General features: G+C 47.4%; 55 protein-coding genes (1 of these 55 running past the window's edge). 18 read left to right on the plus strand and 37 right to left on the minus strand.

The window, feature by feature from the left end; all coding sequences use genetic code 11:
• Positions 1-90: 90 nt before the first annotated feature.
• Genes CHH53_RS01660 through CHH53_RS01670 form a run of 3 tightly spaced genes read right to left on the minus strand, consistent with a single transcriptional unit; the run spans position 91 to position 2,356 of the window.
• The gene (locus tag CHH53_RS01660; RefSeq protein WP_095214392.1) at positions 91-837 is read right to left on the minus strand and encodes an amino acid ABC transporter ATP-binding protein; all 747 of its coding nucleotides are present in this window, start codon (positions 835-837) and stop codon (positions 91-93) included.
• Between the two features lie 12 nt (positions 838-849).
• Positions 850-1,548 (minus strand): amino acid ABC transporter permease, encoded by a 699-nt coding sequence (locus CHH53_RS01665; protein ID WP_095214393.1) that lies wholly within the window; start codon positions 1,546-1,548, stop codon positions 850-852.
• Positions 1,535-2,356 carry an amino acid ABC transporter substrate-binding protein gene (locus tag CHH53_RS01670; protein WP_095214394.1) on the minus strand — a complete coding sequence of 274 codons (822 nt, stop codon included), beginning with the start codon at positions 2,354-2,356 and terminating at the stop codon, positions 1,535-1,537. Before CHH53_RS01670 ends, CHH53_RS01665 begins: the two co-directional genes overlap by 14 nt.
• A 348-nt stretch (positions 2,357-2,704) precedes the next feature.
• Here CHH53_RS01670 and CHH53_RS01675 point away from each other — a divergent pair, with 348 nt between their 5' ends.
• From CHH53_RS01675 to garD, 3 genes are all read left to right on the plus strand, one after another.
• On the plus strand, positions 2,705-3,046 hold the full coding sequence (locus tag CHH53_RS01675; RefSeq protein ID WP_095214395.1) for a hypothetical protein: 342 nt from the start codon (positions 2,705-2,707) through the stop codon (positions 3,044-3,046).
• The gene (locus CHH53_RS01680) at positions 3,039-4,397 is read left to right on the plus strand and encodes an MFS transporter (RefSeq protein ID WP_095214396.1); all 1,359 of its coding nucleotides are present in this window, start codon (positions 3,039-3,041) and stop codon (positions 4,395-4,397) included. The genes CHH53_RS01675 and CHH53_RS01680 overlap by 8 nt, the downstream gene beginning before the upstream one ends.
• Before the next feature lie 130 nt (positions 4,398-4,527).
• Positions 4,528-6,060: a galactarate dehydratase gene (garD, locus tag CHH53_RS01685; protein ID WP_095214397.1), complete on the plus strand. Its 1,533-nt coding sequence runs from the start codon at positions 4,528-4,530 to the stop codon at positions 6,058-6,060.
• Positions 6,061-6,103: 43 nt separating this feature from the next.
• Here the strand turns inward: garD and CHH53_RS01690 are convergent, their stop codons facing one another.
• Both CHH53_RS01690 and CHH53_RS01695 read right to left on the minus strand, forming a co-directional pair.
• Complete coding sequence (locus CHH53_RS01690; RefSeq protein WP_095214398.1) at positions 6,104-6,427, minus strand: AzlD domain-containing protein; 324 nt, start codon at positions 6,425-6,427, stop codon at positions 6,104-6,106.
• Complete coding sequence (locus CHH53_RS01695) at positions 6,424-7,152, minus strand: AzlC family ABC transporter permease (RefSeq protein ID WP_233134760.1); 729 nt, start codon at positions 7,150-7,152, stop codon at positions 6,424-6,426. Before CHH53_RS01695 ends, CHH53_RS01690 begins: the two co-directional genes overlap by 4 nt.
• Positions 7,153-7,650: 498 nt before the next feature.
• Between CHH53_RS01695 and CHH53_RS01700 the strand changes: the two genes are divergently transcribed.
• Positions 7,651-8,004 carry a hypothetical protein gene (locus CHH53_RS01700; protein ID WP_095214399.1) on the plus strand — a complete coding sequence of 118 codons (354 nt, stop codon included), beginning with the start codon at positions 7,651-7,653 and terminating at the stop codon, positions 8,002-8,004.
• On the opposite strand, the gene CHH53_RS01705 is transcribed toward CHH53_RS01700, so the two are convergent.
• The 3 genes from CHH53_RS01705 to purT form a co-directional block, all read right to left on the minus strand.
• Entirely contained in the window at positions 8,001-9,320 is a 1,320-nt protein-coding gene (locus tag CHH53_RS01705) for an MFS transporter (RefSeq protein WP_095214400.1), read from the minus strand. The genes CHH53_RS01700 and CHH53_RS01705 overlap by 4 nt on opposite strands.
• 523 nt (positions 9,321-9,843) lie before the next feature.
• The gene (locus tag CHH53_RS01715) at positions 9,844-10,185 is read right to left on the minus strand and encodes an avidin-fold protein (protein WP_095214402.1); all 342 of its coding nucleotides are present in this window, start codon (positions 10,183-10,185) and stop codon (positions 9,844-9,846) included.
• Positions 10,172-11,344 (minus strand): phosphoribosylglycinamide formyltransferase 2, encoded by a 1,173-nt coding sequence (purT, locus tag CHH53_RS01720; RefSeq protein ID WP_095214403.1) that lies wholly within the window; start codon positions 11,342-11,344, stop codon positions 10,172-10,174. Before purT ends, CHH53_RS01715 begins: the two co-directional genes overlap by 14 nt.
• Before the next feature lie 422 nt (positions 11,345-11,766).
• Between purT and CHH53_RS01725 the strand changes: the two genes are divergently transcribed.
• The gene (locus CHH53_RS01725) at positions 11,767-13,467 is read left to right on the plus strand and encodes a DUF6044 family protein (protein WP_095214404.1); all 1,701 of its coding nucleotides are present in this window, start codon (positions 11,767-11,769) and stop codon (positions 13,465-13,467) included.
• Positions 13,464-14,456: a glycosyltransferase family 2 protein gene (locus CHH53_RS01730; RefSeq protein WP_095214405.1), complete on the plus strand. Its 993-nt coding sequence runs from the start codon at positions 13,464-13,466 to the stop codon at positions 14,454-14,456. Before CHH53_RS01725 ends, CHH53_RS01730 begins: the two co-directional genes overlap by 4 nt.
• A gap of 139 nt (positions 14,457-14,595) precedes the next feature.
• Here CHH53_RS01730 and CHH53_RS01735 read toward each other — a convergent pair whose 3' ends face one another.
• The 10 genes from CHH53_RS01735 to CHH53_RS01780 form a co-directional block, all read right to left on the minus strand.
• Positions 14,596-16,386, minus strand: coding sequence for a solute:sodium symporter family transporter (locus CHH53_RS01735; RefSeq protein ID WP_095214406.1), 1,791 nt, complete (start codon positions 16,384-16,386; stop codon positions 14,596-14,598).
• A 90-nt stretch (positions 16,387-16,476) separates the two neighbouring features.
• Positions 16,477-17,655: a hypothetical protein gene (locus CHH53_RS01740; protein WP_095214407.1), complete on the minus strand. Its 1,179-nt coding sequence runs from the start codon at positions 17,653-17,655 to the stop codon at positions 16,477-16,479.
• Between the two features lie 85 nt (positions 17,656-17,740).
• Complete coding sequence (locus tag CHH53_RS01745) at positions 17,741-18,595, minus strand: VOC family protein (protein ID WP_095214408.1); 855 nt, start codon at positions 18,593-18,595, stop codon at positions 17,741-17,743.
• Positions 18,596-18,701: 106 nt separating this feature from the next.
• On the minus strand, positions 18,702-19,886 hold the full coding sequence (locus CHH53_RS01750) for a NupC/NupG family nucleoside CNT transporter (RefSeq protein ID WP_095214409.1): 1,185 nt from the start codon (positions 19,884-19,886) through the stop codon (positions 18,702-18,704).
• A gap of 197 nt (positions 19,887-20,083) precedes the next feature.
• Entirely contained in the window at positions 20,084-22,156 is a 2,073-nt protein-coding gene (locus CHH53_RS01755) for a Na+/H+ antiporter (RefSeq protein WP_095214410.1), read from the minus strand.
• Positions 22,157-22,262: 106 nt separating this feature from the next.
• A complete protein-coding gene (locus tag CHH53_RS01760; protein ID WP_095214411.1) occupies positions 22,263-23,141 on the minus strand; it encodes an aldose 1-epimerase family protein in 879 nt (292 codons plus the stop codon).
• Entirely contained in the window at positions 23,138-23,959 is an 822-nt protein-coding gene (gene yidA / locus CHH53_RS01765) for a sugar-phosphatase (protein WP_095214412.1), read from the minus strand. Before yidA ends, CHH53_RS01760 begins: the two co-directional genes overlap by 4 nt.
• Positions 23,960-24,035: 76 nt before the next feature.
• Positions 24,036-24,464 carry a GNAT family N-acetyltransferase gene (locus CHH53_RS01770; RefSeq protein WP_095214413.1) on the minus strand — a complete coding sequence of 143 codons (429 nt, stop codon included), beginning with the start codon at positions 24,462-24,464 and terminating at the stop codon, positions 24,036-24,038.
• A gap of 36 nt (positions 24,465-24,500) precedes the next feature.
• Positions 24,501-24,767 (minus strand): hypothetical protein, encoded by a 267-nt coding sequence (locus tag CHH53_RS01775; protein ID WP_095214414.1) that lies wholly within the window; start codon positions 24,765-24,767, stop codon positions 24,501-24,503.
• Positions 24,761-25,429: a peptide-methionine (S)-S-oxide reductase MsrA gene (locus tag CHH53_RS01780; RefSeq protein ID WP_095214415.1), complete on the minus strand. Its 669-nt coding sequence runs from the start codon at positions 25,427-25,429 to the stop codon at positions 24,761-24,763. The genes CHH53_RS01775 and CHH53_RS01780 overlap by 7 nt, the downstream gene beginning before the upstream one ends.
• A 322-nt stretch (positions 25,430-25,751) precedes the next feature.
• Between CHH53_RS01780 and hisA the strand changes: the two genes are divergently transcribed.
• Entirely contained in the window at positions 25,752-26,507 is a 756-nt protein-coding gene (gene hisA / locus CHH53_RS01785; protein ID WP_095214416.1) for a phosphoribosylformimino-5-aminoimidazole carboxamide ribotide isomerase, read from the plus strand.
• Between the two features lie 30 nt (positions 26,508-26,537).
• On the opposite strand, the gene CHH53_RS01790 is transcribed toward hisA, so the two are convergent.
• From CHH53_RS01790 to CHH53_RS01815, 6 genes are all read right to left on the minus strand, one after another.
• Positions 26,538-26,876, minus strand: a complete 339-nt coding sequence (locus CHH53_RS01790) for a hypothetical protein (RefSeq protein WP_095214417.1) — start codon at positions 26,874-26,876, stop codon at positions 26,538-26,540.
• A 91-nt stretch (positions 26,877-26,967) separates the two neighbouring features.
• On the minus strand, positions 26,968-27,861 hold the full coding sequence (locus CHH53_RS01795; protein ID WP_095214418.1) for an NAD-dependent epimerase/dehydratase family protein: 894 nt from the start codon (positions 27,859-27,861) through the stop codon (positions 26,968-26,970).
• Positions 27,862-27,873: 12 nt separating this feature from the next.
• The gene (locus CHH53_RS01800) at positions 27,874-28,497 is read right to left on the minus strand and encodes a DUF1796 family putative cysteine peptidase (protein WP_095214461.1); all 624 of its coding nucleotides are present in this window, start codon (positions 28,495-28,497) and stop codon (positions 27,874-27,876) included.
• Between the two features lie 91 nt (positions 28,498-28,588).
• Positions 28,589-29,491 carry an NAD-dependent epimerase/dehydratase family protein gene (locus tag CHH53_RS01805; RefSeq protein ID WP_095214419.1) on the minus strand — a complete coding sequence of 301 codons (903 nt, stop codon included), beginning with the start codon at positions 29,489-29,491 and terminating at the stop codon, positions 28,589-28,591.
• A 15-nt stretch (positions 29,492-29,506) separates the two neighbouring features.
• Positions 29,507-30,718, minus strand: coding sequence for a glycosyltransferase family 4 protein (locus CHH53_RS01810; protein ID WP_095214420.1), 1,212 nt, complete (start codon positions 30,716-30,718; stop codon positions 29,507-29,509).
• A gap of 119 nt (positions 30,719-30,837) precedes the next feature.
• Positions 30,838-31,443: a hypothetical protein gene (locus CHH53_RS01815; RefSeq protein WP_143594449.1), complete on the minus strand. Its 606-nt coding sequence runs from the start codon at positions 31,441-31,443 to the stop codon at positions 30,838-30,840.
• A gap of 169 nt (positions 31,444-31,612) precedes the next feature.
• Here CHH53_RS01815 and wecB point away from each other — a divergent pair, with 169 nt between their 5' ends.
• From wecB to CHH53_RS01830, 3 genes are read left to right on the plus strand one after another with little or no spacing between them, the layout of a single operon-like run.
• Positions 31,613-32,701 (plus strand): non-hydrolyzing UDP-N-acetylglucosamine 2-epimerase, encoded by a 1,089-nt coding sequence (gene wecB / locus CHH53_RS01820; RefSeq protein ID WP_095214422.1) that lies wholly within the window; start codon positions 31,613-31,615, stop codon positions 32,699-32,701.
• The gene (locus tag CHH53_RS01825) at positions 32,694-33,680 is read left to right on the plus strand and encodes a polysaccharide biosynthesis protein (RefSeq protein WP_095214423.1); all 987 of its coding nucleotides are present in this window, start codon (positions 32,694-32,696) and stop codon (positions 33,678-33,680) included. Before wecB ends, CHH53_RS01825 begins: the two co-directional genes overlap by 8 nt.
• A complete protein-coding gene (locus tag CHH53_RS01830) occupies positions 33,680-34,513 on the plus strand; it encodes a dTDP-4-dehydrorhamnose reductase family protein (RefSeq protein WP_095214424.1) in 834 nt (277 codons plus the stop codon). Before CHH53_RS01825 ends, CHH53_RS01830 begins: the two co-directional genes overlap by 1 nt.
• Here the strand turns inward: CHH53_RS01830 and CHH53_RS01835 are convergent.
• A complete protein-coding gene (locus tag CHH53_RS01835; RefSeq protein WP_095214425.1) occupies positions 34,492-35,580 on the minus strand; it encodes a glycosyltransferase family 4 protein in 1,089 nt (362 codons plus the stop codon). The genes CHH53_RS01830 and CHH53_RS01835 overlap by 22 nt on opposite strands.
• Before the next feature lie 86 nt (positions 35,581-35,666).
• On the opposite strand from CHH53_RS01835, the gene CHH53_RS01840 reads away from it, so the two are divergent.
• The 4 genes from CHH53_RS01840 to CHH53_RS01860 all read left to right on the plus strand — a co-directional run bounded on the left by CHH53_RS01840 (position 35,667) and on the right by CHH53_RS01860 (position 39,000).
• Positions 35,667-36,395, plus strand: coding sequence for a glycosyltransferase (locus CHH53_RS01840; protein ID WP_095214426.1), 729 nt, complete (start codon positions 35,667-35,669; stop codon positions 36,393-36,395).
• Between the two features lie 133 nt (positions 36,396-36,528).
• Positions 36,529-37,755, plus strand: coding sequence for a glycosyltransferase family 4 protein (locus CHH53_RS01845; RefSeq protein ID WP_095214427.1), 1,227 nt, complete (start codon positions 36,529-36,531; stop codon positions 37,753-37,755).
• Between the two features lie 96 nt (positions 37,756-37,851).
• Positions 37,852-38,283, plus strand: a complete 432-nt coding sequence (locus tag CHH53_RS01850) for a hypothetical protein (protein WP_095214428.1) — start codon at positions 37,852-37,854, stop codon at positions 38,281-38,283.
• 390 nt (positions 38,284-38,673) lie between these two features.
• On the plus strand, positions 38,674-39,000 hold the full coding sequence (locus tag CHH53_RS01860; RefSeq protein WP_095214430.1) for a four-helix bundle copper-binding protein: 327 nt from the start codon (positions 38,674-38,676) through the stop codon (positions 38,998-39,000).
• 50 nt (positions 39,001-39,050) lie between these two features.
• Here CHH53_RS01860 and CHH53_RS01865 read toward each other — a convergent pair whose 3' ends face one another.
• Complete coding sequence (locus tag CHH53_RS01865; protein WP_095214431.1) at positions 39,051-39,350, minus strand: hypothetical protein; 300 nt, start codon at positions 39,348-39,350, stop codon at positions 39,051-39,053.
• A gap of 163 nt (positions 39,351-39,513) precedes the next feature.
• On the opposite strand from CHH53_RS01865, the gene CHH53_RS01870 reads away from it, so the two are divergent.
• The 4 genes from CHH53_RS01870 to CHH53_RS01885 are packed head-to-tail and all read left to right on the plus strand — an operon-like array spanning position 39,514 to position 43,273.
• Positions 39,514-40,611: an ABC transporter ATP-binding protein gene (locus tag CHH53_RS01870; protein WP_095214432.1), complete on the plus strand. Its 1,098-nt coding sequence runs from the start codon at positions 39,514-39,516 to the stop codon at positions 40,609-40,611.
• Positions 40,601-41,410 carry an ABC transporter permease gene (locus CHH53_RS01875; RefSeq protein WP_095214433.1) on the plus strand — a complete coding sequence of 270 codons (810 nt, stop codon included), beginning with the start codon at positions 40,601-40,603 and terminating at the stop codon, positions 41,408-41,410. Before CHH53_RS01870 ends, CHH53_RS01875 begins: the two co-directional genes overlap by 11 nt.
• 37 nt (positions 41,411-41,447) lie before the next feature.
• The gene (locus CHH53_RS01880; protein WP_369819851.1) at positions 41,448-42,209 is read left to right on the plus strand and encodes an ABC transporter permease; all 762 of its coding nucleotides are present in this window, start codon (positions 41,448-41,450) and stop codon (positions 42,207-42,209) included.
• Entirely contained in the window at positions 42,206-43,273 is a 1,068-nt protein-coding gene (locus tag CHH53_RS01885) for an ABC transporter substrate-binding protein (RefSeq protein WP_095214435.1), read from the plus strand. The genes CHH53_RS01880 and CHH53_RS01885 overlap by 4 nt, the downstream gene beginning before the upstream one ends.
• A 45-nt stretch (positions 43,274-43,318) precedes the next feature.
• Here the strand turns inward: CHH53_RS01885 and CHH53_RS01890 are convergent, their stop codons facing one another.
• The 11 genes from CHH53_RS01890 to CHH53_RS01940 form a co-directional block, all read right to left on the minus strand.
• Complete coding sequence (locus CHH53_RS01890) at positions 43,319-44,758, minus strand: glycoside hydrolase family 1 protein (RefSeq protein WP_095214436.1); 1,440 nt, start codon at positions 44,756-44,758, stop codon at positions 43,319-43,321.
• 21 nt (positions 44,759-44,779) lie between these two features.
• On the minus strand, positions 44,780-46,675 hold the full coding sequence (locus CHH53_RS01895) for a beta-glucoside-specific PTS transporter subunit IIABC (protein ID WP_095214437.1): 1,896 nt from the start codon (positions 46,673-46,675) through the stop codon (positions 44,780-44,782).
• 351 nt (positions 46,676-47,026) lie between these two features.
• Positions 47,027-47,320 carry a DUF3139 domain-containing protein gene (locus tag CHH53_RS01900; RefSeq protein WP_095214438.1) on the minus strand — a complete coding sequence of 98 codons (294 nt, stop codon included), beginning with the start codon at positions 47,318-47,320 and terminating at the stop codon, positions 47,027-47,029.
• A gap of 135 nt (positions 47,321-47,455) precedes the next feature.
• A complete protein-coding gene (locus CHH53_RS01905; protein WP_095214439.1) occupies positions 47,456-48,379 on the minus strand; it encodes an alpha/beta hydrolase in 924 nt (307 codons plus the stop codon).
• Between the two features lie 489 nt (positions 48,380-48,868).
• Positions 48,869-49,579: a FadR/GntR family transcriptional regulator gene (locus tag CHH53_RS01910; protein WP_233134763.1), complete on the minus strand. Its 711-nt coding sequence runs from the start codon at positions 49,577-49,579 to the stop codon at positions 48,869-48,871.
• A 108-nt stretch (positions 49,580-49,687) separates the two neighbouring features.
• Positions 49,688-51,052, minus strand: coding sequence for a glucarate dehydratase (gudD, locus tag CHH53_RS01915; RefSeq protein ID WP_095214441.1), 1,365 nt, complete (start codon positions 51,050-51,052; stop codon positions 49,688-49,690).
• A gap of 19 nt (positions 51,053-51,071) precedes the next feature.
• On the minus strand, positions 51,072-52,391 hold the full coding sequence (locus CHH53_RS01920; protein ID WP_095214462.1) for an MFS transporter: 1,320 nt from the start codon (positions 52,389-52,391) through the stop codon (positions 51,072-51,074).
• A 110-nt stretch (positions 52,392-52,501) separates the two neighbouring features.
• A complete protein-coding gene (gene gucD / locus CHH53_RS01925) occupies positions 52,502-53,968 on the minus strand; it encodes an alpha-ketoglutaric semialdehyde dehydrogenase GucD (protein ID WP_095214442.1) in 1,467 nt (488 codons plus the stop codon).
• Positions 53,969-53,971: 3 nt separating this feature from the next.
• Positions 53,972-54,916, minus strand: a complete 945-nt coding sequence (kdgD, locus tag CHH53_RS01930) for a 5-dehydro-4-deoxyglucarate dehydratase (protein WP_095214443.1) — start codon at positions 54,914-54,916, stop codon at positions 53,972-53,974.
• 484 nt (positions 54,917-55,400) lie between these two features.
• The gene (locus tag CHH53_RS01935; protein ID WP_095214444.1) at positions 55,401-56,267 is read right to left on the minus strand and encodes an SDR family oxidoreductase; all 867 of its coding nucleotides are present in this window, start codon (positions 56,265-56,267) and stop codon (positions 55,401-55,403) included.
• A gap of 95 nt (positions 56,268-56,362) precedes the next feature.
• A protein-coding gene (locus tag CHH53_RS01940) for a beta-galactosidase (RefSeq protein WP_095214445.1) crosses the window boundary here: on the minus strand, positions 56,363-57,671 show its 3' portion. 749 nt of this gene lie beyond the right edge of the window; the window shows 1,309 of its 2,058 coding nt (coding positions 750-2,058); the start codon falls outside the window, past its right edge — the gene reads right to left on this strand; the stop codon is at positions 56,363-56,365.

The following is a 57,671-nucleotide window of genomic DNA, read 5'->3' on the forward strand; positions in this document are numbered from 1 at the left end:
CCCGTGGAAAGCGGAGTGTCCTGCCGAAGCAGGGCTCAAGAATAAGATTCGGTTTTAAGCACTGGAAAATTAGTTATTGTCCCAGCCTCTTTACTCTGTCGGATTCAATATCCGGTGCAGGAAGCGCTGTGTACGATCTTCTTTTGGGTTCGAAAGCACTTCTGCCGGCGATCCTTTTTCGACAATGACGCCGCCATCGATAAAGATGATTTCATCGGCGATTTCCTGGGCGAATTTGATCTCATGCGTGACGACCACCATCGTCCAGCCTTCATTGGCCAAATCGCGCATGACTCGGAGCACTTCCCCGATCAGTTCCGGATCGAGCGCGGAAGTTGGTTCATCGAACAGCATGAGCTCCGGTTTGATTGCAAGCGCCCTGGCAATCCCCACCCGCTGCTGCTGTCCGCCCGAAAGCTGGTACGGATACAGATCTTTTTTATCCTTTAGTCCTACTTTATCAAGCAATTCGATGGCTTCGTTCCGTACAGTCTGTTTGTCTCGTTTTTGGACCTGAACAGGTCCTTCCATGACATTTTCCAGCACCGTACGATGCGGGAATAGATTATAAGATTGAAATACCATGCCTGATTTGCGGCGCAGTTTGATCAATTCCTGCTGTTTGACCTTCTGGCTGAAATCCACTTGATGGTCCTCGAAGCCGACGATTCCTTCATCCGGAATCTCCAGTGCATTCAAACAGCGCAATAGCGTTGTCTTCCCGGAACCCGATGGTCCGAGGATCGCAATCACCTTGCCTTTATCCACTTGCAAATCGATGGATTTCAACACTGTATTTGTACCGAAAGTTTTCTTTAAACCTTTTACTGCTAGCATTGCTATCCCTCCTTACCTTGCTGTGTAACGGTCTAATCTGCGCTCAAGCTGATGCTGGACCAGCGACAGGACGAAACAGATGATCCAATAAATGAAGGCAGCCAGGATATAAATATAGACAATCTGATCCAGGTTGGTGGCACCGATTTGCTGTGATTTGCGAAACAGCTCGGTTACGAGAATCTGGGATGCCAGCGATGTTTCCTTCACCAAGCTGATGAAGCTATTGGATAAAGGCGGCACGGATACTCGCAATGCCTGCGGAAGAATGACACGAAACAGCGTTTTCCGATATGTCATCCCAATCGTAAAGCCCGCCTCCCATTGTCCTTTTGGAACCGAGAGGATGGATGCCCGGATGATTTCCGATGCATATGCCCCTACATTCAAGGAAAAGGCTATGATAGCTGTCGGATACGGATCGATCATAATATTCAATTCCGGCAGCAAGTAGAAAATGATGAATAACTGAACGAGCAGCGGTGTGCCTCGGATGGCAGATACGTAAACAGAGAAAATCCACCGCAATGGCTTGATCTTCGAAATCCTTACCAGTGCCGTGATGAGTGCGATGATGATACCAAAAAAGAATGAAATAAGAGTCAAGGGGATCGTGACTTTGATCCCCTCGATCAGTATCGGCCAGAATGACTGCTGCAACAGCTCCCAAGGGATGACAATCCCGCCGAATACCATATTACTTGTTAACATCTTCGCCAAACCATTTCGTTGAGATTTCAGCTAATGTACCATCTTCACGCATCTCATCAAGTGCTTTGTTGAACTGGTCCACGATCTCCCCGCTATCTTTGCGGAAAGTGAAGTATGTCTCGGATGGCTCGCCAGTCTCGAAAGCAATTTTCACTGGTGCATCCTCATCGGTATTATTCAAATAATCAAGGACAGCAAGTTTGTCATTGAAAGTAAGATCGACACGGCCTTGTTCAATCAGCTGAATGGATTGCGCCAGCCCTTCGACACCTTCGATTTTCGCTCCTGCTTCTTCGGCAAGTGCATTATAGTTACTTGTCAAAGACTGTGCGGATGTCTTGCCTTCCACATCCTCGATTGATTTTATTTCGTTATTATCCGCAGCTGTCACGACAACCGACTGGGATTTTGTATAAGGATCGGAGAAGTCATATTGTCCGACACGTTCGTCGTTCTGCCCTTTACCCACTTGGTTCGCGATAACATCGAAACGCGCGCTGTTCAAACCAGAGAACATGGAATCCCACTGTGTTTCTTCAAATTTCACTTCAAGGCCCAGATGCTTGCCGACTTCCTCCATCACATCTACATCATAGCCTGTAAGCTCCCCATTATCGTCATGGAAAGTGAACGGAGCATAAGTTCCTTCCGTTCCTACAGTAATTACACCTTTATCCTGAACTTCTTGCCAAAGATCGGAATTACCGCCATTATCACCTGAATCGGACGCGGAATCATCTCCGTTGCCGCAGGCGGCGAGAATTGCAAATATTGACATAAATAGTAGACCTAATAGTGCTTTCTTCATGTACCAAACCCACTTTTCTATAATTTTTAACTTCAACAGTGTACGTCCAACATCAGCAAAAGTAAAGAAAAAAGTCTGAGTGAACTAATCAGGATTAAATGACATGGCATCGCTTAGTATAAACGTAAATGCAGCGAGTCATTCAAAGTGATACAAGCCACTGGACAGTGCCGCCGTATCCTTCCTTCAGCATGCTCAATTATCTATTGAAGCAAAATATTCCACCACATTCAATGAAGAGGCACTATAACCTTACCCATAAAGCGGATAAGTGAATCCTATTAGGGATGTGTAAGAATCACCGGAATGGTCACATTAACAACAGAGAGAAATTTGGAGGTAACAATCATGCGCAATTTTAATAACACGATATTGGTGCCGATCGATTTACAGAAAGGGATCGTCACTTTCCCGGGCGAAGGATCTGCAGCTTGGTCTGCACTCGATGAGCGCCTGCAAGCTGGAAAGCCGGATTTTGCGGGGGCGCAGCGGAATGTGGGAGCTTTCATTGGCATAAAACAGATTGCCGCGGAGGATCATAGCAGGAAAGCACTGCTTCTTGCCGCTGGGGATATGATCAGCTTGTCATCACGGACACGATGCCGGATGAGACTGCCTGCAAGACCGACCTTGAAACACAGAATCCGCATCACAAAAGATTCCCTCGGTATGGTGAACATGCATGAATAAAAAACAGCGTGGTCTATTCCTGACAGCCATTGCAACAGGAACGATGCTGAACCCGTTGAACTCTTCCATGATTTCATTGGCTCTCCATGCCATCCAGCATGAATTTTCGCTGACCTTCGCTACCGTTTCCTGGCTTATCTCCACCTACTATCTAGCCAGCGCCATCGTCGTACCGATTGCAGGTAAGGTCGGGGATTTGATCGGGCGGCGCAAGATGCTGTTGGCCGGTCTGCTTCTAGTGGCTGTATCCGCAATCGGAGCCCCGTTTGCAGGCACGTTTTTGATTTTATTGGGAATGAGGCTCTTTCAGGCCATCGGCAGCAGTTCCATTTACCCTGCCGGAATGGCACTTGTGCGGACGCATATTCACGAAAAACAAGCATCGGCACTTGCCATCCTGTCGATTTTCACTTCCTCCATGTCTGCTTTCGGCCCGACTGCAGGGGGATTTTTGATTGACTTTGCAGGATGGCCGGCGATTTTTACCGTAAATGCACCGTTCATTCTGCTAAGTTTTTTACTGACATGGTCCGCAGTCCCGAAAGATCCAAAAACCAATCATTATACCTTGCGCGAATTTTGGAAGCAGCTCGATAGCATCGGCATCATCTTGTTTGCTCTTGGCATGAGCTTTCTATTGTATTTCCTTTTGTCTTTCGAGCACGGTATCCATTATATCCCGCTAGGTACGGGGGTCCTCTTTTTGGCAGCTTTCATTTATCGCGAACTGCATGCAGATCATCCTTTTATCGATGTACGACTTTTGCAGAGCAACAGAAGGCTGACCCTTGTCTACATCCAGTTCATCCTATTGAATGTCTTTAACTACAGTCTCTTTTTCGGGCTGCCGAGCTTTTTTCAGGACGCCTTGCACTACAGCTTGAAAACAAGCGGACTGATGATGATTTTCCTTTCGGGTGCAAGTACATTGATATCCTTCATGATGGGACGCTGGATCGACCGCTCCGGTACCAGTATCCCTACGATAGCCGGGGCTGTGCTTATGATCGGCGGTACAGCTGGTATGGCAGTTTTATCAGAACGGCTCACACTCGGAAATATCGGGGTCATCCTCATTTTTCTGGGTATCAGCTACGGTATCGGAAATGTAACCTTGCAAGCTTCCATGCTGAATGCCTCTCCCGAAAATATCGTCGGGACAAGCTCAGGTCTCTTTCAGACATGCAGATACCTGGGTTCCATTCTTTCTTCCGTTGTCTTGGCAATTGTCTTTGGTGCTGACCTTTCCCTCCCCGGCTTCCGGAGATTAATGATTGTACTCTCCATCACCGGCTTGGCTTTCTTGCTTACAGCCATTTATTCAAGGCAGCTGGAAAAAGCAGCGGTATGATATTCCGTTGCTTTTTCCAGCTGATATTGACATCCGCTTCTATTAGTCATACAATTAAACAAAATAACAATTAGCCCCATTCTTTTTTAATGCCCTTTTATGAAATCGTTTACAAAAGGAGGAATATGCATTGAAATCAAAAGCTGCGACAAACCCCTATTTTGTCAAAGTACATGCGCAGGACAATGTCGCCATCGCTGTCACCGATGGCGGCCTTGCTGCCGGCACTATCCTGGACGATGATGAAATTATCACGCTAGAACGTATCCCTCAAGGTCACAAAATTTCCCTTCGGTCCATCAAGACCGGAGAACCCATTATCCGTTATGGGGAGGTCATCGGCCATGCCACGACCGACATCGCTGCCGGAAGCTGGGTCCAGGAGCGTCATTTGCTCATGCCGACTCCTCCTCCGCTTGACGATCTCTCTCTGTCCCCGGAACCCACTGCCCCCATGGAGCCATTGGAAGGTTATACATTCGAAGGCTTCCGCAATCCGGATGGTTCAGTCGGTACCAAAAACATACTCGGAATCATCACCAGTGTCCAATGTGTCGTCGGTGTAATGGATCATGCAGTCAAAAAGCTGAAACAGGAAATCCTGCCAAACTATCCAAATGTAGATGACATCATCGGGCTTCATCATACCTACGGCTGCGGAATCGCCATTCAAGCGCCGGAAGCTGTCATCCCCATTCGCACCGTCCAAAATTTAGCCCGCCATCCCAACTTTGGCGGGGAAACGCTGGTCATCGGTCTTGGCTGCGAAAAACTCATTCCCTCACGTGTGAATCCAAGCGGTGACGACAGTGATATCATCATGCTCCAGGATCAGCAGGGATTTCATGCAATGGTAAATAAAATCATCGAAAAAGCGGAAGTAAAACTTGCCAAGCTGAACAGCCGGAAACGAGAAACCTGCCCAGTCTCCGAACTTGTCATTGGTACGCAATGCGGCGGAAGCGATGCATTTTCCGGCGTTACCGCAAACCCTGCCGTAGGTTACGCATCCGATTTGCTTGTCCGTGCTGGTGCAACCGTGATGTTTTCCGAGGTGACGGAAGTCCGTGATGCCATCCATTTGCTGACACCGCGCGCCGCCAGCAAGGAAGTCGCTGAAAAGCTGGTACGGGAAATGGATTGGTATGATCGCTATTTAGCTTCCGGTCAGGCTGACCGCAGTGCCAATCCATCACCCGGGAACAAAAAAGGCGGCTTATCCAATGTAGTGGAAAAAGCGTTGGGCTCTGTTGCCAAGTCAGGGCAAAGCACCATCATGGATGTCCTTGCTCCAGGAGAACGAGCCGGGACAAAAGGCCTGCTATTTGCCGCCACACCTGCCAGTGACTTTGTCTGCGGTACACTGCAGCTTGCTTCCGGTATTCATCTGCAGCTGTTCACAACCGGACGCGGAACCCCATACAGTCTGGCAATGGCTCCAGTTGTCAAGATATCGACCCGCACCGCCCTGCAGGAGCAATGGAAGGATTTAATCGATATCAATGCCGGAACGATCGCTACCGGAGAAGCAACATTGGAAGAGGTTGGCTGGGAGATATTCCATTTCATATTGGATGCAGCAAGCGGCAGAAAAAAGACCTGGGCCGATCATTGGGGCACCCATAATGATCTTGCCCTCTTCAATCCCGCACCTGTCACCTAAAAACAATAATCCCGATGCAGACTGCATCGGGATTTCTTTCTTGTCATCCGATCAATAAACGCAAGGCAGCCATCAGCACAACGCCAACTATGACTGTAAACAACAGACTCTTTGTCCAAAGTGCAAATAAGACTGTTGGAATGATGATCACGATGGCCTGCCAATCAAAGGATGCCGCCCCGCCCTCCCCCAGCACACTAGAGACGACAAGCGCAGTCAGGATGCATATAGGTATATAAGATAGCCATTTCATGACGACGACTGGTAATTTCAAATTCCGTATTATTAAAAATGGCAGGACCCGAGGCACTATTGTCACTGCCGCGCAAGCAGCTATCAGCAGCAGCATAGATAAAGAAGTGGTCATTTCTCTGTCACCACTCCAATCGTTGCTCCTATGATTGTAGCAAGCAGCACGGCCATATGGGAACTGACAAAGAATGAAAAGCCTGCCATCAAGAGGACAATGCACCCCATCAGCCGCAGATAATGCTTTAATTTTGCCGATTCAATGGCATCGAGCTGCAGCACAAGCAGCGCAATGAACATAGCTGTCAGGGCAAAATCCAGCCCGAATGCCTCTGGATCCGACAGCCAGTTCCCAAATAGTGCACCAGCAGCACAAGAGACAATCCAGCATAAATAAGCAGTGATGTTAAGTCCGTTCATCCAGCTTGCACTCATCCGCTGCTTTAGCTGAAGTCTGCCAGAAGCAACCCCAAAGGTTTCATCTGTCAGCAGAATGCCGATTCCGATGTTCCGCCAGACAGAATACTGTGTAAAATGCGGTGCAAGTGTCGCACTCATCAAGAAATGACGGAGATTCACAATGAAGGTCGTCAATATGATTGCAGCTGCCGGACTCCCATCCAGCACCAAGGCTGCAAAAATAAACTGTGCTGATCCAGCATATACCAGTAACGCCAAAAGCACGACCTCCAATGCACTGATTCCGGCCGCAACACCGACCACGCCGGCAGCAATCCCGATGCTGATATAACCAAGCAAGGTTGGAATGCAATCCTTTACGCCCTGCCTGAAAGTCATATCCCTCTTTTCCTCCGCCTCCATCGATACGCTCACATCTGCCATTCCTCTTCCTCCCAAATCGCTTCTATTGTTAGCTAGTATATCAAATACCGGGAAGAGAAGGAGGTAATGGAATGAAACTATATCGATAGGTCTGTATGCATGGCTCATAAGCAGCAGAAATCACAAACCAGGCTCAGCAGAACATCCGGAAGGTGAACGGACAAATTGCTCAGACTAAATCTGGTTTATATTGTAATAAAAACCTTAATATAGAAGGTTATCCTTTGTTCATGGGCTATAAAAGAACTTTATATCCATGAACGACTAACCCATAATCTGGGTAAACAAGAAAATAGAACCAGAATGCTCGATTTAAAGAATTGCATGACAGCGGGCTTTGCTTTAGGAGAGGGAAAACACTAGTGCAATATACACTTATAAATTCCAATAAAATGGAACCCTTACAAGTGTAAAGAAGTGAAATGGTTAATTGACATAATTCGGCAAAGCTAGTACGCTTAAGCCCGTTAAGGAATGAAGTTTGGGGAGTAATTCAGTATGTACAAATTTGAAGTTGATGACAAAGAGAAGGTGCTTCGCATCACAGCGGAAGGGTTCTTTAAGAATAAGGAATCCACAGCATTCATGGAGACTCTTTATGAAACATTCGGGTCGATCCAGGCCTCGGAATATGATCTCATCGTTGATCTCATCCATTTGAATGTGATAAAGCAGGATCTGGTCTATCGAATAGCTGATGCTTTTAAGTTATATGATGAACTTGGTTTCCGTAACATCGTCATCATCAATCCTATTTCCATTTTAGCGAAAGTACAGCTTTTCAATATCGCAAGAAGTGTGCACTTCTCCGGCACCTTCGTAGATTCACTGGATGAATGGCAGGCGCATTAACGCACTGCCATCCTATCCGGCGTCTTCGCGATATGTACGAGCAGACCGATGATTGTCAGCAAAATGAGCGAGGTCAAGGCAGCTCTGCTAGCCAAATCCCCAAAATCTTTCAACGCAAGCGTTATACTCCCATAAATCATCGGACCAATGATGGATGACACCTTTCCAGAGAACGCAAACAGCCCAAAGAACTGCCCCTGCTTTTCAGTTGGGGATAAATCCACAATCAAAATCCGCGATGTGACCCAGATCGACCCAAGGGCAATTCCGAAAAGACTGCCGGCTATCCAGAACATCCATTGGGCAGCAGCCAATACCCCGATGGTCAAAGCAATCACCATGATTACCGCAACCAAGGAAAATGATCGATGTGCCCCGATTTTATTGGCTATCTGACCAAAGCAGAAAGACCCGATGATTGCCGTGACCGTGGAAACAAGATAGAGGATGATGAACTGCCCGGAACTGAATCCTACTACTGTGACGGCATAGACACTCATGACAGCAATGGTGGTTGCGATTGCATCGTTGACGAAGAAATAACCAATCATGAATCGGAATATCGACCGATGTTTCCGGATCTCCCTGATGGTAGCGATGATTTCTTTATATCCTGATAGCAGGCCATTCCCGGATTTCTTCTGCATCGAGCGTTCTTCCCTTAAGAAAAATAGCAGCGGAAGTGTAAATACCAGATAGAGAGCCGCCGTTGCCAAAAAAACATATTCATAGCCGTCATCGAGCAAGAAGTAAACCATCAAACCGGCCAGAGTGCCCATATAGCCCACAGCCACGCCGAACCCCGATAATATCGACAGACGATCCCTCGGCACCAAGTCACTGATTTTCGCATCATAGAATATGAGACTGCTATTATAGAAAAATTTTGCCAGTACAAACATCAGGACAGTCGCTACAAAAGGTACTGGAAGCCCCCATAGTATCCCATCTGAATCCCATCCCGCAAACAGCCCCATTAAAACCGTACACAAAATGGAGATGGCAGCGAATCGGATGACATAACGCTGCTTATAGCCCGTCTGATCGATCCAGACCCCGAATAACGGCGAGAAGATGACGAGAAAGAAGCTGGCCAGCGCATTTGCATAGGATATCAGCGCATTTCCGAGCTGTTCCAATTCCGCCGTAGTACCGATTGTATCCGTTACATAGAATGGAAAAAAGACAGTTGTGATATTGGAAGAAAATATCGTATTGGCAAAGTCATATAACGCCCATGACAAAATCGGCAGGGAAAAGAGAAAGCCGAATCCACTGCTTTGATTGGAAATCTGCTTCAAGCGTTTGCTTTCCATGGGAAACCTCCTTTTTCTTCCACTATACCTTATGCCGCTTTACCTGCACGGTTATTTACAAAAAAATTACAGTGCATTTACCCATCGAAATTTTACCCACTCACAAAGTGATTGCCATCTATTAACGTAAAACCAATCATTATGGTGCTGGTTCATCAATTCCCGCTTCCTATCAAGAATAATGCTGGACGCTATTTTCATGTGGAATGCAGCCGCACTCTGAGAAACATCAAAAAAAGACACAGAAACAGTACAATTGTTTCCGTGTCTTCCATTCTGTTCTTTAAGCATCGACAGCGGCGCTTCTGTGCTGACTTCCTATATCGCACTAATATCCACCGTCCCCTCCCCGTCTTCCTTTGCCTCTTTTGCAGCAGATTCCTATTTGGATGCACTATCCGAACTGCATGATGCCAAGCAGGAAAATCGAAGTGTTTTTCATCCGAACATCACTCGTTTCCTTGGTTGCTTTTAATACGAATCACCACCAGCTCAGTTAATATCTCCAGGAAATGCAAATCTTCTACTCCCTCACCTGTTCCACAATGGACTGTCCAGCGGAATCATCATCGAACATCCATTGCCACTGCTCATGCAGCCGTATCCGGCCGTCTGCCAATATTTCCGGAACGGAAACGCATTGCCCGCTCCGCAGCTCCTGATGATCATTGATGTGATGATAACGGAAACGGAGCTTGCCATCTGCTTCGACCAAACCGATCAGCCTTCCTTCCAGAATGGCACCGCCGGCATATTCTGCGGTGAGAATCTTCCCTTCCTGCCGATAATGGAAGATGGTATCACTGGTGGTTTCACCATTGTCTGTATTCGTGACCGCCCGAAAAGTCAGGTTATGATAATTCATCCTGCCCCTCCACTTTAAGACGTTTCCTTGCCTGTTCCGCACGCTGTCTCGCCTCATTCACCGTATCGGCAGCAGATAAGGCAACAGCAACTCTGCGCCCTGCTGTCGTCACTGGTTTACGGAAGACACGAATCTGCGTTTGCGGCTCCTGCAGCGCTTCCCGCATACCTGAAATATGATAAGAGTCGTAAGCTGCATCAGCCTTTAATGGACTGGTCGCACCGGGCTGCACAAGTTTGATTTCTGTAATCGGCAGCCCGAGTATCGCTCGTACATGCAAGGCGAATTGTGACAGCTGCTGTGTCACCATCGTCACCATGCCGGTGTCATGCGGGCGCGGCGATACTTCACTGAAATATACTTGATCCCCGGCAAGGAAGAGCTCGACTCCGAATAAACCGTAGCCGCCCAATCCTGTTGTAATACGCTCTGCTATTTCCTGCGCTTGTTCCAGCTGTGATGCTGTCAGCTGATGCGGCTGCCATGACGCGATATAATCGCCATTTTCCTGTTCATGCCCAATTGGCTCGCAGAAGAAAGTACCATTTATCGCGCGGACGGTCAGCAATGTGATTTCCGCATCGAACCGAATGAATTCCTCGACGATGACACGCGGTTTCTGAACCCTTCCGCCTTCCATCGCCAGCTGCCAGCTCCTCTCCATATCCTCCTGACTTCGGCAGACACTTTGTCCTTTTCCTGATGAACTCATCAATGGTTTGATGACACACGGAAAGCCAATTTCCTCCACCGCGTCCCGAAATGCCTCATATGTATCCGCAAAACGATAGCCTGCAGTCGGAATATCCAATGTTTCTGCAGCAAAACGGCGGATGCCTTCACGATCCATCGTCAGCTGTGCCGCTTTTGCAGTCGGTACGACGAGATAGCCTTCCTTCTCCAATTCAATCAATGCATCTGTAGCAATTGCTTCAATCTCCGGAACAAGAAAATCCGGTTTCTCCCATTCCACAATCTGTCTGAGCTTTTCCTGATCAAGCATATCGATGACATAGCTGCGATCGGCCACAGCCATTGCCGGAGCATTGTCATACCGATCTACTGCGATCGTCTCCACACCAAGCCGCTGCGCTTCGATTATGACCTCTTTCCCCAGTTCTCCAGATCCGAGCAGCAGCAGTTTTTTCGTTTGAAACATACAATCGCCTCCTAGGTTGCAGTCAGTAAATGTTTTGCGTCATGATTCGAATTTATTTAATAAACTTATGTTACCATGCCTGTCCAATCAAGGTAATCCTTACTTTAGCCACAAATAAAAAAACTGCCCTAACCAGGCAAACACCGGGTTTCTTGGCATCCGGACAGTCGAGTGCTTCATGATTGATCAAACGTTCATTCAGCATAATGATCAAACGTCCATCGCCCTGTTTTAGTCACCTGTCGAAAAACAGCTGCAAGAGTTTCGCAGACTTTGGCCTGACTAAGTACAAGATCCTCTCTCCTCCAAGCGGATTTTGAATCATCCTATAACCTGCGGATGCTCGGCATCCCGGGTATTTTGAATAGAGCTTTGTCCGATGCTGCATACTAACACCATTACTGTGGGAGGATGTGGGAATAATGCGGACATATGCAAACAAAAAAGCCATCATGCTTTGCGTGGCAGCTATACTGATATTCGCCTCTCCCCTATTCCTTCTTGGAAACGACGCCCATATCCGAGTGCATGATAATCTCGACTCCAACCTCGCTTGGTATAAAGTACTCGCTGAAAGCGGACAAATATTTGGCGGAGTCCATGCAGTCATCCCCCAAATCATAGGCGGCCTGCCCCGGGATGCACTGGGAACGGAATGGACGCTGATCGTTTGGCTCCATGCCTGGTTTCCGACGATGACCGCTTATGCAATCAGTCAGCTGCTCACCCGGCTGATTGCATTTGCCGGGATGTATTTGCTGCTTCGCACACATGTCATCCGCAACATCAAAGCACATTGGATTGCGGCTCTTGTTTCCCTCGCATTCGCCCTTACACCATTTTGGCCATCCGGGATGCTCAGCACGATGGGGCATCCCTTGGCGCTATGGGCTTTCCTATCCATACGCGCAAATAAAGCGAGCTGGAAGCATTGGATTGCGATTTCTTTATTGCCGCTATACGCCAGTTTCGTTTTGGGATTCTTTTTTTTCCTTGCGCTCATGGGAATCATTTGGCTGATTGATCTGATTCGTTATCGCAGGCTCAATCTGCGTTTCTTGGGAAGCATCATCTGGATGACAGCTTTATTCCTGGCAGCGGATTACCGGCTCGTCTATACCATGATAGCTGGCTCAGAAACCATGCATCGGGTTGAATTCGTGTCCTCCAGACAGGAATTCGACCAGACACTCCGCTTGTTCTGGAAAAACTTCGTGCTGGGACATAATCATGTGATGACCCTCCACACCGTCATCATTTTGCCGGTGCTGGCGATTGCTTTGCTTACTGTTCTCTTTAGCAGGCGACGGACAAGGCCCATGAACATCTATCTCGTCCTGACGGGATTGAATTTACTCCTATCATTTTGGTATGCCCTCTGGTTCAACAAAATTTGGAAAATACCAAAGGAGCATATCGATTTGCTTTCTGCATTCAACTTTGCCCGCTTCCACTTCCTGCGGCCGCTTGTCATCTATGCAAGCTTCGGGTTGGCTTGTTATCTGCTTTGGCAGCTTGGTAAGCGGGGTATACGCGTTTTTGTTTATATTTGCCTATGCTTGCAGCTTATCGTATTGGCATTATCCAATGAAGAAATCGTGTATGGCCTTTATAAGGATACACCTTCCGTCGGGGCTTTTTATGCTGTGGAACAATTCAGCGAAATCCGCGAGTATATCGGGATGCCCCAACATACTTATAAGGTGGCCAGCATCGGCTTGCATCCCGCCATCGCTCAATACAACGGTTTTTACACTGTCGATACATACAACAACATCATCCCATTGAGCTACAAGCACCGTTTCCGTGAGGTCATTGAAGATGAATTGGCAAAAAGCAAGGATCTGAAACGCTATTTCGATGAGTGGGGGAGCCGATTATACATTTTCTCGGCCGAGCTCGGAAAGCATTATGATTTCCGTAAAGACACCGATCGCACAATCAAGGATCTCGATTTGAATGCAGAAGCGTTACGGCATTTAGGCGCATCTTATGTGCTCTCATCGGTCTTGATCGACAATGCGGATGCCAATGATCTGCAATACGAACGGAGCTTCGATCATCCCGATTCCGCTTGGATTGTCCATCTATATCGAGTACGTACGGAAGGAGAGAGCAAATGACTGCTTCATTACCTGTACTGACATTGGTCATTCCCTGTTATAACGAAGAACAAATCCTGACAGACACATGCTCCAAGCTTACCTCCACCTTGGCAGCGTTGATGCAGGAGCAGCTTATCTCACCTGCAAGCACGATTTTGTTCGTCGATGATGGCAGCAAGGATGACACTTGGCAGCTGATCAAGATAGAGCATCTGGCCAATCAGCTTGTCACGGGTATCAAATTGGCCGCTAATGCAGGCCATCAGCGAGCCCTGCTTGCTGGCATGCTGCATGCGAAGGATTACTCCGATTGTGTCATTACATTGGATGCTGATTTACAGGACGACATATCGGTGATAAGGACTTTCGTGCTCCGCTACCTCGAAGGCTATGAAATCGTTTATGGCGTACGGAATGATCGTACATCCGATACCGGTTTCAAGCGAAATACCGCTGCAATCTTCTATCGGGTGATGGAAATGCTCGGAATCCGGCTGATATCCAATCATGCCGATTATCGGCTGCTCAACAGACGGGCCCTTACAGAATTAAGTCGTTACAGCGAATCAAAGATATTCCTCAGGGGAATCATTCCGCAAATCGGGTTTCGCTCCGATATCGTGACGTATGAGAGAAAGCCCCGGCTTGCCGGAGAAACGAAATATCCATTGAGGAAAATGCTCAATTTCGCCTTTGAAGGCATCACTTCATTCAGTGTCGCTCCTATCCGTCTCATTGTGGCAGTCGGCTTCCTCCTTTTCCTTGTCAGCATAATGGCCGCAGGGTATGCAGCCATACAAAAAGTATTCGGCAATCCGGATGCGGGCTGGACTTCCCTGATCATCTCCATTTGGCTGCTCGGGGGATTGCAGCTCATGGCAATCGGTATCATCGGTGAATATATTGGTACGATTTTTGCTGAAGTAAAGAAGCGTCCTTTATATACGATCGATAGCATCCTAGGACAAATGCGCAAACGAGACAGCCATAACTTAACGAAAACTTAACAAAAATTTTGCATACCAGCGACTTTTCTGTTAGAATATCTTACAAACAGGATACCCCCAAAATATTTCTGTTTTGTTTGCTGCTGTGTGCTCAGTAGCAATGAAAAAGCCACTCTTCCGAGTGGCTTTTTTGCTTTCATCAATCTCCGCTGAGGCGCGTTTTACGAGCGCTCTCCGTCTGTTTTTCCACATACTTGCTATATTTTTTATGCCATACTTTTATGGAAATGAAATAAAGTACGATGTTTGCCGCGACAAGTATTGCAATCACCGGCCAGAACCACTTCGATACAGCTGCACTCTCGTAAGCTAATCCTATCGGGGAGAAGACGACATAAAAGATGACAATGGAAAAAATCAATGTGATCGATACAGGTATGGCATGCTTCCACGGGACAAGATGATCCTCCCCATTCTCCGCATAGAATATAGGTTTGATTGATTCCAGCGGCTTTACTTTGGCCATGATGAGCATAAACACAACCTCGATCGCCAACAGGATTCCATACACATGGATATAATTGATGCCCGGATCCCAGTCAAATATCTGCCGGAATCCCCATACCATCATATAATAAGCAACGACATGGAAGATGATCACCACTTTAGCCGCCGAAGAAGGAACACGCTTGAAAATCATACCCATCAGCACAATGACCAGAATCGGAATATTGAAGAAACCTGTAAACTGCCTGATAAGATTCCATAACCCATCCGGTGCATACATCAGAAATGGCGCCACAAAGAAGGAAACAAGTGCAATGATGATCCCGAGGATCTTGCTGACCTTGATCAATTTATCATCTGAAGCATCCGGATCGAAAACAGGCTGGTAGATATCCAGCACCAGTAAAGTGGCGACACTATTCAGGATGGAGTTAAAGCTGCTCAGAACAGCCCCGAATAATACAGCGAGGAAAAAGCCCAGCATCCATACCGGCAATACATCCCTGACAAGAGTCGGATAGCTCAAATCCCCATTCCGGATGGAATCGCCATACAAATGGAATGCGATGATTCCAGGTATCAGCATGAATATCGGAACCAAGAGCTTCAGGTAACCTGTGTAAAGGACACCCTTTTGTCCTTCCGCCAGATTCTTTGCCCCTAAAGTACGCTGGATGACGTATTGGTTCAGCGCCCAATAAAACAGATTGGCAAACAGGATACCCGTAAAGATGGAGAAGAACGGAACATTGTCTGTACTGCTTCCAATGGCATTCAGCTTCTCCGGGCTATTCTGCACAATATGCTTCATCCCATCCACCATATTTCCGTTTCCAAGCAGGATAAAGCCAAGTATCGGGACAAGAAAGCCAATGAAGACCAAGCCTATTCCGTTCAGCGTATCCGATACCGCCACCGCCCTCAGTCCGCCAAATATCGCATAAATGGCACCTATGATGCCGACGAACCAAACCGTCAGCCACAATGCTTGTGTATATGAAATGTTCAGAAGCTCCGGAAGATCGAATAATTGGAGGACGGATACACCGCCCGAATAGAGCATGGAAGGGATTGTCACACACATATACCCGAGCAGGAACAAAATGACGGTCAATCGCCGCACGGTCTCATCATACCGTTTGCTCAGGAATTCCGGGATGGTGGAAATCCCGATGCCGAGGAACTTCGGCAGCAGGAAAATCGCCATGACGATGGCTGCCAGACCAGCTGTCACTTCCCATGCCATACCGGACATATTGTTTGTGAAGCTTTGTCCGTTCAGTCCGATCAGCTGCTCGGCCGATAGGTTCGTCAGCAGCAAAGACCCGGCAATGAATACACCCGTCAAGCCGCGCCCGGCAAGGAAGTACTCATCAGCCGTGCTGACATTCCCTTTCGTCATATAGTAGGATACGACTGCAACCAGTGCCATGAAGAAGGCACAAGACAGCAAGATAAAAAAGATTTCACCAATACTGAACATGCGATCACCCTTTAAGTAAGATAGCCTGATTTTTCGTCAGATATCTATTAAGTAACCGTTATCAAGCTGCCGGAAACCTATATCTCCCTTTTATTTCCGTACGTATACCAGCTCATATCGATTTTCTTCCCGCAATGCGATCCAAGCTAATTGCAGCTCCAGTACATCGGCAATCCGCTCCTTTGCTTGTCCATCAGAAACTGGTTCCCCGTGTTGAATAGCAACCGGCACTCTGTCGATGATACATTCCCTGACCAGTCCGGAATGGATACCGACATGGATGCTCGCTTCCACTCCTTCAACAGGAATACCAGACTTCGTATAAGCAAAAAGGAAGATGTATGCCGGCTCGAGCTCATCCTCGATTGCCGTATCCGCGGCCAGCTGTGCACCTGCGTGTTTCCACTCTTCCAAAGGCTGGTCTGCGACTGCTGCAAGAAAGCGGACGGCCTGCTGCCTTAGCTCCTCCTCCGTCCATTTCCTGTCTCTGCTCCATGGTGTGGCCCCAGAGTAAAACAATATATCCTGATTCTTCCGGACGGCAACCTGGTCTGGTATTTCCTCGATTGGATGCTGATCCACAATGGATTTCTCCGCCCAAAGCTGTACACCATGTCCGTTATGATAATTGATGAAGTCATCCGTCACACCCATCAAACTTGCCCAATCCCCCGGTTCAGCTTCCATCTCGATATCCGAAAGCATCGGCGGAAATTCAGCATATAGTATCGTACCGTCTGCATGCACACCAATAACCTGATCCGACAGCTTATAAACTGCCTCGTCACCTTCGGCCGCAAGCATGATCGGTGCTTCAGCAAGCAATTTCCCTTTCGCTTCCTCAACATCCATCACTGCCTCACCGCCGATCAACTCATACGGCATACGATAAAGCTGTGCTGCCGTTACGAATCCCGAATCGTGCACCTCTACCGATAATCCCGCCCCGGGTATCGGCAAGCGGTGAATCGGATCCGTTTCTGCAAGTCGGATCACTACGCTATTTTCAGCTTGTTCCTCTTGGATTGCATCAGCTGCTTCCGGATAAAAAACACCAGCAAATCGTTCGGCAATCTTCCGTGCATCGATCCCGGCTGCTGCTGGCAGCATCATCTGTAAATCAAATCCGATAAGGCCGCCATTGCCATCTATATCCACCACTCCGCAAGGCTCCCCTTCGGCTGTCAATAGACGGAGAGAACTGCCCTCTGCCGAAAACTGCACGTCAGCAGGAATGAATCCCTTTAGTTTCTGTATCAATTCCTTCATCCATAAACCCCTTTTCACTTGAGTTCTATCATTATGTCATATAAATGAAAAGAGACACAACAGCTGCTGCTGTCATGCCTCTTTGTCACTGTCCATGCAGGACCAATCTCACAGTCGACCCTACCGGATCCATCAATGTATATAGATTCTTATCTTTTTTAACCGATAATCCGGCCGCCTCTGCCCTCGCTGCTGCTGCCAGGAGTTTCTTTTCATCCGGAAAGACGATACTGAACCAATCCATACCAGCTTCATCCGGATTGATGGAAGGAGCATTGGATCCATGCCATGTATTCAGCCCAATATGATGATGGTAGTTTCCCGTAGATACAAATAAGGCACCAGGATATCCGGATACGACTGTCTCGAAACCGAGTACATTATTATAAAAAGCAGCTGCTTCACCTAAATGGCGCATGTATAAATGGATATGCCCTATGATGGTACCATCCGGAAGACCATGCCATTCTTCCTCGGATGCTTCTTTCAATAAACTATCTCCATCAAGCGGATCAGTTGTCATCTGTATCTCTCCATCATGCCATTTCCAGCTCGTGTCCGGCTTGTCTGCATATATTTCAATACCATTGCCATCGGGATCATTCAGGTAAATCGCTTCACTGACGCCATGATCGGATGCGCCGAATGGCACTCGATTCAGCACGTAATATTTCACAAGATCAGCTAAATCCGCCCTGGATGGCAGCAGCAGCGCAAAATGATATAAGCCAGCATGACGATCCGGTTTTCTTTTAAGCCCTTTTCCCTCCTCAAGATAAAGCAGGACTCGGCCTTCCGTTCCCAGCGATACATTCCCTTGCCACTCTTCTATGATTCTCAAACCAATAACTTTTGTATAATACGCAACAGATTGTGCTAGATCTGCTACACGGAGTTTCACTTGACCAATATAAGTCAGCGGTGGTTGTTGATAATGCATACAGGATCCCCCTACACTTACTTTATGTAAGCAAGTATATTTAAGATATTTATTTACGTCAAGTAACAAAAAAGGACACCACGCAATGCGTGATGTCCTTTTCGTTTTATGGCATCAATAGACCAACAATCGTTGCAGATAGGAAGCTGACAAGCGTAGCACCATAAAGCAGCTTCAAACCGAATTTCGCTACAACATTCCCTTGTTTTTCGTTCAACCCTTTCACCGCACCGGCAATGATCCCGATGGAAGAGAAATTCGCAAAGGATACAAGGAATACAGATACGATGGCAATAACGCGTTCACTGAAAGCAAAATCTCCGCTAGATAGAGTCTGCATCGCAACGAACTCATTGGATACCATCTTTGTAGCCATGATGCTTCCTGCATCAACAGCTTCCGTCCAAGGCACACCCATCAGGAATGCGAATGGAGAGAATATATAGCCAAGCAGGTCTTGGAAGCTGATGCCAAAGATTCCGGAGAAGATACCGTTGATCATAGCAATCAGCGCAACAAAACCAATCAGCATCGCAGCAACGACAATGGCTACTTTGAAACCGTCCAAGATATATTCCCCGAGCATTTCGAAGAAGGACTGCTTCTCGCCTTTTTCTTCCTCGATCATATCTTCTTTCGGATCTACATCGTAAGGATTGATGATGGAAGCAATGATGAATCCGCCAAACAAATTCAGTACAAGTGCTGTCACTACATAACGCGGATCGAGCATTGTCATATACGATCCGACAATGGACATGGAAACCGTGGACATTGCAGATGCGCATAGCGTATACAGACGATGACGCGGCAGCAATGCCAGTTGTTTCTTCAAGGAAATGAATACTTCTGATTGGCCCAGAATCGCAGATGCAACCGCATTATAGGATTCCAGTTTACCCAAACCGTTCACCTTGCTCAGTGCCAGACCGATATATTTAATGATGAACGGGAGTATTTTCCAGTATTGAAGGATACCGATCAAAGCTGAAATGAATACAATCGGCAGCAGTACATTCATGAAGAATACAGAGCCTTCGAAATTCACCAACCCGCCAAAGACGAAAGTGATCCCCTCAGCGGCATATTTAAGTAAAAGATTGAAACCGTCTGAAATTCCTTTCACCAAAATATTACCCACTTCGGTGCTCAATAAAATGTACCCAAGCACGAGCTGCAAGACGATCATGATGATGATCGGACGAATCTTGATCTTTTTTCTATCGGAGCTGGCAATCCAAGCCAATCCCAGAAATACGAATAAACCAATGATGCCGATAATATAACTCATGTTGTTCCCCTTTCGCATATATAGCCAAAACTGCGACGATGTTAGTCATCAAAGTAAAACATATTTTTCACAACGAGTCCTATTATGCCACATTAATTAAACAATACGTAGAACCATATAAAAAATAAATCTATTCGCAATATTCTAACTACCATGCCCAATTTTACAGTCTTGTCCAGGATGGACAAGACTGCCTGTCAGTGCGAGGAATCCATGCTTAAAACGACCATTTCATCATAGGTGACAGCTTCTCTTAGTTTAGCAGCTGTCGCCATGGATATACGTTCTTCTTGCACATATTCATGAATGGCATCCCGCTCCATCCGGATTGCACGCATCCGGAACTTATATAGCTGCTCCTGGAATGCTTCATCGATTTCGAAAGAACGATATCGCCCAATGATCTTTTTATTGTATAACTGCGTCACAATCAAGGATTCATGCCGATTTGAGGAATCGGTCTTCTCCCGGATAGCATCAATCGCTGCCTGGGCACCGGAAATCCGCATATATTTCAATTCATTCCTGATATCCGGATTTCCCCTGAGAAGCTGCTCAGCATGCAGATCCCAGTTCTCTTTCCATTGCTTACGGAACTTACGGCGGATCCGGGCTATTTGAAATGCTCGTTTCATCCTGCTGAAGGTAGTATTGACAATGTATTGCTCCGGCTGGGTGATCAGTACCTGATACAATTGATAAGCTTCTTCAGAAATGGCATTTTTCGCTGCCATGTCCTCCATGCGTCCCTGCTCTGCTTCCCTTCCGACTGTGATCAAGGATTCGATCGTCTGCTTATTCGGATCCTGCAATATCCCTTTTTCCAAATCCACAAGCTGTTCTTCCAAGTCCCGGATGACCAAGTTGACAGATAGCTGTGTCTCCCTGACTGCCTCCGCCTGCAGCTGGTTGATCGTCTGCTGCAGGATCAGACGGTATGCTTCCTTAAAAGGCAGCAGTCCATCATCATCCTTCACCGGTTTCGGAATCATGATCGGCAGCGCAACAGCTGCGAATATCAAACTGAGCAGGATAACTCCTGTTGCCACGAACAAGACAGTATTCCGCATCGGGAACAGCGACCCATCATCGAGATAAAAAGGTATGGACAAAGCCGTTGCCAATGTTATCGTGCCATGAATCCCGCTTGTAGCCATGATGAGGGCATAAAAGCCGCGTCCTGCATTTTCGTTTTCCTCTTCCCTTGGTACAACTTGGTTCCCGATTGCAAAGCGCTCCATCCGGCTCTTCGGAGGTGTCGTAAAAGGTTTATACAAACTATACACCCATAGGAAACGGATGCAGAATAAAGCAAGGAAAACGATGAGGATGACACCAAGCAAACGGCTCATGGCAATTTCATCCGTATCCTGAATTCCCTGATATACTTCAGGCAGCAAGAATCCTAACAGGACAAAAACGAGTCCATTCAATACATATTCAACGATTGTCCATGTATTATTGGACAGGATTTGCAGCTTGGTCGTCGTCTGCTGCAGACGATCACGCTCGATGCCATGAATGATACTGGCGGCTACCACTGCCAGAATGCCCGACACATGCACTTCTTCTGCAATGACATAAAGGAAGAATGGTGTCATCACCTGGAGGACAATGAGCATGGAGTCGTCCTGGAATCCATATTTCATCAATTGCAGCCTGATGGTGACAATCAGATATCCAGCCACCGCCCCAATGACCAGTCCGCCTATGGAGACGAACAGAAATTCACCAGTCGCTCCCCCGATTGAAAAGACACCGGTCAGCGCAGCGGCAAGTGCCACCTTGAACGATACGATACCAGCTGCATCATTCAGCAGTGACTCCCCTTCCAGTATCGGCATTACATTCGATGGCAGCTTCAACCCACGCGTTATTGATTTTACGGCTACATTATCGGTCGGTGAAATCGTTGCAGCCAGAGCAAAAGCCACTGCAAGCGGCATGGATGGAATCAGCCAATGGATCAAATAACCACCGATTCCGACTGTAAGGAATACAAGTCCAAATGCCAGCAATATAATCGGTGTCCGCAGCTGCCACAATTCTTTCCGCGAGGCTTTTTGCCCTTCACTGAACAGAAGCGGCGCGATAACACAGATCATGAATAACTCCGGCTCGAATTCAAGGGACAAGTGAAGCGGAAGTAAAGACGCCGCCAAACCCAGAACAATCTGAATCAGAGCCAGCGGCAGAGGCAATATCTTACTTACTGCGGTCGAAAGGATGACCGCCAACAATAAAACGAACAATACTGTGAAAAAACTCATGTTCCCTGCCCTGCCTAACTTCTATAATATTAGCTAGTTTACCATGATTCGATCCTTTTCAAACCTAAAAAGACCGCTGCCTTTGGAAGGAGCGGCCCTGCTATTTTTAGAAGAAGGTCATTTGATAGGAAGCCCTGAAAGCTGTTTCCGGCGCAAGCTGCTGTATTCCTGTCTTTTGGGATAAAACTCCCGTGGTATCCGTCGTATCGGCGATTCCAAACCAAGGTTCGATACAAACGAAAGGAGCCATCGTCCCCTCCTGTGCATCATACTTGGACCAGATTCCGACGTACGGAAAACCTGGCAATGCAACCGCCACACCATTCCCCTTGCTGGATTGGAGGCGTACCTCCTCTATGTCATCGTACACCAGCGCATCATTCCCGAATAGCGCTGCCTGAATCGGCACAGCTGGCAGTACAGCAGGCTGTCCCTTCTTGCGGATCAATCCATCGACAAGCTCATAAGACGTGACTTGCCCATCCTTTACAGGCTTCAAATGAAGCTTATAATCAGCAGCATCTTCATCTGGTTTAAGCGGGACGCGAAAGGCAGGATGAGCTCCTATGGAGAAGTACATTGTCTTGTCCTTTTCCAGATTATCCACCTTCCAATCCACATACAGCCGATCCTCTTCCAGACGGTAGCCTATCTCCACGCGGAATTCATATGGGTATACGTCCTGGTACTTGCCGTTGGATTCCAAGAAGAATGCTGCAGAACCATCCTGTGCCTCCTTCACTCCAAAGACGGCATCCCGCAGGAACCCATGCTGCGAAAGCTCATATATCTTATCTTCGGCAGTATAGCGTCCGTCCTTCAAACGTCCGACAATGGGGAACAGGACAGGAGAGACCCGACCCCAGTAAGCAGGATCTCCGCTCCACATATAGGAGAGCCGGGTACCCTTATGCAGCACACTTCTCACTTCTGCTCCCATTTCCGCAATCTCGACGCTCAACGATTCATTTTCGATACGGATCATGCTTGTCCCGCCTTCAGGATCTTCTTCCGAATCGCTTCTGCAACGCCATGTGCATTATTGGATGTCGTAATGAAATCGGCGGCTTCCTTCACAGCAGGAATGGCATTTTCCATGGCCACACCGCAGCCGGCATATTGAATCATGGACAAATCGTTACCATTATCCCCGATTGCCATTACCTCTTCCCGCTTGATCCCGAGCTGTTCGGCAAGCTGCTTCACTGCACGCCCTTTACTGGCCTCAGGATGTAGAATTTCATAGAAATACGGCGCGCTTTGGACCATCGTATAACGTGCTTTCCAGTCATCCGGTACATTGGCTATCGTCTCGCTTAAGCGCTCCGGCTCGTCGATGAACATCACTTTCGGTACGAGTACATCCCGGGGGATCTCATCGACAGCCCGGTAGTGGAGCGGCATCTTCGTCATGAATGATTCCAGTATTGTATAGTTGCTGATATCACGGTTCGAAGTGTACAGGTTTTCAGAGTCGAAATAATGCATCGGCGTACCGAGCTTCAGACTGAGCTGATGTAAATCGATGAAATCATCGTAAGATAAGGACAGCTGGGAGACGACCTCATTTGTATGGGCATCCTGGACAAGCGCACCATTGAAGGCAATGACAAAATCCCCATCTTCATTCAGAATCAATTCTTCTAAATAGCGGTATACGCCATGAATCGGCCTCCCGGTACATAAAACGATTTTCACACCCAGCTTTTTAGCTTCCTGGAGCGCCTCATGCACCTCCCTCGTCACTTCATGCTGATCATTCAATAATGTTCCATCCATATCTATTGCTACAAGCTTATACATACTATATCCCCCTTTATTTGTTGGCTGCTATGTATTCTCCCCTATTTAGTATATCGAAAGTAGACACGCTTAGGTGCTATAAACCTTTATAATAAGCTGCGATTTTGCCGAGGAAAGTACAGCCATTCTTCGTAAATACGCGCTGCATCGGTACATTATCGTCGTGGGTACTGCCTTCATATACAGCTGCGCCCATATCCTTGAGCATCCTAAGACTGGTAGCATGCACGATTTGCCCCAGTCCCTTCCCCTGTGCTGAAGGGAGGATGCCGATATAATAGATGCGGCCTTCCTTGTCTCTTCCCGGCTCCAGATGAGGGATCGTCATGGCAACCGGCATCTCTCCCTGATAGACGATTCGGCAGTTCAAACGCCAGCTTTCGCCCAGAAGTGTTCTCACATCATGCAGCTGTTCCTCTATCGAACGAGCAGAGGATCGATTTGCCGACTGTGCCATACAGGATTTCCAGATCTTTAGGAATCTTTCTTCATTTGTTTCCCCCATTCCGATAGCTTCCCAACGATAACACTCGGGAAGCTGCTATTCATCTGTCAGCTGTTTGCCATAGAGATGCTTCCTGGAAAATAACTCATATTCATAATCGAGTAAAAGGCAATGCAGGGTGCCATGACCTTCGTCTTCCAGACACAGAGTCACTCGAGTATGAACGGAAGAGGTATTTCCCATGACACGTTCCGCATCCTCCAGCAGGCAGCGCAGTCCTTTTGCGGAGGCTTCACCGATTTGCTCGATATGAACTTGGTCCGGAAACAGCGTACGCCGAAAACCTGTAAGCGCCTCTACCATTTCAATCCATCCAACAGCTGCTGCAGTCGGGTTATCTCTTCTGCAGAAATATTCCATTGAGCTATTTCCTGCTTGATGGAAGCCAATGTGCCATATTCCCTGACGAATCCATTCAGCCGTGCTGTGAGTATGGAGGAGTGAAATGCTGTTTCATCCGAAAAATGATGCATCAGCTGCTCTGTCGTCCTTTTGAAACGTTTTAAGTAATACTTCTGATGATGCGGCTCGGCCTCGGTGAAATCATGCAAGGGAGAGATTTCGGTATGAATCACCTCACCTTGTTCACCTTCGAGCTGGCGTTTCACGGTTTCCATCATTATTTTCTGTTCAGCATTCCGATATAGCAGGAGACTGATATACTGCCTTTCCTTGTAGACGGGACGGTTCGGATTATGATCACTCCAGAATTTGCGTAGCAGCTGCTCGAGGGAGATTGCTTCCGGATCAAAGGTGACTTCAACCGTTTCTGTATGATCTCCCATCTGCCGATATGTCGGATTGGTCTTTGTCCCGCCCGCAAAGCCTACCCTGGTCCGTATGACACCTGGCAGCTGACCAAAATTTGCCTCCGGGCTCCAGAAACATCCCATTCCGAAAACAAGTGTATCCGTCTGCTTATTTTCTAACATACGCTGTTCGATTTCTTGTATTTTTACATCCATTTACCAATCCACCCTTTCAGTAATCATCCGCAGAAGCAGATGTACCTAATGCGAATATTCCCTTTATCCGGCTGATGATTCACTCATCCATCCAGGTTCCATTTGAGATACAGGACTTTCCAGGCTGGGGGAGAGTCACCCTGCTTTTTAGAATGAGCAGGCTTACAGGAAATCGGTTCACACTTGTCAGATTATCAGATATCAATTTTGCGAGTGCCCGAAAAGATCTAAACGAGCGGGTACCATCAACTTGACCTATGCCCTTCCTTCGTCAGTCCGTTTGCTTTATACTTGGAGCAATAGATAGAAAGAAGGGATTCATTTGCTGTTCCGCCCATGTATCGATTTACATAATGGTCAGGTAAAACAAATTGTCGGCTCTTCGATTACAGCCGAGAACGATCATGTCATCGAGAATTTCGTATCCGCATATGATTCTGCCTACTATGCTGATCTCTTCAAGCAGAAACAAATTGCAGGCGGACATGTCATCATGCTCGGTCCGGGCAATGAGCAGGCTGCCAAGGAAGCACTGCAGGCCTATCCCGGAGGCTTGCAAATCGGCGGAGGCATCCATGCTGATAATGCAGCAGACTTTCTTGATGCCGGCGCCAGCCATGTCATCGTCACCTCTTATATCTTCCATGATGGCATGCTCGATGAAGAACGGCTGCGTAAAATCACTGCAGCTGTCGGCAAGGAACGCCTCGTCATCGATCTAAGCTGTACGCATCATGACGGTAAATGGTTTGTAGCCACCGATCGCTGGACCAAGCGCAGCAGCTACGAGGTCAATGCAAGGAATCTGGAGAAACTGGCAGCATCCTGTGATGAATTCCTCATCCATGCTGTCGATGTCGAAGGGAAACGGAATGGCATCCAAGAAGAGCTTGTTTCCCATTTGGCCGCGCATATGCCCATTACAGCAACATATGCAGGAGGTATTCGATCCCTTGACGATATCGACCTTTTCCGAAAGCTGACAGATGATCGGATGTGCTACACAATCGGCAGCGCCTTGGATTTATTCGGAGGCGATATTCCATTGGATGCCGTATTGGAAAAGGAAAACAGGTAAAGACCCTTCCGAAAACGGAAGGGCCTTTGTTCATTTCAGTTTATCTGTAAAATTCGAAAGCAAATCCTGTGCTTTCTCAGTGAGGTTTCCAACGACATCGTCTGCTTGGTCCGCCAAGCCCTGCGCAGCTTCCGTTCCTTGTTCAGCCGCATCTTGACCTAATGCTGTTCCTTGTTCAGTAAGCTCCGCAGCTTGATCCGCTAAATCATCAACGCCTGCCGCTTCCGTCACTTGATCGGCAGCTTGCTGCGCCTGCTCGGTCACTTGGTCGCCGTTCAGCAGCTCACCCGCTTTATTGACAAGCTCTTCTGGTGCTATATCACTTATCTTATTGCCGATAAGCTCTTTTAAGGAATCAAAAATACCCATATTAACACCTCCTATGGGTTCACTATATGGCATATGGGCAGCACACACAACTCAGACGTAAAGATTCCCACGTAAAGAATCTGTGAACATTCTACAGCTGTGCAGTATATTCCCATACATCCGCCAAAGATGATTCCAAGGAATGATTCGGCTGCCAGCGAAGAGCCCTTATTTTTTCCGCCTTCATCGGCAGCTTTATTTCCATTGCCTCTTCCGTTTCCGTGTGAATGGTAAAGTCAAATTTGCTCACTGTACGGAAAACAGACAGCACCTCTCCCAACGATACCCAGCGTCCGGACGTAATTTCATACGTTTCCCCGGATTCTCCATCAAGAAATAATGTCTCATAAGCCTCCACCAAATCCCGTACATCGATAAAGTCCCGCGTCACAGCCGCATTGCCAATCCGAAATAGCGTTTTCCCCGTTTCTTGATGCTGTCTCAGTTGCTTCGCAAATTGCGTACAGACGCCATTCGAAACGCCCGGACCTATTATATTGGATGGCTTGGCAATCATCACATCGATTTGAAATAAATTATGCCAGGCCAGCCCGACCGTCGTCTGCATTGTCTTGGTGAGACTGTATGGATGAGTCGGCGATGCTGCCCTGTCCAGCTCATCCTGCAGTACACTTCCAGCAATCACCAAGCGCGCCGGTAGCCCAAGCGCCCGAACTGCTTCGACAAGATGAAGGGTCGATCCCACATTTGCTTGCCAGCTTTTGTATGGTGTTTCCCAGGATTCCGGTACACTATTCTCTCCTGCCAGATGCAGGATATAGTCTGGTTTTGCAGCTTCCAGCAGCCGATGGACGGCTTCCTTATCACTCAGGTCAAGCGGGTGAATATGCAGTGCCTCTTGAACGATATCCAGCTTTGTACGCCGAATCACTGCATGGACGATGCAGCCTTTCTTCAGAAAGTGCCGTACTGCATGCTGACCAGTGAAGCCGCTGGCTCCCGTAATCAAAATACGCTTACTCATACGTACCTCCTGTCAGATAAGGTGGACATCCTGAAATAACTGTGCCCACAAAGCATTATTCCCTTCCCATATCTCCCCGTCCGGAAGCTCCACACTATACACATCATCGATAGGCCAGTGTTTTTCCACAATCCCGGAAACAGGACCATGATTTACGACCAGAATCCGAAAATCATTTGCAATGATGGAACGCAGGACCCGCTGAAGCTCCGCTGTATCTTCAAGGGTTGCATTCGTCCTGACGAACAATATTCGCTGGGCTGTCATCAGTCTATCCAACAGCCGATTCACCCTGCGATCCAGCTTTTCTTTTACGCTGGGATATGCCGTAAGCTGGTTCAAGCTATTATTAGCCGTATCGAAGTCGTGATTTGACATGACGAGGTTCCTGTCATCCGATACCAGAAGCATTTTATCCGTCGCATATCCAACAATGCGCAGATTCTCCAGCAGCATGAAATCGCTGAATCGCTTTTCAAACAGTTGTATTACGCTTGTAAGCAGGGGCGTGCCCATCCAATCAAGCGGACCGGAAAATGGCCGGAGATTATTCTTTTTCATTTGGATCGCCCCAAGGCATAAATCTCCCAGACTGAATACTGCATCATAGCCGCCCTTTATTAATTCGTTTCCCACAGCATTTAACCCCTTTCGCAATCTTCCCTCCTAATATATAGATTCATCTGCCGATCATTTCGAAAGAGCAAACTGTCCAATTGCCGGAAAATTACGATCGATACCATGTTTCATGGATACCGCTTGCAAGATCGATGATCGGCTTCCATTTTAAATGACTGATTGCTTTATCATTGCAAAGACAGCTATGCGTGATATCCCCATTCCGGCTCCGTGTGAATTCATGAACCAAGGAGGGATCTATCCGTCTGAAGCATTCCACTAGATCCAAGATGGAATGGCTCATTCCTGTACTTGCATGATACATGCCGCTCTCCTTTTGCTGCATGGCGGCTATATTGGCAGACACGATATCTTCCACAAAAATGAAATCTCTGGATTGAGTGCCATCCCCGTGGATCATGATAGGTTCTTTGCGCATCAATTTTTCCAGGAAAACTGCCACAACACCACCCTCGCCCTTCGGCTTCTGACCAGGGCCGTAAACATTTCCATAACGCAGGATGGTATAGGGGAGCTGATAGAATCGATGGAATAGCTGAATGTATTTCTCAGCTGAAAGTTTGGACAATCCATAATAGGAGATGGGTTCAGGAACATCCTCTTCTTTGACGATGTGCTTTTGGATATTGCCGTAGACGGCGGAAGTAGAGGCAAAGATGAATTTCTTAACGCCGGATGTCCGGCTTGCTTCCAGCATATTAATGGTACCGCCGATATTTACATCTGCATCCTGTACTGGTGCAAGGATGCTTTTTGTCACATCTGCCTGAGCAGCAAGATGAAACATGATATCAGGCTGCTCTTCCAAGACTACGCGATATGCATCTGCGCTTTTCACATCAAATTGAAAAAGCTTCACTTCCTGCGGCAAATTCGATTCATCGCCTGCAGAAAGATCATCCAAAACAAGTATTTCATGCCGTTCATGCAGTAATTTTTTTACAAGGTGAGAGCCAATGAATCCTGCTCCTCCTGTCACCATCACCTTCATCTTTGACCTCCCCCATCAGCTGTCCGGCGCAAATCTTTTATAGATTTCCAAAAGCCGGTCCACGCCAGCTTCCATCGACCAGTGCTGCTTCCCCCATTCGCTCGCCTGCTCGCCCAGGACCTTTCGATATGCCTCATCATCCAGCAAGGTTTCCATTGCACTCTGTAAAGCTGCAGAATCAGCCTTCGGCACAATCAAACCAGTAACGCCATGATCAACCATCTCCGGCAACCCGCCTGCATCGGATACGATGACAGCTTTTCCGCTAATCTGTGCTTCAATCACACTGAGCGGCTGATTATCCATGAGGCTTGGGAGTACACAAATATCCGCCAGTTTCAAAAGGACAGGGACATCTTCCCGTTTACCTAGAAAAAGCACCTTATCATGCAAGCCTGCAGAAGTCACAAGGGCTTGAAGATGCTGCTTCCGATTACCTTCCCCTAAAATCCAGCATACCCAGTCATCACGATCTTTCATGGAAGCCAGTGACTCAATAAGGTAATCCACACCCTTTAATTCAATGAGCCTGCCAGCATAAACTATTATCTTCTTATCCGGAGGTGTCTGTATCGTAGTTGGTTTGGCTTGCTTTTCCAGGAAAGATTCTATGGAGAATCCATAATGCTGCTTTTCAAATTGGTCTTCAGGTACTCCGAATTCTTCGGATAAAATCTGCTGGAGCCAATCATTCGCAACGATCGTCACATCCGCACTGGATGCACCCAAGCTTTCGATCTGATCGAAATATGCCCGTGCAAGTTCAGATGTCGGGGACTTATGGATCGTCTCAAGCTGATGACGTATCTCATGGGAAACCAATCCATGCAGCGTGGCAATAAGCGGGATATCTTTAGGCCGCGCCCTATCCAATGCCACCGTGGAAATGACATCATGTGTATGGATGATGTCATATTTATCAAGTCCGAATTCCGCTGCAGCCAGCTCATACGTGTAACGCTGTATTTCTGTGTACTCTACCAGGTGATTCTGATACACCTTCGGAAAGCTGTCTTTCTTCAAGATGCTGTATATATAAGAAGACCAGCGATCCTTCGGGATGACCTGATCGTTTCCGGAGAGCTGGACATAGGTATTCTCTCCGCCATACCCCATGATATCGACACTATGGCCCAACTCCTCCAATCTGCGCTTCAGCTGGGAAACATAATTCCAAACGCCGCCAAGATGCGGAATAGACCAATAGGTCGCCAATAAAATTTTCATTTCAATAACCTCCAATACCTTATAAAAAACGTCCTGCCATAAGCTTTAAACAGTATATGGCAGATAACGGATCATGTGCTTGCCATAAAAAAGCTTCCTGCTTGACAGGAAGCCTCGGATCAACCCGATATAGCAGCCAGGATATCCAGGTCCGGTATGGTGATCCTGCTGCTGTTTATCTGAATGGACCTTGTACCATCCGCATTGACTTCTGTTCTATAGCCATGCACATGATCAGGCTGAAAAGGAGCTGGCGTTGCCGGAACAAGCGGCGGTGGTGCAACTGCTTCCCGGACTTCTGGCAACGATCCTTCGGCATGTATGTCTGTACTTCCGGCAGCTGGAGGATTCGCACTGTCCACGAATGGTGCAGGTATGCTTCCGGCTGCTGAATGGCTTGGCGCTGCGTCACTTGCCGGTTCACTTACAGCCGGGCTGATTACGGATGCTGCATCACTTACAGGGGCGCTGATAAGCGGGCTGAAAGCGGACACCGGATCCACGGCCGGCTGCCCGGCTCCGGGAACCGCTTCTTGGACTGGAGATACCATATTTTCTGCAGACTCATGCACTTTCTCCTCCAACTCTGGCTTTTTCTTGACCGAAGATGGAAACGGGACAGGGAAGCCCCTGCTTGCCGAGAATGCCCCTCCCCAGATTGTACCGCCTCCCCGGGAGTTCACTGCTGCTCTGCCATATAATCGCGTCGGTATTTTATTCGGCACTTTCATCATCCTTTCCAAAGCCAGTATATGAGGAGCATGCTTCTTTGTTATTGCTCAAAGTAAAAAATGTCATCCTGTGCTTATATCCAATCCCTTTTCTTAAGCAGCCATATACTAATCAACGAAAATACGCTTGGAAGGAATATGGCGGTTTTAAAGGAGGTTATTTGTGAAGATTTTAACTGTCTTAGGAACACGACCTGAAATAATCCGGCTATCCATCATCATCAAGAAGCTGGATTTGCTGGCAGATCACGTCCTGGTTCACACCGGGCAGAATTACACCTCCAACTTGAGCGATGTTTTTTTTCAAGAAATGCAGATCAGGAAACCCGATTACATCCTCTCCCAAAGTCAGCAGAGTTTAGGGGAACAATTAGCCACGATGTATAAGGAATTGGAAACCATACTGGAGACGGAGAAACCGGAAAAAGTCCTTGTACTCGGGGATACGAACAGCGCGTTGAGTGCCTTGCTTGCAGAACGGATGCATATCCCTGTCGTGCACATGGAAGCAGGCAATCGATGCTTTGACTTGGAGGTTCCAGAGGAGAAAAACAGGCGCGTCATCGATGCAATTTCCAGCCTTAACCTTCCTTATACACCTGGAAGCAGGGAAAATCTGCTGCGGGAGGGACTGCCGGCTAATCGCATTGTCGTCTCGGGAAATCCCATATTTGAGGTATTGCACCATTACAGACCCAGCATCCAAAAAAGCCGCATCTTAAAAGAGCTTAAGCTGAAGAAGCAGCAATACTTGCTGACGACGATACATCGGGCAGAGAATGTCGATCACCCTGACAGGCTGCGGACCATTATGAATGGACTGAGTACCGCGGCAGAAAAACTGAATAAACGTATGATTTGCAGCATCCATCCTCGTACACGATCGAAAATCGAACAATTAAAGGATATGACATGGAGTCCGCTTGTGGAATTTCATGAGCCCTTTGGCTTCTTCGATTTTGTCGCACTTGAACAGCAGGCTCTGCTGGCACTTACGGATAGCGGCACCGTCCAGGAGGAATGCTGTCTGTTCCATGTTCCGACAGTGACCGTGCGCAGGACGACAGAACGGCCAGAAACGGTTGCTTGCGGAAGCAATATCATATCGGGCATCGATGCAAAAGCAATCGAGCGTTCTGCTGTCATCATGGCATCAGCCTCGAAAGATTGGGAGTTTCCTGAAGGATATGCAGACCGATACGTTTCTGACAAAGTGATCAAAATTATTTTAGGAGGTTTGGAAATTGTTTAAGGATAAAACGATTTTCATTACGGGGGGTACAGGTTCTTGGGGGTATGAACTTGTCAAGCAGCTCCTTCTGCATCGTCCGAAGGAAATCCGCATCTTCTCCCGTAATGAATCACATCAATTCACCATGAAGCAGGAATTTGACAATAACCCGAAACTGCATTTCAAAATCGGGGATATCCGTGATCGCGAGGCCTTGATCGAAGCAACGGAAGGCGTGGATTACTTATTCCATCTAGCAGCACTTAAGCATGTGCCTGTTTGTGAAGACCAGCCATTGGAAGCTCTTAAAACGAATGTCATAGGAACACAGCATGTCATTGATGCTGCCATTCATCATAATATCGATAAAGTAATCTATATTTCGACCGATAAGGCATCCGATCCGGCCAACTTCTATGGCCTGTCCAAAGCTATGGGAGAACGATTGATCACCCATGCCAACAAACTCCATGCGAATACGACCTTTGTTTGCATCCGCGGCGGTAATGTTCTCGGCACAAATGGCAGCGTCATCCATGTCTTCAAAAAAGCCATCCGGCAAAAAAACAAAATCGGTATCACCGATCCAGAGATGACGCGATTTTTCCTTACAGTGGAGGATGCCATCAAACTGGTGTTCAAAGCGACCTTCGAAGCTGTCGGCGGGGAAATATTCATCATGAAAATGCCGGCGATCAAAATTACCGATCTCGCAAAAGTCCTGTCAGAGGCATCAGGTGCATCGGATGTCGAATTCGAAATATCGGGGATCCGCCCCGGGGAAAAGATCCACGAGCTGCTCTTGACCGTCAACGAGAGCCATTCCGCAATTGTTTATGACGACCGCTACTTTGTCATCCTGCCCGATGTGAAGACAAAAGAAATAACGGATTACTACAAGGACTATAAAAAAGTCGAGATCACCGATTACAATTCCAGCCAGAACCTGCTGTCACATGAGGAAATCAAAAGCATGCTGGTCAAGGGTGGTTTTATTTAATGAAGATACTCGTCCTCGGCGGGAATGGTATGGCGGGGCATGTCATATATAAGTACCTGCGCAAACAGCCGGATTACGATGTTCATTACACTTCCCGCGATCGTACGGATAAAAGCAGCATCTACCTCGATGCCGTAGATACTCCAGCATTGGAGAAACTGATAAATACGCTTGAACCAGCTATTGTCATCAATTGCATCGGGATCCTTAACGATGCAGCCGAGCAGAATCCGCTTCTGGCCTTCCGCGTCAACAGCCTGCTCCCTCACCAGCTGGCGGCATTCATGGAAAGAAAAAATGGACGCTTGATCCAACTCAGTACCGATTGCGTTTTCTCGGGTAAAACCGGTCAATACAAAGAGACGGACTTTCGCGATGGAACTTCCGTATATTCACAATCCAAGCAGCTTGGAGAAATAACATCACACCCGCATCTGACCATTCGCACCTCCATCATCGGACCGGAACTAAGAAGGAATGGCATAGGGCTTTTCCATTGGTTCATGAGTCAAAGCGGTGAGATCAAAGGATTTGAAAGGGTCTACTGGAATGGAGTGACAACACTCGAATTGGCAAAGGCAGTGGATTTCTTCATCCAAAAGCAGACGAGCGGCCTTTACCATCTATGTCCGGACGAAAAGATCAATAAACACGACCTGCTGCAGCTGATCAAGGAAATCTACCAAAAAGACGACATCCGAATTGTTCCGGATGCCGCACACGTGCTGGATCGGTCGATTGTGAATACAAGACAGTCGCCTGCTTATGCTGTACCCGGCTTTCGAGACATGCTGGAGGAACAGAAGCAAATTTATCCATTACTCCTATCCTGAACACCTAGTTTTAACAGCATTTGTTTAAAAGAAGCTGCATAATTTTCATAACTGAATCTTTCTTTGATATGCCGGAGTGCATTTTCCCGGATAAAGGTCCGCTGATCCATGTTCGCCATCAATTCCTTCGTCTCTGCCAGCGCCGAATCCAGATTGCCCAGCTCATAATATTTACCTGTCTGGTTATGAATGATGGCCCGGCGGACACCATCCGAGTCTGTTGTCAGTACAGGACAGCTGCAGCTCATGGCTTCGATGACTGCATACCCTGCACTTTCCACTTTGGAAGTTGCCAATAAAAATCCTCCAGAATCACCGATCATGGAGAAATAATAGGGCATATCCTCATGTGGAACATCCGGGAATATGGACAGATGATTCCTCAGCTGCAGGCTGTCCAACATCTGTTCAAATGCGAAAAGTTCGCTTGGTGCAGCCAAAGATGGATCATGGAACATATAAAATTGCAAATCAGTCCGATATTCAGAAATGAGTTTATGACATATCAGAAGGAATTCACGCCAGTTCTTGTTATCCTCCAGCCTGCCCACCCAAGCAATGATCGGCTTTTCCGAGGTGATGCCAGGCATATACGCAAATTCATCCGAATCAAAGCAAATATCAAAACCAAAGGTCGGGGTTGCCGGATACAGCTGCTGGTAAATTTCAGCAATGTGCTCCGTCATCGGATGCAGCAATGCATTAGCATAATTCCTGACGATCGGAACTGCCATCTGCAACTGTAAATATGCATTTTCCTTAGGACCGAATCCTTGAGCTTCCAAGATAAGCTTCCCCTTGAAGCCCAGCCGCCGGAAACGAGGGAAGCTTAAAAAATCGGAAGTTATGATAGCTGCATCAAAATCATTACTATCGAATATTTGCTTTATATCTGTATCTTCATTGGTTATATATAACGGAGCTCCGTGATCATTCACTAATTCACGGCGTTTTTCATAATACAGGAAATGTGAAGAGATGCCCTCCAATTCCAAGGCAGCTCTTCTCTGTCGATTGAGTGTTTCCACCCCGCCGCTTGGCACATAAAATACAAATAATACTTTCATATCCTGCCTCCTTTAGTAGGCGTGCAATATCCATTTCATGTATATGCACGCAGGTTGAAAAAATATGTTAAATAGGAGGAGCAGCAATGCTTCCGAAAGTAACGATCATCATTCCTTTTTTCAATGATAAATATGTCCCTTTCGCCATCCAGAGCGCCTTGGATCAGACTTATCCCAATATAGAGGTAATCGTGGTTGACGATGGCTCCACACAGGAAGTCGATAAAATCAGACCTTATCTGAATTATATAACTTACCTGCGGAAAGAAAATGGAGGAACAGCAACTGCGCTCAACCATGGGATTGAGCATGCCGCCGGGGAATATGTGGCATGGCTAAGCTCTGATGATATATTCCTTCCGCATAAGATTCAAATGCAAATGGACTATATGACTGCCAACCATTCATTGGTCAGCTTTTCCAACTACCATCTGATTGATAAAGATAATCAGGTATTCATTCCTTGGTGCGGCAAACGCTTTAGTCCTTTGAACAACGCAAAGGAAGTTTATGAATCTTTCCGTATGGAAAACCCAGTCAATGGCTGCACCACCCTGATTCAAAAAGAAATATTCGATAAAGTTGGCAAATTCAATCCGGGATTCTTGTACACGCACGATTATGATATGTGGTTCCGGATCCTGCTAAATGGCTTCCATATGCATTATATCGATCAGGCACTCATCCAATTCCGTTCGCATGAAGAATCCGGAACATCAAGATTCCAGCCCCAAATACTGCATGAAATGAAAACCATCGAAGGACATTACCGTCCGATTTTAGATGAATACTTGGAAAAATACGCTACATTTTAGTAAAAAGGAGCAATGATCATGAATGAAAAACAACTTGCCGGATTAATAAAACTTGCCCCGCCAGGTTATCGCATTCCAGATGCCCGGCTTCTCCCCCTGATGATGCGCTACGGCAAAACAAACTAGGAGGCTGATGAATATGAAAATACTGCTCGTTTCCTATTATCCGCTTCCGTATGTCGGGGGATTGTGGACGGTTGTTCAAAATCTCCAGAATGAATTGACAAGATTGGGACATGAAGTCGATATACTGGCCCAGGATGAAACGCTATCGGAATACCGCATCATCGGACAGCAAGCGCCCTTTAAAGTGGCCGATGTCAAACCCATCATCGAAGAAAAATTGGGAACCGCCTATCCGAAGCTGGAATCCTATACCTCGATTTACCTCACAGAAGTCCTGAGATATTGTATGGAATTGACAGCTCTGACACTCGATCTCTCCAAATATGACATCGTCCATGCCCAAGACGTCATTTCAGCATTGGCAATGGATCGTGTGAAGCCTTCCCACATCCCAGTGGTGACAAGTATCCATGGCTATTTGTCGAAGGAGATAGCATTGGCCATCCTGGGGCGTCATCCCGATCTATCAACCGATGAACTTCACGAAAGCTTCGAATACCAATACAACGTTCATTTGGAGCATATCGGTTGTCATGTGAGTGAGTTCATCCACATACCTGCAGCTATAACGAAAACCAAGCTCATACAGCAGCATACTATCCCGGACGCAAGATTTGTACAGTTTCCTTACGGCATAGATATAGACGCCTTTCATAAAAGTCCGAAACAGCTGGACAATATCCCCGCCAAGACAAAGCCGACCATCTTATTTGCCGGGAGACTGGTGCAATTAAAAGGCGTGCATATTTTAATAGAAGCCTTAAAACAGCTAAAAGCTTCCACCTCGGATTGGGAATGCTGGATACTCGGCAAAGGCGACGCCGCAAAACAACTCAAAAATCAAATAAAAGAAGCCGGCCTCTCCTCTGAAATAAAGCTGCTGGGTTCTGTACCTAATGTAAAAGACTTTCTTGAATCATCTGATATCTTTGTTCTGCCAAGCTTACAGGATACACAGCCGTATTCTGTCATAGAAGCCCAGCTATGCGGCATCCCGACAGTCGTCAGCGATGCCGGCGGACTTCCTGAAATGGTGCAGGAAGGAGTGACGGGCCTGCTTTCCGAGGCAGGCAATCCAAACAGCCTGGCCCAGCAGCTTCACCGCTTGCTCCAGGATGATTCGCTTCGCCGGCAGTTGGGCAGCCAAGCAAAGCTCTGGGCCGAACAGCAATGGTCGCTGGTCAATATGGGCATGAACACTGTCGAGTTATATAAAAAGGCACTGGCATTATAGTAGAGGCAGCAAATTTCTTTTTCAAGATGGCTGTCCCTTTTATAACGGAGAAGGACTCATATAATATAGTATCTCGATGCGAAAGGAGGACATTTCATGACAATACTGCTCGATGCAAGAACATCCCAGAACGCCAGTACTTCCAACTCCTTCTCTGCTCCAATATTGATCGGGACACCCCAAGTGTTTGGACAAATCGGTCTGATAACCACAGAAGCCACATCACCTATCAGAGTACAGTTAAACGGCATCATTACAGTCCAGCTCCCCCTATTGCCTGTACTGACCACCATCACCGTCACAATCGTGCGAGGTACACAGCCGACAGATCCAGTCGTTTTCTCAGCCTCTTCCAACTTGGATTTGGAAATTCTGGGACCTCAGGCCTTCACTTTTATCGGTTCGGACATCAACGTCCCTCCACCAACAAGCGGACAGCTGACATATACAGCATTCATATCAGCAAACCTAATCGGGACTGTCCGAGTCGGGCCAGAAAGCTTCAATGGCCTTGCCTTTGCCGATTAAAATCAGAGGATAGGCAGTTCGTTCCCGCTTATCCTCTCTTTATATCCGCCGTGCCCGTTTCACTGTTTCCTCATATGCTATGATTGGAAAGGTGGTGAGTATGATGGATTTGATGGGTTATTACGAACCTGAAAAGAAAACCAAGCGCAAGTATAAATGCAAAGATCACGATCCTTGCAAAAAAGACGAAAAAAAACATGAGAAATGCGAGTGCGAGGATTCCTGCAAAGGCGGAACACGCTGGGGTGCTTCCTTCCTGACACCTCCATCCCCTCCATTTCCATATTAGTCCAGAAAAAAAGCGACATGCTCAAATGTCGCTTTTTCTTATGAAATGTTATTGATCGGACCCCTCAGGGAAATATTCCAGATAAGGAGGAGATTTCAATCATGAATACAGATTATGAGAATTGCATCCAAGCTTGCCTGACATGCATGAAAGCCTGCAATGCATGCTATGATGCCTGTCTGCTGGAAGATGATGTGAAGACGATGGCCAATTGCATCCGGATGGATCGTGAATGTGCGGATATGTGCGCATTTGCAATCCAGTCGATGCAGCGCAGCAGTCCGTTTGCCGAGCAAATTTGTACATTATGTGCAGAAATATGCCAAGCCTGCGGCGAAATATGCAGACAGCATGATGTACAGCATTGCCAGGATTGTGCAGATGCGTGCTTTGCCTGTGCCGACGCTTGCCGATCCATGGCCGCATAATAAAAGACTGCCAAAAGACGAATGGCAGTCTTTTCCCTTTGGGTATGCCACTATTGGCGCTGCAGCCTTCCGGAGAAGGACTCTATCAGCAAAACGACCGCTGCTGCTGCGTGCAGCATCCAGCCAACGAACGGTATCCAGCCCAGGCAGGAGGCTACAATCCCTATGATGCTGCCGGCAAGCGGTCCTTTGACCTGCACAGCAAGCACAAGGGTGATGATATGCAGAATCAGCATGATGACCAGCGGCATCCAGCCATTCGATAAAATGATAAGTCCTCCGAGTACAGGAACAGCCAAAATGGCTTCCATGATTCCTGTAATAAGTTTCATGGTTCTTGTTGCAGACATAGTGTCCGTCCTCTCTATCCATACTTGGTTTCATACATATACGCATCATACTCTAAAAAGTTCCATATGAAAAAGTTCTATTCAATATGCCTTCTTATGTCGTATAATGGTACGTCAAGATTTTTAGGATCAAAAATACGGAAAAGAAACAAGGGAGATGACAATGACAAAGAAACCGATCATTCAATTCCACAATGTAATGAAGCAGTACGATAAAGATACCACTGTTTTGGACAATGTCAGCTTCGAAATCGAGCGCGGCAAGTTCTATACCCTCCTGGGTCCTTCCGGGTGCGGGAAAACGACCATCTTACGTCTGATTGCAGGGTTTACAGAACCCACTTCCGGAGAGATGCTGTTCGACGGGAAACCATTGAATAAAATTCCGGCCAACAAAAGATCTGTAAACACTGTATTCCAGGATTATGCCCTGTTTCCTCATCTGAATGTATATGAAAACGTGGCTTTTGGCCTGCGCATCAAAAAGATGCCTCAGAAGCAGATCGATGAGAAAGTGAAGGAAGCATTGCGTTTCGTCAACCTGGCTGGCTATGAAAAGCGGGAAATCAGCGAAATGTCCGGCGGACAGCGTCAGCGTGTCGCCATCGCACGTGCTGTCGTGAACGAACCGGAAGTGATTTTGCTGGATGAGCCCCTATCCGCACTGGACTTGAAGCTGCGTACGGAGATGCAGTATGAATTACGCGAGATGCAGCAGCGTCTCGGCATCACATTCATCTTCGTGACGCATGACCAGGAAGAAGCGCTTGCTCTCTCGGATGAGATTTTCGTCCTGAACAGCGGGAAAATAGAACAAAGCGGCACACCAACGGATATATACGATGAACCGATCAACCGTTTCGTGGCCGACTTTATCGGAGAATCAAACATTGTTGATGGACGGATGATCCGGGATTATGAGGTGGAGTTCACCGGCAAACGCTTTGCCTGTGTAGACCAGGGTCTGCAGCCGAATGAACCCGTCGAAATTGTCATCCGCCCGGAAGATTTGCATATAACAAGCGCAGAAGAAGGAAACCTGCGCGTCACAGTCGATTCCCAGCTATTTCGCGGGGTCCATTATGAAATCTCCAGCTATGATGAAGCTGGTAACGAATGGCTTGTGCATTCCACGAAGAAAGCTGTCGTCGGAGAGGAAATCGGATTAGCCTTTGAGCCGGAGGCCATCCACGTCATGCGTCTGAATGAGACGGAAGAAGAATTCGATAAACGACTAGAGGCGTACGACGATGGAGAATAAGACGACTCGCAATCTGTATACGATTCCCTATGTCATTTGGATTGCCTTTTTTGTCATCGCCCCGATCCTGTTGGTGCTGTATTATTCTTTCCAGGACATCAACGGCAGCTTTTCATTGACCAATTACCGTAATTTCTTTACACCCATCTATTTGGAGATGACATTGAGCTCTTTTTGGTATGCATTCCTGATTACACTGATCACCTTGCTATTTGCTTATCCTACAGCTTACTTGCTGACAAAGCTGAAGCATAAGCAATTATGGCTATTATTGATCATCGTGCCAAGCTGGATCAACCTATTGCTGAAGGCTTATGCTTTCCTCGGCATCTTTGGTACGTATGGTATGGCCAATAAAGTACTGGAAGCGATCGGAATCGGATCCAAGGATATCCTTTTTACTGATTTCAGCTTTGTCTTCGTATCTGTCTATATTTTCATTCCGTTCATGATCCTGCCGATTTTCAATGCCCTGGATAAGCTGAATCCAACTTATCTGGATGCAGCGAATGATCTGGGAGCATCACGATGGACGACCTTCCGCCGAATCGTATTCCCATTGACGATCGACGGTGTGAAAGCAGGCTGTCAGATCACGTTCATTCCAGCCCTATCCTTATTCATGCTGACACGGCTTATCGCCGGCAGCCAAGTCATCACACTCGGCACGGCAATCGAGCAGCAATTCCTGGTCACACAGAATTGGGGGATGGGATCGACGATTGCTGTCTTCCTGATCATTTTCATGTTCATCATCATGTTCGCAACAGGAACGAAAAGGAGGAAAGCACGTGGATAAGAGACTTTCTCCCCTATCACGGATTTTTTTGATCGTCATGTTTGCGCTGCTGTATTTACCTATCTTTTACTTGATATTTTATTCTTTCAACAGCGGTGGCAATATGTATGATTTCGAGAGCTTTACATTCGATTGGTATAAGGAGCTGTTTCAAGATACCCGGCTTTTGATCATTGTTTTGAACACAATCGTGATCGCCCTGCTCTCCGCTTTGATTTCAACGATCATCGGTGTGCTTGGTGCGATGATGATCTATAAGATTCGATCCGGCAGGACAAAGAATGCCTTATTGTCATTGAACAACATCTTGATCGTGAGTCCGGATGTCATCATCGGTGCATCCTTCCTGATCCTATTTACCATCGCCGGTATCCAGCTTGGGTTCTATTCGGTGCTGCTGTCGCACATCGCCTTCAGTATCCCGATTGTCGTCTTGATGGTATTGCCGAAGCTATCCGAGATGAGTCCTTCCCTTCTTGATGCAGCAAGAGATCTTGGTGCCTCACGCTGGAAGGTCATCACGAAAGTGGTGATTCCTTATATAACTCCCGGTATATTCGCCGGCTTTTTCATGGCGCTTACCTACTCACTGGATGACTTCGCTGTAACATTCTTTGTGACAGGAAATGGGTTCACCACATTGTCTGTCGAGATTTATTCCCTTGCCAGACAAGGAATATCATTATCCATCAATGCCCTTTCGACGATCATCTTCCTCGTTACGATGCTGATTGTCGTCATCTATCATCTGATCACCCGCCGCGGCAGGAAATCACCTGATCTGGAGGTGCTCAAATGAAGCAGCTGATGCGTCTGGCCGTTGTGATCATTGCTGTGAGCGCTATACTGCTCGTCACCATCTCCCGCCTCAATGCCTCCCAAGGCTACTCAGGCGGCAATACACTTACCGTGTATAACTGGGGCGACTATATCGATCCGGCTGTTATTGACGAATTCGAAAAAGAAACAGGCATCACGGTCGTCTATGAAACGTTCGATTCGAATGAGGCGATGATGACAAAGATACAGCAAGGCGGAACAAGCTATGATATCGCTGTTCCTTCCGAGTATACGATCGAAAAGATGAAGGAAGAGGATTTGCTGCTTCCGATTGATCACAGCAAGATCCCGAACCTGAAAAATATCGATTCCCGTTTCCGGGATCTGCCTTTCGATCCCGGAAACGAATATTCCGTACCTTATTTCTGGGGAACTGTCGGCATCGTTTATAACAGCAAGCAATTGGGCGGTATGACATTCGACAGCTGGGAGGACCTATGGGATCCTGCCCTCAAGAATCAGATCGTGCTCATCGATGGTGCACGCGAGATCATCGGGATGGGGCTGAACAGCCTTCATTATTCCCTTAACGATACAGACCCCGCCCACTTGCAGGAAGCCTATGACAAACTAGTGAGCCTGAAGCCGAATGTCCGGGCTCTGCTTGGGGATGAAAATAAAATGCTGATGGCATCCGGGGAAGTGTCGATCGGGATAACGTGGTCCGGGGATGCTTCGGAGATCATGGCAGAAAACGAGGATCTTGACTATGTCGTCCCAGAGGAAGGCTCCAATCTATGGTTCGATAATATGGTCATCCCGAAAACTGCCAAGAATGTCGACGCTGCACATAAATTCATCAATTTTATGCTCGATCCAAAGATTGCAGCGCAAAATACCGAATATGTCAGCTACTCCACACCGAATAAGGAAGCCTTGCAATATATGCCCCAGGAGATGGTGAATGATGAACGCTTCTATCCATCCCCGGAATTGACAGATCGTCTGGAAGTTTATGAAAACCTCGGACAGGAAAACCTGTCTCGTTATAACGAATTATTCCTCAAATTCAAGATGGAATAGGAAAAGACCTTATCCAAGTCGATTGGATAAGGTCTTTTTTATTTTTTACAGCTCTGCCCCATTCGTCTCAATTACATTTTTATACCAATGGAACGATTTCTTCCGGCTCCGCTCCAATGTCCCGCTTCCATCATCATGCTTATCGACATAGATGAAACCATATCGCTTGGAATACTCCCCTGTAGAAGCACTTACCAAGTCGATGCAGCCCCAGCTGGTATATCCCATCAAGTCCACGCCATCCTCGATGGCTTCTCCCATCGCTTTGATATGATCGCGCAGATAATCGATGCGGTAATCATCGTTGATGCTGCCGTCTGCTTCTACTTCATCATACGCACCGAGTCCGTTTTCCACGATGAACAACGGCACCTGGTAGCGATCATACATGTCATTCAATGCAATGCGCAGCCCGAGGGGATCGATTTCCCAGCTCCAGTCGCTTGCTTTGAGGAATGGATTCTTCACGCCGGACATGATATTCCCCTGCGCCAGTTCCTCTTCACTCTTTTGAGCTTTTTCCGTCCGGGACATATAGTAGCTGAAGCCGATATAGTCCACCGTTCCTGCTTGGATCGTTTCCAAATCGCCTTCCTCTATTTGCAGCTGGACCCCTTGTTCCTTGAAGAATCGTTTTGCAAAGGCTGGATAAGCACCCCGGACCATCACGTCCCCACAATAGTTGTTGAACAGACGCGCTTCCTGATCGGCATAGAAGACGTTTTCCGGATTGCTGTCATATGCATATACCGGTGCATAAATGATCATACAGCCGATCTGCGCATCCGGATTCACTTCATGGCAGTACTGGACTGCTTTCGCACTGGCCACAAACTGATGGTGAAGCCCTTGCACAACGGATTGATACTTGTGCTCCCCAGGCTGGATGGAGAAACCAAGGCTCATGATCGGCATGATAAGGCCGCTATTGATCTCGTTGAATGTCATCCAATATTTCACTTTATCTTTATAGCGATCAAGCACAGTCTTGGCGTAACGCTCAAAGAAAGTGATCACTTCCCGGTTCTTCCAGCCGCCGTATTCTTTCACCAAATTGACCGGCATCTCATAGTGGGAAATCGTTACGACCGGCTCAATACCGTGCTTATGCAGCTCATCGAATACGCGATCATAGAACGCAAGCCCTTCTTCATTCGGCTCCAGTTCATCGCCATTTGGGAAAATACGAGTCCAGGCTATGGACATCCGGAATACTTTGAAGCCCATCTCTGCAAATAGTGCAATATCTTCTTTATAACGATGATAGAAGTCGATTGCTTCGTGGTTCGGATAGGTGTATTTCTCCGTATCGATTTCGAAATCAAATCCTGGCTCTGCCAAGATGCGCAGACGCTCTTTTCCGCCTGGAAGTACATCCGCAATATTCAGTCCTTTATTGCCTTCATGGAATCCGCCCTCCATCTGGTTGGCAGCTGTTGCGCCGCCCCATAGGAATCCTTGTGGAAATGCTGTTTGCTTTGTCATGTTTATCTCTCCTTTTATAATTTAAGATGCTTCTTTTGAAGTGGCCGCAGGCGCTGCCAAATCCAGCAGTGCTTGTCCTGCTCCGACGGGGCCGTCTGCCAGGGAAGAAATATCCTCATACTCAGCAGTGTTCGTGATAATGACGGGCGTGATCAAGTCGAAGCCTGCAGCCTGGATGGCCTCCATATCAAAGGAAACAAGCTTCTGGCCTTTTTTGACCTGTTCACCTGAAGCAATATGAGCTGTGAAATGTTCCCCATTCAATTTCACTGTATCGACCCCGACATGGATCAGTACTTCGGCACCACTTGCACTTTTCAAACCAATGGCATGTTTTGTTGCAAAGAGTGTAACTACTTCACCATCTACCGGAGATACAACCTCGCCTTTCGTCGGGAAGATGGCCGCCCCTTTACCCATGATCTCCTGCGCAAATGTCGGATCACTTACTTCTGCAAGCGGTCGAACCTCTCCTGTCAGAGGGCTGGAAATGACTTCCGATGCTTTCTCTGATTCTGTTTCTTCAGCAGTATCTTCGGATGCTTTTTCTATTGTGTTTTCTTCCGTTGCTTCCAGCACATCTTCAAATCCCATGATCCATGTAACCGCAGCAGCTGCAACGAATGCCAGCAAGAGCCCAAGCAAGGCAAACACGATTTCAGGACCAATCAAAACTGGAATACCCGGAATTCCAACGATTCCCGCTACTATATAAGCTTTGACATCCGCAATACCATAAAGGACTCCGCCTATTGCAGCCCCTATCAGTGCAGCGACGAATGGTTTCTTCAGCTTCATATTGACCCCATACATGGCTGGTTCGGTAACACCCATCACTGCAGTCAATGCCGTTGTAAAAGACAATGATTTAAATTTCTTATTTTTCGATTTCAGGGCAACCGCAAAAGCCGCACCAGCTTGACCGAAATTGGCAAGGAACATCGCAGGGATGATGTAGTCAAAACCATTCACTGCAATACTATTGATGACGACTGGTGTAAAAGCATAATGCATCCCGGTAATGATAATAAGTGAGAACGTACCTGCAAGCAGAATGGTAGCAACGATGCCTGCATTCTCAAACATGAAATTCATACCTGAGGATAAATAGTTACCAATGATTGCACCAAGAGGTCCTACCGTAATCAAAGTGACCGGAACGACAACCAATAAGGTTACTGTCGGAACAACGATCAGCTTCAAGGAAGCATGTGTGATACGGTCAACCCATTTCTCTACATAAGACGCAATCCAGATAGCCAGCAGGATCGGGATAACCGTAGATGAATAGGTTGCTATCGTTACAGGCAATCCGACAAAGGAGATGCCCCCACCCTCTGCGAACATGGCAGTCAGCGTCGGGTGCAGGATTGCCGCTCCTATGGCAGCAGCCACATAAGGATTGGACCCAAACTTACGTGCTGCACTGATAGCAAGCAAGATCGGCAGGAAGTAGAATGCACCGTCTCCGATGACCGTCAGGATTTGATACGTTTGGGAAGACTCCTGCAGTACACCCATGGTCAGCAGCAGGGCCGTGATACCCTTGATCATACCCGCACCAGCGATGGCTGGCAGGATCGGTGTGAACACGCCGGAAATGACATCAAAAATCGAGCTGATCACATTTTTCTTTTGCTTCGATTCGCCTTCTCCACTCTTCGCTTCACTTAAACTGCTATTGGCGATGATCTCCTTATAAACCTTCGGGACCTCATTGCCGATGATCAGCTGGAACTGGCTGCCGCTTATGTTGGAACCAAGTACACCATCCACCTGCTCCAAGCTTTTCCGATCGGCTTTGCTGTTGTCATACAGGTTGAAGCGAAGCCGTGTCATGCAATGGATGACACTTTGTACATTTGATTCTCCGCCTACCAATTGCAAAATCTCTTCTGCTGTTTTACGATGGTTCATGATAGACCCTCCATTCGGGGATATTATGATGAGGATAAAGGGTGCCGCCTTTATCCTTTTTTTGATAAGCTGCGGGTTTTTGATACACAAAAAAACCCAAACTACACCCCGGACACAGAGTCGTCTCTGCTCACGGAATATAATTTAGGTTTTGCCTGCTTATCAGTAACAATCCTAAAGGATAGTTGTATGCTGTTTTGTTATCTTACAAACTCAATTTATCATGTAAGCGGATTATTGTCAACGCTTTCAATGCATATTCATCAAAATGTGATGGATATGCTTACTGCTGGCTTATGTAGCAGATGGAATGCGCAGCCGTTTGAATCGGCACTTCTTAAACCTGCTGTTTTAATTCAGTTGACTGATGGTTGATGATTCAAATTTCACCTCATCCCCGTTTTTGTAATAGTAATAGACTTTCCTATCATCTTTCAATCTGACGGCAACCATATAATTCCCGTTACCTCTCAAATTCGCGATGAAAGGTTCCAGACTGACAATGTCGCTTTCTTCCGTCCCCTTTTCCAGCAGATATTCATGGACTGCCTCTTTGGCACTTTGTTTCCTGATTGTTATGTAACTCCAAATTCCAGAAGGTATGAGCACCAGGATGGCGATTACAATCAATATGGTCTTTTTCATATTCCATCCCCTATCCTCTTTTTCCTGACTGCAACTTGTGAATGTCGGTATAGCCAGACTCACTTAAAAGATAAACCGTCAGCAATCAAGCTGACGGTGATAACTCAAGAACACTCCCTGCATCGAAGTGGGCAATCATTTATACAAAGCTTGCTTCAGCTGAGCTGCCCCCTCAGCCAGGGCTTGATGCGCTTCCTCCACATAAGCGGTAAAGCCAGCAAAGCCATGGATCAATCCATCATAATTCTTTGCAAACACATCGACACCTTCCTGCTGCAGTTTGGCAGCATAATGCTGCGCTTCATCCCGCAGCGGATCATATTCCGCTGTCAAAATCGCTGCAGGCGGCAATGTTTTTAGTAGCCCGGAACGAATCGGCGATGCATGCGGGTTTAGACGATCTTCTTCTGTCCGGTAGTAATGGCTGCGGAACCAATTCATCAAACGTTTGGTCAATAAATAGCCTTCCGCGTTTTCTCGCAAAGAAGCCGGCTCCTCCCCGATATAACCCGTAGATGGATATAAGAGCAATTGGAATATAGGTTTATGGCCGCTTCGTTCTTCTGCCAGCAGACATACGACCGTAGCAAGATTTCCTCCGGCACTATCTCCTCCCACAGCAATTTTATCCTGTTCGATTCTTAAATCCTCTGCATTGGCCCTGACCCATTGAAAGGCATCATAGGCATCCTCTACCGCAGCCGGGAATTTATATTCAGGTGCCAGCCGGTAATCTACCGAGATGACCGTACAATCTGCCAGATTGGCAATCTCACGACAAGTGGCATCATGCGACTCGATGCTTCCGACAACCCAGCCGCCGCCATGATAAAAGACAAGTGCAGGCTGCTTCTTATCATCAGAACGATAGATACGGATCGGCAATGTCCGATCGCTCAACTCGATTTTGCTATCTTCCACTTCAGCCACTTCCTGTTTAGGCCCATCCTCCTGCATCCTGGCTTGGCTTCGAAACTGTTCCGGCGAAACCGATTCAATTGGTATCGGATTCGCATTCACTTCTTTTAAAAATGCTTGTATTTTGGGATTCAACCCCATTTTCCATCCCCCTTTTCCATTCCCATTCATTGTTCCACTATTTTACTGCAATTTAAACTTCCCTGCACTGATTGAGATCATTCAATCTGATTTGATATGAATGCGGCCAGTGCAAACCCGCTGTTTCATGCATCAAAGTCCTCTATCCGGCAGCTGAATCAGCAAAATGTTCCTCTCCCGTGCATGGCAAAAATTCATTCAGTCCGGTCATTCTTGGAGCGATATGCTGTCTAGTTCCTCAGCGTCAAAATTCCGCCACTCCAAAATTTGCATGATTGACAGATTGTCAGGCTGGGTATCTTATAACTACCAACTCAATCACAAGGAGGATCCCAATCATGAGTTCACTCACAAGAGACATTTTCACCACATATGCCGAGGAAGATTCCTTCGAGCTGGAGCCATACTTAGATCACCTGTTTGAATTGAATGAGGAAGAATCCGATGACGAATAAATAAAGAAGCAGCGGCTGCGGAACCGCTGCTTCTTCATTCACCTTGTTTTTCCTGCTGTCCCTCCAGGATCTTCTTCTGGACAAAGCGCAGATGATCATACATTGCTGTGTACGCTTTATAGGCATCCCTTTCCTTCAGTGCCTCATAAATGCGTTTATGATATGCTACCGTCTTATCTTTTTCCCTGACAATGATATGGTTATTGATTTTCGCATGATAAAGAAGCAAGGAATGAATCATGCCATCAAGTATCAAATTATTGGCACTCAAGGCTATGATCCGGTGGAATCGTTTATCAGCTTGACCATAATTATCGTCCTCTGATTCTTCGATTTCCACAATCGTTTCATACAGTTCTTCCAGCTGTTCATCCGTGATCTTTTCCGTTGCGATTGTGACCAGTCCAAGTTCCAAGACGATTCTCGCTTCGATGATCGCCTGGATATTGTCGCTTGCCAGGTTAAGCATATCAGAAAAAGGTGCCGCACCGACTTTCAGGTTGAAGTAGGTGCCTTCCCGTGTCTTGCGCGTAATGATGCCGAGTGTTTCCAATGCACTCAAGGCTTCACGCAAAACAGTCCTGCTGACCCCGAGGATCGTGATGAATTCCGCTTCTGTAGGCAGCTTATCCCCTGGCTTCAGCTGACCGCTTGATAGCAGATGCAGAATCCGTTCCACCACTTGCTTGGATAATGTTTTTCTGTTAACGTGCTCCAGATTCATTTGCAATGGGTCTCTCTCCATCATGTCCAACACCTTTAATATGTTATAAACCTATGATACTGGGAATGGAACGAAATTACAAACGCATGCAAAAGAGCCGCCCAGCTAAAAAGACGGCTCCATGCTCCTTCATCGTACAAGGCAAGGCTTCTTATTATCGAATTTCCAATTCCGGATCAAATATTGCATTGCGATAGCATCGTCCCGAGCACCAAGCCCCATCGATTTATAGAGCTCATGCGCCTTTTCCACTTCTGGCATATCGATCTCGATACCAAGTCCAGGCTTATCCGGCACGCCCAGCTTCCCTTCGGCTATCTCGTATGGTTCCTTCGTCAGTCTCTGTCCATCCTGCCAAATCCAATGCGTATCGATAGCGGTGATATTTCCTGGGGCTGCTGCTGCAACATGGGTGAACATAGCCAGCGAAATGTCAAAATGGTTATTGGAATGCGATCCCCAAGTGAATCCCCATTCATGACATATTTGCGCAACTCGCACAGAGCCCTGCATCGTCCAGAAGTGCGGATCGGCAAGCGGAATATCAATTGCCTGCGCCTGGATGGCATGCCCCATCTGGCGCCAGTCCGTCGCAATCATATTCGTCGCCGTCGGGAGCCCGGTGGCTCTCCGGAACTCCGCCATGATTTCCCTGGAGGAATAACCATTCTCTGCTCCGCACGGATCCTCTGCATATGCCAGGATGCCATGCTTACCTTTGCAAAGACCAATGGCTTCATCCAGGGACCACGCACCATTGGGATCGAGCGTGATCCGGGCTTCCGGGAATCTTTTTGCCAGCGCCTCGATTGCCTGGATTTCTTCTTCACCAGCCAAGACGCCGCCCTTTAGCTTGAAGTCCCGGAATCCATACTTCTCATATGCTGCCTCAGCCAGACGCACAACCGCTTCCGGCGTCAGCGCTTCTTCATTCCGCAAACGGAACCAATCCCATTTGGCATCCAGCTCTTCCTTGTAAGCCAAGTCCGTCTGCTTGCGATCGCCGATGTAGAACAAATAGCCGAGCACATCCACTTCACTTCGCTGCTGTCCTTCCCCTAACAGCGCAGCCACCGGAACTTGCAGGAACTTGCCGAGCAAGTCAAGAAGTGCCGCCTCCAGTGCTGTCACAGCATGGATCGTTGTACGCAAATCGAAGGTCTGCTCACCCCGGCCGCCTGCATCCTGATGGCCGAATTGCTGTCTCACTTGATTAAGGATGGCTTGATAAGAGGCAATCGACTCGCCTATAACCAATGATTTCGCTTGTTCAAGCGTCTGTCGGATCTTTTCCCCTCCTGGTACCTCCCCGGCCCCGACAGCACCCGTTGTATCCTTAAGGATGACGATATTACGTGTAAAGTACGGACCATGCGCACCGCTCAGATTGAGCAGCATGCTGTCACGGCCGGCAACCGGAATCACTTGCATCTCCGTAACGGATGGTACATTATGGGACCTTTCAGCACTTATATTCGCTGTCATTTGATTCATCTTGCAATCCCCTTCCGATTTATTTTGTTGGCGCTTTCAACTCCACGCGTTCGATCTTTCCAACGATGAATAAATAACTCAGTATGGCAATAAGCGCATTGGCACCGACAAAGACAAGTGCACCGTTGAAAGAACCTGTCGCATTGACGATGTAGCCGATGATGATCGGCGTCGTGATCGAAGCGATGTTTCCAAATGTATTGAATAACCCGCCACTGACACCTGCAGTCTGCTTCGGGGATGTATCGGATACGACTGCCCAGCCCAATGCCCCAAAGCCTTTGCCGAAGAAAGCAAGCGACATGATGACGACGACAAGCCATTCAGCATCCACATAGTTACAGATGATCATGCTGCAGGAAAGCAGCATTCCAATGATGATCGGTGTTTTGCGTGCGATGGTCAGGGAAAACTTCTTACGGAGAAGGAAATCCGAGAACATCCCGCCAAGGATACCTCCCAGAAAACCGCATATCGCCGGCAGGGATGCAATGAACCCAGCCTCCAGTATGGACATGCCGCGCCCTTGGACCAGATAGACAGGGAACCAAGTCAAAAAGAAATAAGTCAGTGTCGTTATACAATATTGCGCAATGTAAATGCCGATCAGCATCCGTTTCTGCAGCAATTGTTTAATGAATGGCCACTGGGATTGTTTCTCCTTCGAATCTGTATCTTCCTTCTTTTGATCCATATCGATTACGCCGCCGCCAGCTTCGATATAGTCTATTTCCGCCTGATTGGCCCTTGGGTGCTCGCGTGGATTTCGGATGACCTTCAGCCAGACAATTGCCAAGGCAATCCCGATGGCTCCCATTACGTAAAAGACGGATTCCCAGCCGAATCTATATGTCAGCCAGCCCATCAATGGGGAGAAGATGACCAAGGCAAAATACTGCGCGGAGTTGAAGATGGCCGATGCCGTCCCGCGCTCCTTGCTCGGGAACCATGCTGCCACTACCCGGCTGTTTCCCGGAAAAGATGGCGCTTCGGAGAACCCGACCAGGAAACGGAGTGCAAACAGGATGATGATTGCCGTTCCGCCCGCAAAGAATCCGATTGTACCCTGCAGCAATGTGAATATCGACCAGAACAATATACTCATTCCGATAATAAGCTTGGATCCGAACTTATCGAGCAATATCCCTCCAGGTATCTGCCCGATTACATAAGCCCAGCCGAATGCGGAGAATACATATCCCATACTGACTGCATCCAGGCCAAGATCCGACTGCAGGGCATCGCCTGCAATGCTTATCGTAGCTCGGTCAGCGTAGTTGACAGACGTGACCAGGAACAACATTAAAACGACAAACCAACGAACCTTCGTTCTTTTCATCTGAACATCGTGCAGGTTATCTCTGATTTTATCCATATCGTTCATTCCTCCGCCGCTTCATTGTAAGCGTTGTCAATAGTGGGTACAGGAAAAGGGCAGCATGCAGCCCTTTAGCCTTTGACAAAAACAGTCTTGATGCTCGTAAAGAATTCCTTTGCTGCCTCTCCCTGTTCCCTGGAATGAGAGCTGGACTGCTTCATCCCGCCAAATGGAGCTTGCAGCTCCACGCCCGCACTTTCGGCATTCACACGGACAAGACCCGCTTCGATATCCTCTGCAAACTGCAGGAAACGCCCGATATTCTTTGTGAAAATGGAGGCACTCAGCCCAAACTTGACATCATTCGCTATAGCTATCGCCTGTTCCTCGGAATCCACTTTGATCAAGGCGATGACAGGGCCGAAAATTTCCTCCTGGGCAATCACCATATCATTGGTTACGTCTTCAAAAATGGTCGGCTGGACGTAATAGCCTTTTGCGTAATCCCCATCTGTCAGCCGTTCTCCGCCAAGGATAAGCTTCGCACCTTCGTCCATCCCTTTTTGAATATAATGAAGGCAGTTTTGCAGCTGGGCTTCGCTTGCGATCGGTCCGAGCCACACATCCTGCTCGAGGCTGTTCCCGATGGTGATTTCCTTTGTCTTCTCAAGCAGCCTATCCCGGAATGCATCATATATCGGCGCTTCAACGATGACCCTGCTTGTTGCCGTACATTTTTGCCCTGTGGAACGGAAAGCACCGCTGATCGTGGCATCCACCGCCTGCTCGATATCTGCATCGGCAGCAATGATGACTGGGTTTTTCCCGCCCATCTCGAGCTGATACTTGGCACCTCGCCCCAACGCTGTCAACCCGATACCTTTACCGACATGATTTGAACCAGTAAATGTAATGCCATGTACCTTCGGATGCTCAGCCAATCCTTTCCCGATGACAGATCCCGCACCGGTAACCAGATTGATGACGCCTTTCGGGAAACCGGCTGCTTCAAAGCATTCGATTATTTTGATGGCCGTGATCGCTGTCTCGGATGCCGGCTTGAATACAACCGTATTACCATAAACAAGCGCAGGAGCCATCTTCCAAATCGGAATTGCAACCGGGAAGTTCCAAGGCGCAATGACACCGACGACCCCCAAAGGAACTCGAGTCGTATACATGAAGGCACTCGAATCTGTCGATGGAATGACATCACCAGTCTTCCGCATCCCTTCCCCTGCATAATATTTCAGGATGGCAATTCCCCGCTGCGTTTCACCGCGAGCTTCCGGCAATGTCTTTCCCATCTCTTTTGTTGCCGTTTCTGCAATTTCTTCAGCTCGTTCTTCCAATACTGCCGCCGCCCGATAAAGAAAATCGCCTCTTGCTGCGCCTGACAGGCTTCTCCATTCCTTCCTTGCTGCATCCGCCGCTTCCACCGCTGCTTCCAAATCAGCTTTTGCGGAGCTCTGAATACGGCCGACAGGATTGCTTGTATCTGCGGGATTGATGACGGTGATCTGTTCTGCTGATGCCGATTCCTGCCATTCACCATTGATAAAGTTACGATATACATTCGTTGTTATATTTGTCGCCATGTATTAGCTCTCCTTCATCTCTGTGATTTTCTCCTTGCGCGGATATTTTTCCAACGCTTTCATCAGAATCTTTTCCATTTCGTTGTAATGTTCCTTTGTAACAGGTACGACTGGAGGGCGCACATATCCTCTTGTCTGCAAACCGATGATCTCCATGCCTGCCTTGATCAAAGAAACTGCATAGCCTTTGCGCTGTTTGCGTATGCTGTTGATCGGCAAGATGACATCGGCATATAAATCATCCAACGTATCCTGGTCCCCAGCCAGCAGCGCCTCATAATACATACGGGAGATATGCGGGATGTAATTCGAGATGGCCGAGGAATATGTCTTGATTCCGAGCGGCAGATACGCAGGCATTGTCACTTCCGCCATCGGCATACCATTCAGGAAATCCAATCTCCCTTTGAATTCCTGCGTCAGGCAAATATTCAAGTCCATATCCCCTACTCCATCCTTTATGCCCTTCAATTGAGGGTAGCCCGTCAGCCGCCTTACAGTGTCGATGGAATAAACTGCATTATCCCTTTGATAAAGAATCGCATCCAATGTCGGGGCACTGTCAAATATTTCTTTCGCATATTCATAAAGCCCTTCCTGCTCTCCATGAATCAGATAAGGCGGCAGCAGCAAATAACCCGCTGCACCTTTCTCGGCAGATACAGAAGCAAGATCGATAGCCGTCCGCAGATTCCCGCCAACTCCTGTATAAATCGGCACTTTGCCTGCTGCCGCTTCCATAGCCGTATCCAGCATCAGTTCGTACTCGGCTTTCTCCAAGGATTGGAACTCACCTGATCCGCAAGCAATATAAATGGCATCCAGACCTTCCTCCACGAGAAAATGTACATTCTCGAATAATGCTTGCTCATCGAGTCTTCCATTGTCGGTGAATGGTGCTACTGGAAAACCGAGAATGCCTTTAGCTATTCCTTTTGATTGTCCCATTGCGTACCTCCTCAAGTAAGCGTTATCAATTCCGTTTGTTTAATTGTATTACAAATAGACAAAAGTTCAAATATCTTTTTATGTATCGGAAATGACCGAAAAAATAGTGATAAAAGACAAGTAATGAACCAAACTGAACGCTGTCAGTCTTACAATAAAATACAGCATAAAAAAAGGGACCTTATCCCTAGTGATCTTCCCTTCTCCAACATCCAATTTAATTGTCAGAATAAAAAAAGAGCCCTGGGCTCTTTTTAAACAAAGCATACCGCTTATATGAAATTTCACGCCAAGATTTTTTCAGGCCATAACCTTACAGGACAGCCCTCAAGCTGAAGCATGGCTAGCCTGTTTGCTGCAATATATCTCTTCATTCCGGATGAAAGCTGGCAATCGATCCCGTAATCCTTTTATCGAATTGGTCATGGATATGCCCCTTGGAAGACAAAACGAAGACCCCATCCAGCGGACGGGTCTTCATCCATCAGGAGGAAGTATAGGATCCTCCATTGACATGGATGGCTTGACCGGTCATATAAGAGGCTTCATCCGATGCAAGCATCACATATGGCCAAGCATGCTCGGAAGGCTGCCCCGGGCGTCCCATCAGGCTGTCCTGACCGAACTGTTCAATTTTATCCTCGCCGATGGTGGCCGGGATGAGCGGCGTCCAGACCGGGCCTGGAGCGACGGAATTGGCACGGATTCCTTTTTTGATAAGACTTTGGGCGATACTGCGCGTCCAAGCCGTGATGGCGCCTTTTGTCGCGGAATAATCCATGAACATCGGGTTGCCTCGGTAAGCATTGATGGAAGACGTGCTGATGATCGAATCTCCGGCTTTCATGTGACGCACAGCTGCTTTCGTCAGATAGAATTGGGAGAAGAAGTTGACACGGAATACTTCCTCGAACTGTTCGGACGAAATCTCCAGAACATCTTCCCGTACATATTGGATGGCTGCGTTATTGACAAGGATGTTGATTTTGCCGAACTCCTCCACTGTTTTCTCGACCAAGCTGATGCAATGCTCCTCATCCTTGATATCGCCTGGAAGCAGCAAGCAGCGTTTGCCTTCCGCTTCCACAAGGCGTTTGGTTTCTTCGGCATCCTCCGTTTCATCCAGATAGGAAATCGCGACATCTGCGCCTTCCTTGGCATAAAGGATCGCGACAGCACGGCCGATACCAGAGTCCCCGCCTGTAATAAGCGCAGCTTTCCCTTCCAGCCTGCCAACACCTTTATAGTCAAGCGGCTGATGCGGCAGCGGCTCCATCTCGGCTTCCATACCCGGCTGGCGATCCTGCTGGTGTTTACTGGTCTTTCCGTTCATCATATCTTTCGGTTCCATGAAAATGTCTCCTTTGCATTATGATTGATACAGTACCTTTCCACATCGGCAATGTGATGAAACGTGAACCGAAAGCCGCGCTCCCTCCGCAAACGCTATCGCTTATGGAGACGAAGCACCTTCACCTCATAAGGATTCAACCGGATTCCCCCTGAAAGGTGTCCTCCATCCAATACATCCTCATACACCTGATCCAGCTCTATGTCTTTTTCTCCTTCATTGAAATTCAAAACAAACACAAACAAGGATTCCGCATTGGACCGCACCTGGATGGAAACCCCGTCCTGCTTTGCAATACCGACTGGCGGAAAGATGCGTCCCTCACTCAGCAATCGTCCATAAAAGTCCTCTTGGAAAGCATCCTCCAATCTTCCGCCGATGTAATAAGCGACGCCTTTTCCATATGCATGCTCCGTGACAGCCGGGGTTCCTGCATAGAAATCTTCTGCATAGGTACCGATTGCTGCGGCTCCGGAAAGTTCGAGGATCGTGGCGTAATCCTTCAATTCATAATGCTTCCCTTCATACGTCACTTCATTGCGGTCACGTGGATAAAGGGTGTCCGTTTCCAATGGATGTATGCCAAAAACATCTGCAAGTTTTTCATGCCAGGCTCCCTTATGCACCAAATCGTGCTCATTTACAACACCGCTGATATACGTCATGACGAGCTTACCGCCATTTTTCACAAATACTTCAAGCTTTTCTGCTGTCTGATCATCCATCATATAAAGCATCGGGACGACCAGCAGCTTATATCGGGAGAAGTCATGATCTTTCATGATGACATCCACTGGTATATCACGCTTCCAAAACGGCCGATAATGAGCATGCATTGTCTGAATGTACTGCTTGGTATCCAGGCCGTATCCTTGAGCATCCTCTAACGCCCAATCATTTTCCCAATCATAAAGCAATGCTGTTTCCGCTTTTCGATGCGCTCCCTTCAGGGCAGCTAATTTTTCCATTTTCCTTCCCAATGCAGCCACTTCTTTGAATACGCGATTCTCCGGTGATCGGTCATGATCGACGACAGCCCCATGAAACTTTTCTGTGGAACCTCGGGATTTACGCCATTGGAAATAGAGGATACTATCCGATCCATGGGCCAGCATTTGCATGGATGCCAGTATATGCATGCCAGGACGCTTCGCTTTATTCACAGAATGCCAATTGACCATACTGGGCGTATTTTCCATCAGGAGGAATGGCTGATCCTTCATCGTCCGATATAGATCATCTATGAAGCCCACCTTCATAGCCAGCTCCGCTGTTGTTTCCCAGTCATTATGCCAAGTTGGATAAGCATCCCAGCTGATGATATCGATTTTTTTGGCTAGTCGATTGTAATTCAATCCCCGGAATGGTATCAAATCTGGTGTATCAGCCATGAAATTCGTTGTT

Origin of the sequence: Terribacillus sp. 7520-G (genome assembly GCF_002271665.1) — a bacterium.
GTDB lineage: Bacteria > Bacillota > Bacilli > Bacillales > Amphibacillaceae > Terribacillus.

What these genes read in the sequence shown, in the direction of transcription:
- CHH53_RS01780 (WP_095214415.1), bottom strand. Translation starts at nt 25,429, where the DNA reads ATGGATGTAAAAATACAAGAAATCGAACAGCGTATGTTAGAAAATAAG.
- purT (WP_095214403.1), bottom strand. Translation starts at nt 11,344, where the DNA reads ATGTTTCAAACGAAAAAACTGCTGCTGCTCGGATCTGGAGAACTGGGG.
- CHH53_RS01845 (WP_095214427.1), top strand. Translation starts at nt 36,529, where the DNA reads ATGAATATGAAAATACTGCTCGTTTCCTATTATCCGCTTCCGTATGTC.
- CHH53_RS01810 (WP_095214420.1), bottom strand. Translation starts at nt 30,718, where the DNA reads ATGAAAATTTTATTGGCGACCTATTGGTCTATTCCGCATCTTGGCGGC.
- CHH53_RS01670 (WP_095214394.1), bottom strand. Translation starts at nt 2,356, where the DNA reads ATGAAGAAAGCACTATTAGGTCTACTATTTATGTCAATATTTGCAATT.
- CHH53_RS01905 (WP_095214439.1), bottom strand. Translation starts at nt 48,379, where the DNA reads ATGGGGTTGAATCCCAAAATACAAGCATTTTTAAAAGAAGTGAATGCG.
- CHH53_RS01695 (WP_233134760.1), bottom strand. Translation starts at nt 7,152, where the DNA reads ATGGCAGATGTGAGCGTATCGATGGAGGCGGAGGAAAAGAGGGATATG.
- CHH53_RS01760 (WP_095214411.1), bottom strand. Translation starts at nt 23,141, where the DNA reads ATGATCCGTATCGAAAATGAATCGTTGAGCGTCGAGATTGCGGAAATG.
- CHH53_RS01865 (WP_095214431.1), bottom strand. Translation starts at nt 39,350, where the DNA reads ATGTCTGCAACAAGAACCATGAAACTTATTACAGGAATCATGGAAGCC.
- CHH53_RS01770 (WP_095214413.1), bottom strand. Translation starts at nt 24,464, where the DNA reads ATGGGGGAAACAAATGAAGAAAGATTCCTAAAGATCTGGAAATCCTGT.
- CHH53_RS01680 (WP_095214396.1), top strand. Translation starts at nt 3,039, where the DNA reads ATGAATAAAAAACAGCGTGGTCTATTCCTGACAGCCATTGCAACAGGA.
- kdgD (WP_095214443.1), bottom strand. Translation starts at nt 54,916, where the DNA reads ATGGGACAATCAAAAGGAATAGCTAAAGGCATTCTCGGTTTTCCAGTA.
- CHH53_RS01705 (WP_095214400.1), bottom strand. Translation starts at nt 9,320, where the DNA reads ATGGAAAGCAAACGCTTGAAGCAGATTTCCAATCAAAGCAGTGGATTC.
- CHH53_RS01750 (WP_095214409.1), bottom strand. Translation starts at nt 19,886, where the DNA reads ATGAGTTATATTATCGGCATCATTGGTTTATTCGTATTTCTGGGATTG.
- gudD (WP_095214441.1), bottom strand. Translation starts at nt 51,052, where the DNA reads ATGAATCAAATGACAGCGAATATAAGTGCTGAAAGGTCCCATAATGTA.
- CHH53_RS01900 (WP_095214438.1), bottom strand. Translation starts at nt 47,320, where the DNA reads ATGAAAAAGACCATATTGATTGTAATCGCCATCCTGGTGCTCATACCT.
- CHH53_RS01730 (WP_095214405.1), top strand. Translation starts at nt 13,464, where the DNA reads ATGACTGCTTCATTACCTGTACTGACATTGGTCATTCCCTGTTATAAC.
- CHH53_RS01835 (WP_095214425.1), bottom strand. Translation starts at nt 35,580, where the DNA reads ATGAAAGTATTATTTGTATTTTATGTGCCAAGCGGCGGGGTGGAAACA.
- CHH53_RS01675 (WP_095214395.1), top strand. Translation starts at nt 2,705, where the DNA reads ATGCGCAATTTTAATAACACGATATTGGTGCCGATCGATTTACAGAAA.
- CHH53_RS01700 (WP_095214399.1), top strand. Translation starts at nt 7,651, where the DNA reads ATGTACAAATTTGAAGTTGATGACAAAGAGAAGGTGCTTCGCATCACA.
- CHH53_RS01885 (WP_095214435.1), top strand. Translation starts at nt 42,206, where the DNA reads ATGAAGCAGCTGATGCGTCTGGCCGTTGTGATCATTGCTGTGAGCGCT.
- CHH53_RS01660 (WP_095214392.1), bottom strand. Translation starts at nt 837, where the DNA reads ATGCTAGCAGTAAAAGGTTTAAAGAAAACTTTCGGTACAAATACAGTG.
- CHH53_RS01935 (WP_095214444.1), bottom strand. Translation starts at nt 56,267, where the DNA reads ATGGAACCGAAAGATATGATGAACGGAAAGACCAGTAAACACCAGCAG.
- CHH53_RS01715 (WP_095214402.1), bottom strand. Translation starts at nt 10,185, where the DNA reads ATGAATTATCATAACCTGACTTTTCGGGCGGTCACGAATACAGACAAT.
- CHH53_RS01690 (WP_095214398.1), bottom strand. Translation starts at nt 6,427, where the DNA reads ATGACCACTTCTTTATCTATGCTGCTGCTGATAGCTGCTTGCGCGGCA.
- CHH53_RS01790 (WP_095214417.1), bottom strand. Translation starts at nt 26,876, where the DNA reads ATGGGTATTTTTGATTCCTTAAAAGAGCTTATCGGCAATAAGATAAGT.
- CHH53_RS01740 (WP_095214407.1), bottom strand. Translation starts at nt 17,655, where the DNA reads ATGAAGGAATTGATACAGAAACTAAAGGGATTCATTCCTGCTGACGTG.
- CHH53_RS01735 (WP_095214406.1), bottom strand. Translation starts at nt 16,386, where the DNA reads ATGTTCAGTATTGGTGAAATCTTTTTTATCTTGCTGTCTTGTGCCTTC.
- CHH53_RS01795 (WP_095214418.1), bottom strand. Translation starts at nt 27,861, where the DNA reads ATGAGTAAGCGTATTTTGATTACGGGAGCCAGCGGCTTCACTGGTCAG.
- CHH53_RS01725 (WP_095214404.1), top strand. Translation starts at nt 11,767, where the DNA reads ATGCGGACATATGCAAACAAAAAAGCCATCATGCTTTGCGTGGCAGCT.
- CHH53_RS01880 (WP_369819851.1), top strand. Translation starts at nt 41,448, where the DNA reads ATGTTTGCGCTGCTGTATTTACCTATCTTTTACTTGATATTTTATTCT.
- CHH53_RS01665 (WP_095214393.1), bottom strand. Translation starts at nt 1,548, where the DNA reads ATGTTAACAAGTAATATGGTATTCGGCGGGATTGTCATCCCTTGGGAG.
- CHH53_RS01850 (WP_095214428.1), top strand. Translation starts at nt 37,852, where the DNA reads ATGACAATACTGCTCGATGCAAGAACATCCCAGAACGCCAGTACTTCC.
- yidA (WP_095214412.1), bottom strand. Translation starts at nt 23,959, where the DNA reads ATGTATAAGCTTGTAGCAATAGATATGGATGGAACATTATTGAATGAT.
- CHH53_RS01805 (WP_095214419.1), bottom strand. Translation starts at nt 29,491, where the DNA reads ATGAAGGTGATGGTGACAGGAGGAGCAGGATTCATTGGCTCTCACCTT.
- CHH53_RS01840 (WP_095214426.1), top strand. Translation starts at nt 35,667, where the DNA reads ATGCTTCCGAAAGTAACGATCATCATTCCTTTTTTCAATGATAAATAT.
- gucD (WP_095214442.1), bottom strand. Translation starts at nt 53,968, where the DNA reads ATGGCGACAAATATAACAACGAATGTATATCGTAACTTTATCAATGGT.
- CHH53_RS01870 (WP_095214432.1), top strand. Translation starts at nt 39,514, where the DNA reads ATGACAAAGAAACCGATCATTCAATTCCACAATGTAATGAAGCAGTAC.
- CHH53_RS01775 (WP_095214414.1), bottom strand. Translation starts at nt 24,767, where the DNA reads ATGGTAGAGGCGCTTACAGGTTTTCGGCGTACGCTGTTTCCGGACCAA.
- CHH53_RS01920 (WP_095214462.1), bottom strand. Translation starts at nt 52,391, where the DNA reads ATGAAAAGAACGAAGGTTCGTTGGTTTGTCGTTTTAATGTTGTTCCTG.
- CHH53_RS01755 (WP_095214410.1), bottom strand. Translation starts at nt 22,156, where the DNA reads ATGAGTTTTTTCACAGTATTGTTCGTTTTATTGTTGGCGGTCATCCTT.
- CHH53_RS01745 (WP_095214408.1), bottom strand. Translation starts at nt 18,595, where the DNA reads ATGCATTATCAACAACCACCGCTGACTTATATTGGTCAAGTGAAACTC.
- CHH53_RS01860 (WP_095214430.1), top strand. Translation starts at nt 38,674, where the DNA reads ATGAATACAGATTATGAGAATTGCATCCAAGCTTGCCTGACATGCATG.
- CHH53_RS01895 (WP_095214437.1), bottom strand. Translation starts at nt 46,675, where the DNA reads ATGAACCATCGTAAAACAGCAGAAGAGATTTTGCAATTGGTAGGCGGA.
- CHH53_RS01890 (WP_095214436.1), bottom strand. Translation starts at nt 44,758, where the DNA reads ATGACAAAGCAAACAGCATTTCCACAAGGATTCCTATGGGGCGGCGCA.
- CHH53_RS01830 (WP_095214424.1), top strand. Translation starts at nt 33,680, where the DNA reads ATGAAGATACTCGTCCTCGGCGGGAATGGTATGGCGGGGCATGTCATA.
- CHH53_RS01910 (WP_233134763.1), bottom strand. Translation starts at nt 49,579, where the DNA reads ATGGAGAGAGACCCATTGCAAATGAATCTGGAGCACGTTAACAGAAAA.
- CHH53_RS01875 (WP_095214433.1), top strand. Translation starts at nt 40,601, where the DNA reads ATGGAGAATAAGACGACTCGCAATCTGTATACGATTCCCTATGTCATT.